General features: G+C 36.1%; 58 protein-coding genes (1 of these 58 running past the window's edge). 51 read left to right on the top strand and 7 right to left on the bottom strand.

Going from position 1 to position 57,671, the window contains the following annotated elements; genetic code table 11:
- The 3 genes from OTK01_RS08415 to OTK01_RS08405 all read left to right on the top strand — a co-directional run.
- On the top strand, positions 1 to 294 hold the end of the coding sequence (locus tag OTK01_RS08415) for a bifunctional riboflavin kinase/FAD synthetase (protein WP_013432361.1). 624 nt of this gene lie to the left of the window's left edge; only the last 294 of its 918 coding nucleotides appear in the window; its start codon lies beyond the left edge, outside the window; it ends in the stop codon at positions 292 to 294.
- Between the two features lie 118 nt (positions 295 to 412).
- The gene (rpsO, locus tag OTK01_RS08410) at positions 413 to 679 is read left to right on the top strand and encodes a 30S ribosomal protein S15 (RefSeq protein ID WP_013403556.1); all 267 of its coding nucleotides are present in this window, start codon (positions 413 to 415) and stop codon (positions 677 to 679) included.
- Between the two features lie 61 nt (positions 680 to 740).
- Positions 741 to 2,846, top strand: a complete 2,106-nt coding sequence (locus OTK01_RS08405; RefSeq protein WP_013432362.1) for a polyribonucleotide nucleotidyltransferase — start codon at positions 741 to 743, stop codon at positions 2,844 to 2,846.
- 58 nt (positions 2,847 to 2,904) lie between these two features.
- Here OTK01_RS08405 and OTK01_RS08400 read toward each other — a convergent pair whose 3' ends face one another.
- Both OTK01_RS08400 and OTK01_RS08395 read right to left on the bottom strand, forming a co-directional pair.
- Positions 2,905 to 3,351, bottom strand: coding sequence for a threonine/serine exporter family protein (locus OTK01_RS08400; protein ID WP_013432363.1), 447 nt, complete (start codon positions 3,349 to 3,351; stop codon positions 2,905 to 2,907).
- An 18-nt stretch (positions 3,352 to 3,369) separates the two neighbouring features.
- A complete protein-coding gene (locus OTK01_RS08395; protein WP_029228211.1) occupies positions 3,370 to 4,122 on the bottom strand; it encodes a threonine/serine exporter family protein in 753 nt (250 codons plus the stop codon).
- A gap of 220 nt (positions 4,123 to 4,342) precedes the next feature.
- Here OTK01_RS08395 and OTK01_RS08390 point away from each other — a divergent pair, with 220 nt between their 5' ends.
- From OTK01_RS08390 to rlmH, 18 genes are all read left to right on the top strand, one after another.
- Positions 4,343 to 5,590 (top strand): serine hydroxymethyltransferase, encoded by a 1,248-nt coding sequence (locus tag OTK01_RS08390; protein WP_013432365.1) that lies wholly within the window; start codon positions 4,343 to 4,345, stop codon positions 5,588 to 5,590.
- A 16-nt stretch (positions 5,591 to 5,606) separates the two neighbouring features.
- Positions 5,607 to 6,932, top strand: a complete 1,326-nt coding sequence (locus tag OTK01_RS08385; protein WP_029228212.1) for a replication-associated recombination protein A — start codon at positions 5,607 to 5,609, stop codon at positions 6,930 to 6,932.
- Between the two features lie 52 nt (positions 6,933 to 6,984).
- Positions 6,985 to 8,208, top strand: coding sequence for an NAD(P)-dependent malic enzyme (locus OTK01_RS08380; RefSeq protein WP_029228213.1), 1,224 nt, complete (start codon positions 6,985 to 6,987; stop codon positions 8,206 to 8,208).
- Between the two features lie 245 nt (positions 8,209 to 8,453).
- Positions 8,454 to 10,136, top strand: coding sequence for a transcription termination factor Rho (gene rho / locus OTK01_RS08375; RefSeq protein WP_029228214.1), 1,683 nt, complete (start codon positions 8,454 to 8,456; stop codon positions 10,134 to 10,136).
- Positions 10,137 to 10,311: 175 nt separating this feature from the next.
- Complete coding sequence (locus tag OTK01_RS08370) at positions 10,312 to 10,884, top strand: N-acetylmuramoyl-L-alanine amidase family protein (protein ID WP_029228215.1); 573 nt, start codon at positions 10,312 to 10,314, stop codon at positions 10,882 to 10,884.
- Positions 10,885 to 10,978: 94 nt separating this feature from the next.
- Positions 10,979 to 11,833 (top strand): DNA-3-methyladenine glycosylase family protein, encoded by an 855-nt coding sequence (locus OTK01_RS08365; RefSeq protein ID WP_013432370.1) that lies wholly within the window; start codon positions 10,979 to 10,981, stop codon positions 11,831 to 11,833.
- Positions 11,834 to 11,863: 30 nt separating this feature from the next.
- On the top strand, positions 11,864 to 12,568 hold the full coding sequence (locus OTK01_RS08360) for a PrsW family intramembrane metalloprotease (RefSeq protein ID WP_013432371.1): 705 nt from the start codon (positions 11,864 to 11,866) through the stop codon (positions 12,566 to 12,568).
- Between the two features lie 37 nt (positions 12,569 to 12,605).
- Positions 12,606 to 13,877, top strand: a complete 1,272-nt coding sequence (locus tag OTK01_RS08355; protein WP_013432372.1) for an MFS transporter — start codon at positions 12,606 to 12,608, stop codon at positions 13,875 to 13,877.
- Positions 13,878 to 14,019: 142 nt separating this feature from the next.
- Positions 14,020 to 14,229 (top strand): 50S ribosomal protein L31, encoded by a 210-nt coding sequence (gene rpmE / locus OTK01_RS08350; RefSeq protein ID WP_013432373.1) that lies wholly within the window; start codon positions 14,020 to 14,022, stop codon positions 14,227 to 14,229.
- Between the two features lie 81 nt (positions 14,230 to 14,310).
- On the top strand, positions 14,311 to 15,252 hold the full coding sequence (locus OTK01_RS08345) for a DUF1385 domain-containing protein (protein ID WP_014042051.1): 942 nt from the start codon (positions 14,311 to 14,313) through the stop codon (positions 15,250 to 15,252).
- A complete protein-coding gene (gene prmC, locus OTK01_RS08340) occupies positions 15,242 to 16,108 on the top strand; it encodes a peptide chain release factor N(5)-glutamine methyltransferase (RefSeq protein ID WP_029228216.1) in 867 nt (288 codons plus the stop codon). The genes OTK01_RS08345 and prmC overlap by 11 nt, the downstream gene beginning before the upstream one ends.
- 24 nt (positions 16,109 to 16,132) lie before the next feature.
- Positions 16,133 to 17,200, top strand: a complete 1,068-nt coding sequence (prfA, locus tag OTK01_RS08335; protein ID WP_014042053.1) for a peptide chain release factor 1 — start codon at positions 16,133 to 16,135, stop codon at positions 17,198 to 17,200.
- Positions 17,201 to 17,264: 64 nt separating this feature from the next.
- Entirely contained in the window at positions 17,265 to 18,062 is a 798-nt protein-coding gene (locus tag OTK01_RS08330) for a flagellar motor protein (protein ID WP_029228217.1), read from the top strand.
- A gap of 7 nt (positions 18,063 to 18,069) precedes the next feature.
- The gene (locus tag OTK01_RS08325; protein ID WP_013430567.1) at positions 18,070 to 18,843 is read left to right on the top strand and encodes an OmpA family protein; all 774 of its coding nucleotides are present in this window, start codon (positions 18,070 to 18,072) and stop codon (positions 18,841 to 18,843) included.
- Positions 18,844 to 18,907: 64 nt separating this feature from the next.
- A complete protein-coding gene (locus OTK01_RS08320; RefSeq protein WP_029228218.1) occupies positions 18,908 to 19,675 on the top strand; it encodes a ZIP family metal transporter in 768 nt (255 codons plus the stop codon).
- Positions 19,672 to 20,718, top strand: coding sequence for an L-threonylcarbamoyladenylate synthase (locus OTK01_RS08315; RefSeq protein ID WP_029228219.1), 1,047 nt, complete (start codon positions 19,672 to 19,674; stop codon positions 20,716 to 20,718). The genes OTK01_RS08320 and OTK01_RS08315 overlap by 4 nt, the downstream gene beginning before the upstream one ends.
- 2 nt (positions 20,719 to 20,720) lie before the next feature.
- Positions 20,721 to 21,185 carry a low molecular weight protein arginine phosphatase gene (locus OTK01_RS08310; RefSeq protein ID WP_029228220.1) on the top strand — a complete coding sequence of 155 codons (465 nt, stop codon included), beginning with the start codon at positions 20,721 to 20,723 and terminating at the stop codon, positions 21,183 to 21,185.
- Entirely contained in the window at positions 21,182 to 21,646 is a 465-nt protein-coding gene (gene rlmH / locus OTK01_RS08305) for a 23S rRNA (pseudouridine(1915)-N(3))-methyltransferase RlmH (protein WP_029228221.1), read from the top strand. The genes OTK01_RS08310 and rlmH overlap by 4 nt, the downstream gene beginning before the upstream one ends.
- Positions 21,647 to 21,706: 60 nt before the next feature.
- On the opposite strand, the gene argB is transcribed toward rlmH, so the two are convergent.
- Both argB and argC read right to left on the bottom strand, forming a co-directional pair.
- Entirely contained in the window at positions 21,707 to 22,588 is an 882-nt protein-coding gene (argB, locus tag OTK01_RS08300) for an acetylglutamate kinase (RefSeq protein WP_013403534.1), read from the bottom strand.
- A gap of 29 nt (positions 22,589 to 22,617) precedes the next feature.
- Positions 22,618 to 23,649 carry an N-acetyl-gamma-glutamyl-phosphate reductase gene (argC, locus tag OTK01_RS08295; RefSeq protein WP_029228222.1) on the bottom strand — a complete coding sequence of 344 codons (1,032 nt, stop codon included), beginning with the start codon at positions 23,647 to 23,649 and terminating at the stop codon, positions 22,618 to 22,620.
- Between the two features lie 169 nt (positions 23,650 to 23,818).
- On the opposite strand from argC, the gene OTK01_RS08290 reads away from it, so the two are divergent.
- Positions 23,819 to 25,930, top strand: a complete 2,112-nt coding sequence (locus OTK01_RS08290) for an N-acetylmuramoyl-L-alanine amidase (protein ID WP_029228223.1) — start codon at positions 23,819 to 23,821, stop codon at positions 25,928 to 25,930.
- Between the two features lie 39 nt (positions 25,931 to 25,969).
- On the opposite strand, the gene OTK01_RS08285 is transcribed toward OTK01_RS08290, so the two are convergent.
- Complete coding sequence (locus OTK01_RS08285; protein ID WP_029228224.1) at positions 25,970 to 26,824, bottom strand: Cof-type HAD-IIB family hydrolase; 855 nt, start codon at positions 26,822 to 26,824, stop codon at positions 25,970 to 25,972.
- Positions 26,825 to 26,999: 175 nt separating this feature from the next.
- Here OTK01_RS08285 and OTK01_RS08280 point away from each other — a divergent pair, with 175 nt between their 5' ends.
- From OTK01_RS08280 to OTK01_RS08185, 20 genes are all read left to right on the top strand, one after another.
- Positions 27,000 to 28,910: an NADH-quinone oxidoreductase subunit 5 family protein gene (locus OTK01_RS08280; protein WP_029228225.1), complete on the top strand. Its 1,911-nt coding sequence runs from the start codon at positions 27,000 to 27,002 to the stop codon at positions 28,908 to 28,910.
- Positions 28,907 to 29,767: a respiratory chain complex I subunit 1 family protein gene (locus OTK01_RS08275; protein ID WP_013432387.1), complete on the top strand. Its 861-nt coding sequence runs from the start codon at positions 28,907 to 28,909 to the stop codon at positions 29,765 to 29,767. The genes OTK01_RS08280 and OTK01_RS08275 overlap by 4 nt, the downstream gene beginning before the upstream one ends.
- Positions 29,768 to 29,789: 22 nt before the next feature.
- On the top strand, positions 29,790 to 30,254 hold the full coding sequence (locus tag OTK01_RS08270) for an NADH-quinone oxidoreductase subunit B family protein (protein ID WP_013411860.1): 465 nt from the start codon (positions 29,790 to 29,792) through the stop codon (positions 30,252 to 30,254).
- Positions 30,238 to 30,609 (top strand): NADH-quinone oxidoreductase subunit C, encoded by a 372-nt coding sequence (locus tag OTK01_RS08265; RefSeq protein WP_029228226.1) that lies wholly within the window; start codon positions 30,238 to 30,240, stop codon positions 30,607 to 30,609. Before OTK01_RS08270 ends, OTK01_RS08265 begins: the two co-directional genes overlap by 17 nt.
- A 7-nt stretch (positions 30,610 to 30,616) precedes the next feature.
- Positions 30,617 to 31,696 carry a hydrogenase large subunit gene (locus tag OTK01_RS08260; protein WP_029228227.1) on the top strand — a complete coding sequence of 360 codons (1,080 nt, stop codon included), beginning with the start codon at positions 30,617 to 30,619 and terminating at the stop codon, positions 31,694 to 31,696.
- Positions 31,697 to 31,725: 29 nt separating this feature from the next.
- Positions 31,726 to 32,106, top strand: a complete 381-nt coding sequence (locus OTK01_RS08255; RefSeq protein WP_029228228.1) for a 4Fe-4S binding protein — start codon at positions 31,726 to 31,728, stop codon at positions 32,104 to 32,106.
- Between the two features lie 51 nt (positions 32,107 to 32,157).
- Entirely contained in the window at positions 32,158 to 32,499 is a 342-nt protein-coding gene (hypA, locus tag OTK01_RS08250) for a hydrogenase maturation nickel metallochaperone HypA (RefSeq protein WP_029228229.1), read from the top strand.
- Position 32,500: 1 nt separating this feature from the next.
- On the top strand, positions 32,501 to 33,163 hold the full coding sequence (hypB, locus tag OTK01_RS08245) for a hydrogenase nickel incorporation protein HypB (RefSeq protein WP_029228230.1): 663 nt from the start codon (positions 32,501 to 32,503) through the stop codon (positions 33,161 to 33,163).
- Positions 33,164 to 33,175: 12 nt separating this feature from the next.
- Positions 33,176 to 35,443 (top strand): carbamoyltransferase HypF, encoded by a 2,268-nt coding sequence (gene hypF / locus OTK01_RS08240; protein ID WP_029228231.1) that lies wholly within the window; start codon positions 33,176 to 33,178, stop codon positions 35,441 to 35,443.
- A 15-nt stretch (positions 35,444 to 35,458) separates the two neighbouring features.
- On the top strand, positions 35,459 to 35,686 hold the full coding sequence (locus tag OTK01_RS08235) for a HypC/HybG/HupF family hydrogenase formation chaperone (RefSeq protein WP_029228232.1): 228 nt from the start codon (positions 35,459 to 35,461) through the stop codon (positions 35,684 to 35,686).
- The gene (hypD, locus tag OTK01_RS08230; RefSeq protein ID WP_029228233.1) at positions 35,673 to 36,728 is read left to right on the top strand and encodes a hydrogenase formation protein HypD; all 1,056 of its coding nucleotides are present in this window, start codon (positions 35,673 to 35,675) and stop codon (positions 36,726 to 36,728) included. Before OTK01_RS08235 ends, hypD begins: the two co-directional genes overlap by 14 nt.
- Complete coding sequence (gene hypE, locus OTK01_RS08225; protein WP_029228234.1) at positions 36,725 to 37,726, top strand: hydrogenase expression/formation protein HypE; 1,002 nt, start codon at positions 36,725 to 36,727, stop codon at positions 37,724 to 37,726. Before hypD ends, hypE begins: the two co-directional genes overlap by 4 nt.
- Before the next feature lie 33 nt (positions 37,727 to 37,759).
- Positions 37,760 to 38,296 carry a hypothetical protein gene (locus OTK01_RS08220; RefSeq protein WP_232841673.1) on the top strand — a complete coding sequence of 179 codons (537 nt, stop codon included), beginning with the start codon at positions 37,760 to 37,762 and terminating at the stop codon, positions 38,294 to 38,296.
- Between the two features lie 176 nt (positions 38,297 to 38,472).
- A complete protein-coding gene (locus OTK01_RS08215) occupies positions 38,473 to 38,676 on the top strand; it encodes a 4Fe-4S dicluster domain-containing protein (protein WP_013403518.1) in 204 nt (67 codons plus the stop codon).
- Positions 38,677 to 38,679: 3 nt separating this feature from the next.
- Complete coding sequence (locus tag OTK01_RS08210) at positions 38,680 to 39,732, top strand: 3-methyl-2-oxobutanoate dehydrogenase subunit VorB (RefSeq protein WP_029228235.1); 1,053 nt, start codon at positions 38,680 to 38,682, stop codon at positions 39,730 to 39,732.
- Between the two features lie 38 nt (positions 39,733 to 39,770).
- Entirely contained in the window at positions 39,771 to 40,511 is a 741-nt protein-coding gene (locus OTK01_RS08205) for a thiamine pyrophosphate-dependent enzyme (protein ID WP_029228236.1), read from the top strand.
- A 2-nt stretch (positions 40,512 to 40,513) separates the two neighbouring features.
- A complete protein-coding gene (locus OTK01_RS08200) occupies positions 40,514 to 41,053 on the top strand; it encodes a 2-oxoacid:acceptor oxidoreductase family protein (RefSeq protein ID WP_029228237.1) in 540 nt (179 codons plus the stop codon).
- A gap of 8 nt (positions 41,054 to 41,061) precedes the next feature.
- Positions 41,062 to 42,438: a VanW family protein gene (locus OTK01_RS08195; RefSeq protein ID WP_029228238.1), complete on the top strand. Its 1,377-nt coding sequence runs from the start codon at positions 41,062 to 41,064 to the stop codon at positions 42,436 to 42,438.
- Positions 42,439 to 42,456: 18 nt separating this feature from the next.
- Positions 42,457 to 43,122: a DUF2225 domain-containing protein gene (locus OTK01_RS08190; RefSeq protein ID WP_029228239.1), complete on the top strand. Its 666-nt coding sequence runs from the start codon at positions 42,457 to 42,459 to the stop codon at positions 43,120 to 43,122.
- Between the two features lie 75 nt (positions 43,123 to 43,197).
- Positions 43,198 to 43,692, top strand: a complete 495-nt coding sequence (locus tag OTK01_RS08185) for a coiled-coil domain-containing protein (RefSeq protein ID WP_029228240.1) — start codon at positions 43,198 to 43,200, stop codon at positions 43,690 to 43,692.
- Between the two features lie 63 nt (positions 43,693 to 43,755).
- Here OTK01_RS08185 and OTK01_RS08180 read toward each other — a convergent pair whose 3' ends face one another.
- Positions 43,756 to 44,670: an ArsR/SmtB family transcription factor gene (locus OTK01_RS08180; protein WP_029228241.1), complete on the bottom strand. Its 915-nt coding sequence runs from the start codon at positions 44,668 to 44,670 to the stop codon at positions 43,756 to 43,758.
- Between the two features lie 352 nt (positions 44,671 to 45,022).
- Here OTK01_RS08180 and OTK01_RS08175 point away from each other — a divergent pair, with 352 nt between their 5' ends.
- From OTK01_RS08175 to melA, 7 genes are all read left to right on the top strand, one after another.
- Positions 45,023 to 45,922, top strand: a complete 900-nt coding sequence (locus OTK01_RS08175; protein WP_029228242.1) for a carbohydrate ABC transporter permease — start codon at positions 45,023 to 45,025, stop codon at positions 45,920 to 45,922.
- A gap of 21 nt (positions 45,923 to 45,943) precedes the next feature.
- Positions 45,944 to 47,578, top strand: a complete 1,635-nt coding sequence (locus OTK01_RS08170; protein ID WP_029228243.1) for an ABC transporter substrate-binding protein — start codon at positions 45,944 to 45,946, stop codon at positions 47,576 to 47,578.
- A gap of 129 nt (positions 47,579 to 47,707) precedes the next feature.
- Positions 47,708 to 48,667: an ABC transporter permease gene (locus tag OTK01_RS08165; RefSeq protein ID WP_029228244.1), complete on the top strand. Its 960-nt coding sequence runs from the start codon at positions 47,708 to 47,710 to the stop codon at positions 48,665 to 48,667.
- 29 nt (positions 48,668 to 48,696) lie between these two features.
- Positions 48,697 to 51,219 (top strand): alpha-L-arabinofuranosidase C-terminal domain-containing protein, encoded by a 2,523-nt coding sequence (locus tag OTK01_RS08160; RefSeq protein ID WP_029228245.1) that lies wholly within the window; start codon positions 48,697 to 48,699, stop codon positions 51,217 to 51,219.
- A 14-nt stretch (positions 51,220 to 51,233) separates the two neighbouring features.
- Complete coding sequence (locus OTK01_RS08155) at positions 51,234 to 52,730, top strand: arabinan endo-1,5-alpha-L-arabinosidase (RefSeq protein ID WP_029228246.1); 1,497 nt, start codon at positions 51,234 to 51,236, stop codon at positions 52,728 to 52,730.
- A 115-nt stretch (positions 52,731 to 52,845) separates the two neighbouring features.
- Positions 52,846 to 54,363 (top strand): arabinosylfuranosidase ArfA, encoded by a 1,518-nt coding sequence (arfA, locus tag OTK01_RS08150; protein WP_029228247.1) that lies wholly within the window; start codon positions 52,846 to 52,848, stop codon positions 54,361 to 54,363.
- A 151-nt stretch (positions 54,364 to 54,514) separates the two neighbouring features.
- Positions 54,515 to 55,831 carry an alpha-glucosidase/alpha-galactosidase gene (melA, locus tag OTK01_RS08145; RefSeq protein ID WP_029228248.1) on the top strand — a complete coding sequence of 439 codons (1,317 nt, stop codon included), beginning with the start codon at positions 54,515 to 54,517 and terminating at the stop codon, positions 55,829 to 55,831.
- Positions 55,832 to 55,922: 91 nt separating this feature from the next.
- On the opposite strand, the gene OTK01_RS08140 is transcribed toward melA, so the two are convergent.
- Positions 55,923 to 56,405 (bottom strand): GNAT family N-acetyltransferase, encoded by a 483-nt coding sequence (locus tag OTK01_RS08140; RefSeq protein ID WP_011917090.1) that lies wholly within the window; start codon positions 56,403 to 56,405, stop codon positions 55,923 to 55,925.
- A 158-nt stretch (positions 56,406 to 56,563) separates the two neighbouring features.
- On the opposite strand from OTK01_RS08140, the gene ruvC reads away from it, so the two are divergent.
- Together ruvC and ruvA are read left to right on the top strand one after the other, a co-directional pair.
- Positions 56,564 to 57,064: a crossover junction endodeoxyribonuclease RuvC gene (ruvC, locus tag OTK01_RS08135; protein ID WP_029228249.1), complete on the top strand. Its 501-nt coding sequence runs from the start codon at positions 56,564 to 56,566 to the stop codon at positions 57,062 to 57,064.
- Entirely contained in the window at positions 57,061 to 57,654 is a 594-nt protein-coding gene (gene ruvA / locus OTK01_RS08130) for a Holliday junction branch migration protein RuvA (protein WP_029228250.1), read from the top strand. The genes ruvC and ruvA overlap by 4 nt, the downstream gene beginning before the upstream one ends.
- The last annotated feature ends 17 nt before the right edge of the window (positions 57,655 to 57,671 follow it).

Genomic DNA, 57,671 nt, shown 5'->3' with positions numbered 1-57,671 from the left:
GAAAAGATAGTGCCAAAAAAAGGTGTATATGTCACAAATACAATTATTGATGATAAGAGGTATCTTTCCATAACCAATGTGGGCACAAACCCAACTGTTTCGGCCTCAGAAAATATAAAGATAGAGACACACGTATTGGGTGTTGATAAGGACTTGTATGGCAAGCAAGTTAAAATAGAATTTATCGATTTTGTACGTGAAGAGAAAAAATTTTCGAATATAAATGAGCTCAAAAACCAAATAGCGCAAGATGTTGAGTACGTAAAAGCTTTATTTTGCAAAGCAAGTATATAGACATAAGCGAAGATTTTTGCTACAATATGCTATGTGCTAACCTGAGTCATTGTCAAAGGATGCTCCCAGCCTTTGACAAAGATTCAGGCATTTTTGGAGGAAAGGGAGGTGTAAAAAGATGCTCACAAAACAGCAGAAAGAAGAAATAATCAAAAAGTATCAGCTTCATGAATCTGATACGGGTTCTCCAGAGGTACAGATTGCGCTTTTGACAGAAAGAATTAACAGGCTCAATGAACACCTTCAGGTTCATAAAAAGGACTTCCATTCAAGAAGAGGTCTTTTGAAGATGGTAGGTCAGAGAAGGAAACTTCTCAATTACCTCAAAGAGTATGACATCAACAGGTATCGTGAGCTTATAGAAAAGTTAGGACTGAGAAAATAATTGGCAGAATAAGTGGAGCGGTATTATTCCGCTCCATTATTTTAGAAAGAGGTGGTAAGGATTGGAGAGTAAAATTTACAAAATGGAACTTGCGGGAAGAGAGCTCAGCTTTGAGATTGGAAAATACGCTCTTTTGGCAAACGGGGCTGTGCTTGCAAGATATGGTGACACAGCTGTGCTTGTCACTGCATGTGCTTCTGAAAAACCCAGAGAAGGTATAAACTTTTTCCCGCTCACAGTTGACTATGAAGAAAGGTTGTACTCTGTTGGTAAAATTCCAGGTGGATTTATAAAAAGAGAAGGCAAACCCTCTGAAAAAGCAATTCTTTCTGCAAGGCTAATAGACAGACCTATAAGACCGCTTTTCCCGAAGGATTTTTATCATGATGTCTCTGTTATAGCCACAGTATTGTCAGTTGATCCTGACAATCCACCGGATGTTCTCGCAATGCTTGGTTCATCTGTTGCACTGTCAATCTCTGATATACCATTTGAAGGACCGACTGGTTCTGTGCTTGTTGGGTATGTGGATGGGAAGATTGTCATAAATCCGACGGCAAAAGAAAGAGAAGTGAGCAAGCTTCACCTTGTTGTATCGGGGACAAAAGACAGAGTGATGATGATAGAAGCTGGTGCGAAAGAAGTTCCCGAAGATATAATGCTTGAGGCTATCATGACAGCACAGGAAGAGATAAAGAAGATTGTTGAGTTTATTGAGGGAATAGTAAGAGAAGTTGGAAAACCTAAGATGGAATATCAAAAGAGGATTGTGCCTGATGAGATAAAACAAAAGGTACGTGAGATTGCATACGACAAGGTTTACCAGTATGTGCAGATACCCGACAAGATTGAGAGGGATAAGAAGCTTGATGAGCTCAAAGAAGAAGTGTTCAAGGCTTTTGAAGGTGAGACAGAAGAAACTCTTTTACTTGTAGATGATGCTCTTTATAACCTTGAAAAAGAGATTGTCAGAAAAATGATTGCAGAGGAAGGAAAACGCCCTGATGGCAGAAAGTTTGACGAGATAAGACCTCTTTATGCTGAGGTTGGTATTTTGCCAAGAACACATGGTTCTGCGCTGTTCAAAAGAGGTTACACTCAGGTTTTGACAGTTGCTACTCTTGGTACAAAAGGTGAGATGCAATTTTTAGACGGTCTTGAAGAAGAAGAGGCAAAAAGGTATATGCATCATTATAACTTTCCACCATTTTCTACAGGTGAATCAAAACCTGTAAGAGGTCCAGGAAGAAGAGAGATAGGACATGGGGCACTAGCTGAAAGAGCACTTGAACCTGTTATTCCTTCGGAGGATGAATTCCCTTACACCATTCGACTTGTATCTGAGGTTTTGACATCTAACGGTTCAACGTCACAGGCAAGTGTATGCGGCAGTACTCTTGCGCTTATGGATGCTGGTGTGCCAATTAAAGCGCCTGTTGCAGGAATTTCTATCGGCCTTATTACAAAAGACGACGGCAGTTTTATTTTACTTACTGACATTCAAGGTATAGAAGACTTCTTTGGAGATATGGACTTTAAAGTGGCAGGAACCAGAGAAGGTATTACTGCCATCCAGCTTGACATAAAAATCCATGGACTTACAAAAGAAATTATCGAAAAGGCACTCTACCAGGCAAGAGAAGCAAGGCTTAAAATTTTGGATTTTATGCAAACTGTAATTGACAAGCCAAGAAACGAGCTTTCACCTTATGCTCCAAAGATATTCAAAACTACAGTTGACCCTGAAAAGATTAGAGATATAATTGGACCTGGTGGAAAGATGATAAATAAAATCATCGCTGAAACAAACGTAAAGATTGATATAGAACCCGATGGAAGAATATTTGTTGCAGCACCTGATGATATCTCTGGTAACAGGGCAATAAGCATGATTGAGGGAATTGGTCGAGAGATTGAGGTTGGTCAGTTTTTCCTTGGCAAGGTAACAAGAACTGCATCGTATGGTGCATTTGTTGAAATATATCCTGGAAAAGAAGGACTTGTGCATATATCTCAGTTAGATGAGAGAAGATTAAAGTCTGTAGACGAGGTTGTAAAAGTTGGTGATTTGGTGCTTGTAAAGGTAATAGGGATTGACAAGCTTGGCAGACTTTCACTTTCACGAAAAGAAGCACTGAACGTCACATACTCAAGAAAAGCAAAATAAAAGAAAGCATAAACCATTTGCAAGTGGCTTATGCTTTCTTTTATTTTTATTTATAAGTTTATGATTTTCTTTGAAAGGCCTTGAACACCCAGTTAAAAGATGTTACAATCATTATCGCAACTGCAATTGAACCTGCAATCAAAAGGGTTTGCATGCCCGTCTTGATAGCAAGTTCAAACTGGCTTTTGAGAAGTGCTATCATTGTATTGTACATGCCAGCACCTGGTACAAGCGGTATCAGTCCCGGGATAAGAAAAATTGGTACAGGATTTTTGAGAAATCTTGCAAATATTTCTGACAGCACATTTATGGCAAGTGCTGCGAAGAAAACGGATAAAATTTGAGAAAATCCAAATCGCAGCAGAAGTAAATTGACAAGCCAGCCACACATTCCATTTATTCCACAGTATAGCAAACTTTTGCGTGGGGAATTTGTAAGGATGGCAAAAGAAAAACTTATAATGAATGCTGAAGTTAGCTGTAACAACAAACTTCTTTCCAACATTTTTCCTCCTTTTGGTGTTTATCTAAAAAGACTGAGTGCAATACCAGCTCCTGTTGCAATAAACACGGCTATCAAAAAAGCTTCAACTCCTCTTGCAACACCGGATAGAAGGTCACCTGCAATTGTGTCTCTTATTGCGTTAGTAATTGCGACACCTGGTGTCATTATCATCACAGAACCAATGATTATTTTATCTAAATGAACACCTATATTGAAATTTACTGTTATGATAGCTATCGAGGCAGTTATAGCTCCTCCAATGATGTAAGAGATAAAATAAGAAAAATTTCTGGAATTCATAAAATTCAAAATGGTTTGAGTGACAAAACCTACAAAAAAAGCTGAAATTGCATCTCTAAGTTTCCCTCCAAACAAAATTGTTGAAAAACAACACACAAGCGCTGCTGCAAATGGTAGCAAATGAGAAGAATATCCTTTTTTATTTTTAATCTTGTTCAAGATTTCAATTGCTTGTTCATAAGTGTATTCATGGGTTTGAAAATCGCGGGAAAACTGATTTACAAGTGAAATTTTATTAAGGTCAATTGTTCTGCTTTTAATTCTTTTTGATACGGTAATTAGATTATTATTTTCATCTGCAACTGTTGCAACAATTACTGTTGGTATTACAAAACTTTCGGCAAGTTTTAATTTTCCTTTTAAGCATATCCGAACCATTGTATCTTCCACTCTGTGCGTTTCAGCACCGTTTGTGAGCATTATCTCACCTGCTAAGAGCGCAATTTCTATAAGCTGCTTTGAGTTCATCATTTCTGAAAGATAGCCCCCATCCTCTTGATTTTTCACAGTAAGATTATATAGTATTTGTGTCAATATGTGAACATTTAACTTTGTGCACAAATATGTTCAAATGGTTGACTTTTAAAATTAGGCTAAAATATAATATACACAAAGAAGAAATTGATGTATAATCATAAGGTATGAACGTTCGACTACCTTTACAATAAAATATTCGGAAAGGGAGATGAAAATGTATTTTTACAATTTAGTAAAAAACACAGACCCAGAAATAGCTGAGGCAATAAAGAGTGAGCTTAAAAGACAGCAGAATAAAATTGAACTTATTGCATCTGAGAACTTTGTTTCAATTGCAGTAATGGCAGCAATGGGTTCACCTTTGACAAATAAATATGCAGAAGGATATCCAGGAAAAAGATATTATGGTGGCTGCGAATATATCGATATTGTTGAGTCTATCGCAATTGAAAGAGCTAAAAAGCTGTTTGGAGCTGAACATGCCAATGTCCAGCCACACTCAGGTGCACAGGCGAACATGGCTGTGTATTTTGCAGTATTAAATCCGGGCGATACCATTCTTGGAATGAATCTTTCGCATGGTGGACATCTGACTCATGGTAGTCCTGTGAATTTTTCCGGAAAGCTTTACAATATTGTATCATATGGGGTTGACCCTGAAACAGAGACAATTAATTATGATGAAGTTTTAAGACTTGCAAAGGAGCACAGACCAAAACTTATCTTGGCAGGAGCATCGGCGTATCCAAGAGTAATCGATTTTAAGAAGTTTAGAGAGATAGCTGACGAGGTTGGAGCTTATTTGATGGTAGATATGGCTCATATTGCTGGACTTGTTGCTGCAGGGCTTCATCCATCACCTGTTGAATATGCTGATTTTGTTACAACCACAACACACAAAACCCTCAGAGGTCCACGTGGTGGTCTTATTCTTTGCAAAGAGAAGTATGCAAAACTGATTGACAAGACTATTTTCCCTGGCATTCAAGGTGGACCGCTTGAACATGTAATAGCTGCAAAAGCTGTTGCGCTCAAAGAAGCTATGACAGAAGAGTTCAAAAACTACCAGGTTCAAATATTAAAAAATGCAAAGGCTCTGAGCACAAGACTTATCGAAAGAGGATTCAGGCTTGTAAGCGGTGGAACAGACAATCATTTGATGCTGGTAGACTTGAGAAATAAAGGCATCACAGGGAAAGATGCCGAAAAGATATTGGATGAGCACAATATAACATGTAACAAAAACGCAATTCCTTTTGATACTCAAAGTCCAATGATAACAAGCGGGATAAGACTTGGAACACCGGCTGTCACAACCCGAGGGTTTAAAGAGGAAGATATGATTGAAGTTGCAGATATCATCCATGATGCCCTGACAAATTCTGATACCAAAGAGAATATTTTGAGTAGGGTGAAAGCTCTTTGCGAAAAACATCCTTTGTATAAAGAATTTGATGAATAAGCTTAGGTGAATTAAAATGGACTTTTTCCAATATCTTGGTGAAAAGAGGTTGAAGAAAGAATCACCTCTTGCTTACAAGCTCAGACCTAAACGTCTTGAGGAAATTGTAGGACAGGGACATATTTTAAGCCCGGGTAAACCTCTTTATAACTTAATTAAAAACGATAGACTTACTTCAATAATTCTCTATGGGCCGCCTGGGACTGGGAAAACTACAATTGCACATGTGATTGCTAACGCTACAGGCAAGACTTTCAAAACCATAAATGCTACAATTGCAGGTGTAAACGATATAAAGAAGATTATAGAAGAAGCCAAGATTGAGTTTTCTCAAACAGGTAGAAAGACTATTCTTTTTATTGACGAGATACACAGGTTTAACAAACTTCAGCAGGATGCACTTTTGCCTTCTGTAGAAGAAGGAATAATAATCTTGATTGGGGCAACAACCGAAAATCCTTTTTATGAAGTCAATAAAGCGCTTGTGTCAAGGTCTTTGGTATTTGAGCTTTTTCCACTTAAAGAGGAAGATATATTAAAGATTATTGAAAGAGCAATTTCGGATAAAGAAAATGGACTTGGTGAGCTGAATATCCAAATAGAAGAGGATGCTAAAAAGCTCATAGCAAAGCTCTCAGGTGGAGATGCAAGAGTTGCTTTGAACATCTTAGAAGCTGTGGTGTATTCTTCGCAAGCTCGCGATGACGGCAAGATTTATATTTCCCAGGAATCTGTCATAAATCTTTCAAATAGGAAAACGGCTATTTATGATGCCACAGGAGATATGCACTATGACACCATTTCTGCCTTTATAAAAAGTGTGAGAGGTTCTGACCCGGATGCAGCGCTGTTTTATTTGGCAAAGATGCTTGACAGTGGAGAGGATATAAAGTTTATCGCAAGAAGACTTATAATATTGGCAGCAGAAGACATTGGCTTGGCAGACCCGATGGCACTCACAATCGCAGTTTCTGCAGCAACGGCATGCGAATTTGTGGGAATGCCCGAGGCAAGAATTATCTTGGCTGAGGCAACAATATATCTTGCATGCAGCCCGAAAAGCAACTCCGCATATCTGGCAATTGAAAAAGCATTGGAAGATGCTAAGAATGTGAGTATAAAAAGCATTCCCATGCATCTTAGAATGGCAGCACATGGAGAAGAAAAGCTCGGACATGGCATTGGGTACTTGTATCCTCATGACTATAAAAATCACTGGGTTTTGCAGCAATATCTACCTGATGAGCTTGTTGGCAGAAAATACTATTTTCCAACCGAGATGGGAAAGGAAAAGATTATAGCTGAATATATTAAAAAGTTGAGAGAACAGCTTGATAGCTAAAAAATTTAGAGTTTGTATCCACAAAAAGAATGTGAGAGGAGAAAATAAAAGAATGGACATAAAAACGCTTGCACTGCAGCTTCACAGAAAGCATAGGGGAAAGATTGCCCTCAAAAGCAAAGTTAGTGTAGATAATCAGCACGACCTCAGTATATACTATACACCTGGTGTTGCAGAACCTTGCAGAGAGATTGCAAAGGATAAATCTCTTGTGTATGAGTATACATCTAAGTCCAACTGGGTTGCAGTGGTAACAAATGGCACGGCTGTTTTGGGTTTGGGAGACATCGGTGTACATGCTTCTTTGCCTGTTATGGAAGGCAAGGCAATTTTGTTTAAACAGTTTGGCGGAGTTGATGCATTCCCCATATGTATAGCTTCAAAGGATGTTGATGAGATTGTAAAGACTGTAAAGCTTATTGAAACATCATTTGGAGGAATAAACTTAGAGGATATAGGTGCACCGGCGTGCTTTGAGATTGAAGAAAGACTTATAGAAAGTCTTGATATTCCTGTGTTTCATGACGACCAGCATGGAACTGCTGTAGTAGCCTTAGCTGCTTTGATAAATTCTCTTAAAATTGTAGGAAAAAGAATATCAGAGGTCAAAATAGTCATAAACGGTGCTGGTGCTGCTGGAATTGCCACTGCAAAGCTTTTGTTAAAGTATGGAGCAAAAAATATTGTTGTTTGCGATAAGCACGGTGCCATATATGAAGGAAGAGAAGAAGATATGAACAAGTATAAAGAAGAAATAGCAAAGATTACTAATAGAGAAGGAATAAATGGTTCTCTTAAAAAAGCAATTGAAGGTGCTGATGTGTTTATTGGTCTTTCTGTTGCAAATGTCCTGAGTGAAGATGATGTTAAGAAAATGTCAAGCAATGCAATTGTGATGGCAATGGCAAATCCGATACCAGAGATTATGCCAGATATTGCAAAAAAGGCAGGAGCGAGAATTGTTTGCACAGGAAGGTCTGATTTTAACAACCAGGTCAACAATGTATTGGCATTTCCAGGTATTTTTAGAGGAGCGCTTGATGTCATGGCAACAAGGATAACAGATGAGATGAAGATAGCAGCTGCAGAGGCTATAGCTAAGATTGCAGAGGAAGAACTTTCAGAAGATTATGTAATTCCAAAGCCTTTTAACAAAAGAGTGGCTTTTGAAGTGGCTTTAGCAGTTGCAAAAAAGGCAATGGAACAAAAGGTTGCGCGGCTGTATCTGAATGATGATGAGCTTACATCAAGGATTTTGTCTATGTTAAGTATGTAAAGGGTCAAGAGCAGAGTTAGGTAAAATTTTACTGCCTAACTCTGATTTTTTATTTTCTCATTCTCACTGTTGAAATCTGAAGCTTTATTTTCTGTTAACAATGTCACTATTGACAAAGTAGTGTTGGACTTTTAAAATAAAAGGTGTCAGGTTAAACGTCATCTCTTGCAATTAACTTCCCCAGACAGAAGTTAATAGAATATAAGTGCAAGAAATGAGAAATTAGTGTACAAGGAGGGAAAAGAGTGCCTGGGTCACTTGATGAGTTTTTAAAGGGAAAGTCTATTATTGAACTTAGAGAAATAGCAAAAAGTCTGGGTATTCAAAAATATTCTCTGCTCAAAAAAGGTGAATTGATGGAAGCTATTAAAAATTTTCTGGGAAGTTCAGAAGAAGATGCGACAGTTCTTGAGGACATAGGTAAAAAAGAAAAAGGAAGAAGAGGAAGAAAAAAGAAATCAGAAACTGCAGAAGTTCAGCAGACTTTTGAATTAAAGAGCGAGGAGCAAGAATCAAAGCTTGAAGAGACTGAGGAAAAGGAAGAGCTAAAACCAAGTGAAATGGAAAATAAAGAAGAAGATAACATAAAAGTGCAAACTTTGTCGCAGGACACACAAAAAGACACACAAAAAGAAGAAGAAAAAACTGAAAAGCCTGCAGATGTTAGTTTGAATGAGGAGAAAAAAGAAGAGAGTAAGGTAATAGAATTAAAACCTAAAAAAGAAGAAAAAAGAGAGGATAAGATGCAGATAGAAATTCCACCAGAATTAAAAGAACTTGAAGGTAAAGTGGAGATAGGCGGCATAGGAGAAGGAGTTTTGGAAATAATTTATGAGCCTGGTGGCGGTGGCGGTTACGGATTTTTGCGCGACGATTCGTTTGTACCTGGCCCAAACGACATATATGTTTCACCATCTCAAATCAGAAAATTCAATCTCAAAACGGGTGATAAGATTAGAGGTCCCATTAGACTTCCAAAAGAAAATGAAAAGTTTGCGGGACTTTTGTATGTTCAGAGCGTCAACGATATGAAACCAGAAGAAGTTGCAAAACGCACTCCTTTTGAAGACCTTACCCCTATTTTCCCAAACAAAAGAATAATTTTGGAAAATAAAAATGAGCCTAAGGATTTAGCGGTAAGACTCATAGACCTTATTGCGCCAATTGGAAGAGGCCAGAGAGGATTAATTGTAGCACCGCCAAAAGCAGGTAAAACTACACTATTAAAGAAGATAGCAAATAGTATTCTGACAAACTATGATGATTTGCATTTGATTGTACTGCTCATCGATGAAAGACCTGAAGAGGTCACTGATATGCAGGATTCAATAAAAGCAGAGATACATTACTCAACATTTGACGAAACTCCAGAACACCACATAAAGGTTGCTGAAATGGTTTTAGAAAGGGCTATGAGACTTGTTGAGTGTAAAAAAGATGTTGTCATATTGCTGGATAGTTTGACAAGGCTTGCACGTGCTTATAACTTGGTTGAACCACCTTCTGGCAGAACACTTTCTGGCGGTCTTGACCCGAACGCTCTTCACAAACCTAAAAAGTTTTTTGGTGCTGCAAGAAACCTTAAAGAAGGTGGTAGTCTTACTATCCTTGCAACAGCATTGATTGAAACAGGGTCACGAATGGATGATGTTATATTTGAAGAGTTCAAGGGTACTGGCAACATGGAGTTGCACCTTGACAGAAAACTTTCTGAAAAACGAATATTCCCAGCTATTGATATAAACAAGTCAGGGACGCGAAGAGAAGAACTTTTGCTGTCTGAAGAAGAAAAAGCAGCTGTTGATGCTATCAGAAGAGCACTTTCTAACTTTGGAACAGCAGAAACCACAGAGAGAATTATAAGTATGCTTTCCCAAACAAAGTCAAATGAAGAATTTATAAGAAAAATATTACAAAATTTAAGATAAAAAATAGAAAGCAATTTTAAAAGAAATTGAGATTTGGACAAATCGAATTGATATTTTGAAGAAAGTAGCTGCTATTTTGAGCAAAATAGCAGCTACTTTTTTATTTCTGAGCGTTTTTTTGAATTTCACAAATATGCGGAATTTGGAATACACTGATTTTGAGGAGGTGAAAAGGATGAAAGTATGTGTAGACCCAGGTCATGGCGGGAAAGACCCCGGAGCAATAGGGAAAAACAACACCAGAGAAAAAGATATAACACTTGCAATTGCTAAGAAGTTAAAATTCATCTTGGAAGATGGAACAAGTGCCAAAGTGATTTTGACAAGAGACTCTGATATTTTGCCGTGGGGAGAAAAAGGTGTTAAAGAGGACTTAAAAGCAAGGTGTGATATAGCAAACAAGAATTTAGTGGACATTTTTGTCAGCATTCATTGCAACAGCAGTAAAAATGAATCTGCAAGAGGTTTAGAGACTTTTTATTACAAAACCAGCCAGAGAGGATTTTTGCTGGCCACTGAGATACAAAAAAGCATAGTTGAGTCAATTAAAACCATAAATCGCGGAATTAAGTTTGCGGACTTTTATGTGTTAAGAGCTACCAAAATGCCTGCAATCTTAATAGAGTGCGGTTTTTTGAGCAATCCTGAAGAAGAAAAGATGCTAAATAATCAAAATTACCAGACTCAAATTGCTTTAGCAATTGCAAAGGGAATTGTGAATTATCAAAAAAATATTGATAAAGCATAAAAAATGCTGTATTCTTATAATTAAAAATAGAGCCAAGAATAAGTTGGCTCTTTTTGTTTTACAACATAAATAGTTGGAAAGGAATGAATTTTTTTTGAACATAAAAGAGTATACTGATTTTCTTCGCATAAGTGGAGTAGAGATTAATTTTGACGCAACATTTTTTAGCGGACAGTGTTTTAGATGGAAAAAGGTAGATGGTGGATACATAGGAGTTGTAAATAGAAAAATAGTTTTAGTATATCCGCAGGATAACAATACTTTTGATATATACAACTGTTCACCTGACGAGTTTAAAAAATTTTTTTACTGGTATTTTGACTTGGACAAAGACTATGATTTGATTTTGAAAGAGCTTTCTGAGCATGATGAGATTTTGAAAAAAGCAGTTGAGAAGTACAGAGGGATGAGACTTTTAAATCAAGAACCTTTTGAATGTATGATTTCTTTTATTATATCTCAGAATAACAACATAAAAAGAATTCAAATTCTGGTGGAAAGACTTTGCCAGGCTTATGGAGAAAAAATAGAATACAAAGGTTTTTCCTCTTGGACATTTCCAGAAATTGAGGATTTAAAAAAGGTCTCAATAGAAGAATTAAAATGCTTAGGGTTAGGTTATAGGGCAGAGTATATCAAAGATGCAATTGCTAAATTAGAAGAAGGTAAAATAGACTTTGAAAGTCTTGCATCTTTGAAAAGCGATGAAGCAAGGAAAATTTTAAAAACGGTAAAAGGGATAGGAGACAAGGTTGCTGATTGCATATTGCTTTACTCACTGCAAAAGTATGATGTGTTCCCTGTGGATGTGTGGGTAAAGCGTGCCTTGAGAGAATATTATGGAATTGAAAATATAAAACAGCTGAGGCAATTTATAAAGTCGTTTGGAGAACTTGCCGGGTATGCTCAGCTTTTTTTATTTCACTATATTAGAAATAGCAATAAATAAACTCAAGGGAACAAATGGAGGTAAATTGCTGTGACGCTTTACAAACTGATTATTTTGAGCATAGCTCCATCTTTGTTCATAGCTCTTTATATCTATTTTAGAGACAAATTTGAGAAAGAGCCTCTTCATCTTCTTTTAAAAACCTTTGTATGGGGGATACTGATTAGCTCTATTGTTGTGCCAATTGAATATTTTTTGATGGCATATGGGAGTATTTCTGCCTCAAGCAGACTCTCATTTATTGCATTTGAAGCATTTATTGTTGCAGGCCTTACAGAAGAGTATTTCAAAAGGCTTGTTGTGCTAAGAACAGCTTTTGATAGTCCTCATTTTAACCAACCATTTGACGGAATAGTTTACTGTGTATTCTCTGCAGTTGGGTTTGCTGCAATAGAGAATGTAGGGTATGTGTATCAAGCTTTTCAAGCCTCTTATGATGCTGCTATTTCTGTCCTTGTTCTAAGAGGTGTGATGGCAGTACCTGCACATGCCATGTTTGGAATTGTAATGGGATATTATTTGGGCTTTGCAAAATTTGCGCCCGAGAGTAGAAGTTATTGGTATTTCAAGGCTTCTTTAATTATCCCTATGCTTTTGCATGGATTTTATGATTTTGTGCTCATGTTAAATGTCTATGGAGCGCTTGCCATTGTTGGCATTTATGAGATTATATTGTTTGCTTATTGCCTAAAGTTAATTAAAAGAAGTCAAGAAATTTCAAGATTATACTTTTAAAACTTGTAGGATTTTATTTAAGGAGATGAGCCTAAAAGTGACATCTGAAGACCAAGAACGGGAACTTAAAAGACTTGAGGTTTTTGCCTATAAAAATTTAAAGAGAAATTCTATCATTTCGATTGCAGATGGAGCAGTATTTGCAATAGGAAGCGGTATGCTTCCAGTTTCTACTGTGATAGTTTATTTTATTTCAAACTATGTCCATTCAAATACACTGATTGGACTTTTGACCACTTTAAATGTACTTTTGTCAAACTCTCCGCAGATTCTTGTTGCTAAAAAATTGGAGATGCTTGAGAGCTACAAAGAGTATTTTATTAAAGTTGCCTTGCTTATGAGACTTATGTGGTTTTTGCTGGCAATTGATGTGTTTGTGTTTGCCACCACAAATGAGCTTTTATTTGTAATTCTCTTTTACCTCATTTTTAGCCTTCAAGGGTTTTTTGCTTCATTTGCCAATATAACATGGTTCAATCTAATATTAAAGCTTGTACCTGAACGGCAGAGAAGCAAGTTTTTTGGTATAAGGTCCTCGATAGGGGGACTGTGTGAGACATTTGGAGCCTTTTTGATGGGAAGAATATTGAGGCTTTTACACTTTCCTTATAACTATGGTCTTTTATTTTTAATTTCGTTTTTGATAATGATGATCTCATTGTACATAGCTTCTATGATGATAGAGATGCCTATCAAAAAACCCAAAAAGGAAGTTGACAACAAGCATTATTTTAGGAACATGTTTTTGATATTAAAGGAGGATAGGAATTTTACATATTATCTTCTCTCAGTTCTATTTATTGGTGCACTGGGCAAAATGCCTTTTGGGTTTCAAACCATATTTGCAAAAAATAGCCTGAGTATTTCAACACAACATGTTGCAATTGCAACCACAATATTGCTTTTTTCTCAAACAGTAGGATATATGCTATGGGGATTAATCGGTTCAAAGTATGGCTTTAAAAGTACCCTTTTGATTTCTGCATTGATATTTTTGCCTGCAATATATTTTACATACCTTATGAGTTCTGTAAGCATTTATTATCTTTCTGTTGCCTTATTCGGAGTTGCTCAAAGTGCAAGGAACGTAAACGAAAGCAATATGGCTGCAAAACTTTGCAAAGACCCTCTAAAGCAGCCATCTTATATTGGTCTTAGAAACTTTTTAATGGGACCATTTTTTGCTTTTAATTCTATAATAGCTGGAGGTATAATTGATACTCTTGGTAAAAACATTCTCTTTTTAATTTCGTTTAGCTGTATGGTACTTGGATTTTTTATTCTGTGTTTTTTAGTTAGAGAGGATTAGTCTTTTAACTCCGATTTTGAAAAAACTCTTGTAAAAGGGGAATAACTGTTGTAAAATATTTTTGCACCTTTATGGGTATGAACAAGTTATTGATTTTGGGAAACAACAAAAATTTGTATAAATTTTGCAGGAGGTGAAAGCAATGAAGGAAGGAATTCATCCAACATATTACCATGATGCAGTTGTCAGATGCGCATGCGGTGAGACATTTATCACTGGTTCAACCAAAAAAGAAATCCATGTGGAAATTTGCTCAAAGTGCCATCCATTCTTTACAGGTAAACAAAAATTTGTTGATACAACAGGTAGGGTAGAAAGGTTTATGAAAAAATATGGACTTGAACAGAAATAGAAAAAGAGTGCTACTTCTGAAGAGGATTAGCCTGTGCTAATCCTTTTTATTTTATAAATTAACAAAGATAGGAAGATGAGTATGAAAAAAACTACTATCGGTGGAATGGCTCTGATAGAAGGTATAATGATGAAAGGACCCAAGAAAATTTCAATTGTTATAAGAAAACCGAATGGAGAGCTTTACAAAGAGGTAAAAGATTTAACCATTGATGATACAAACAAACTTAAAAAGATTCCTTTTGTAAGAGGAGTATTTATCTTATTTGAGCAGATGGTTCTTGGAACAAAAGCTTTGATGAAATCTGCTGACATTGCATTAGAAGAGTTGCCAGATGAAGAAAAAGAAAAACAGAAAGATTTTGTGGACAGACTATTTGAAAAAAAGTTTTTCCAAAAGCTTGGTATCACCGATATAGCTATTTATTTTTCTGTAGTAGTATCCTTGCTTCTCGGAATCCTTCTATTTTTTTATATACCTACTTGGTCTGTGGAAATATTCAAAAGCTTTGAACTAAATAGTTTTTGGAAAAACATGATAGAGGGGATAGTAAGAGTAATAATTTTTATTCTTTATCTTTTATTTGCATCCCAGATGAAAGAGATAAAAAGGGTTTTTGAGTATCACGGGGCAGAACACAAAACAATCTTTGCATATGAAAATGGTGAAGAGCTGACTATTGAGAGTATAAAAAAATATTCTACACATCATCCAAGATGCGGAACAAGCTTTTTGTTCATTGTGATAATTATCAGTATAATTATTTTTACTATTTCCGGCTGGCAATCTGTTGTTATGAGAACTCTAATACGACTTTTACTTCTTCCTGTAATTGTTGGTATATCATATGAGATAATAAGATGGGCTGGGAAAAGTGAAAGTATTTTAGCGAAGATAATCTCATATCCTGGGCTTTGGCTTCAGAACATTACAACAAAAGAACCTGACGAAAAGCAGATAGAAGTTGCAATTGAGGCATTAAAAGAGGTAGTTCCGGAGGATAAAAAGCTTGATGAGTGGTAGGTTAAAGACCATTGGCGAGGTTTTGAATGAAGCTGCTTTAATGTTAAGAGATTATTGTGAAAAGAAAGAAGAAGACTATAAGAAGATTGCTCTTATGATGGTTTCGCAGATACTTGGTATTGATAAAGCAGAAGTTATTCTAAATAAAGGTTTACCGGTAAGACAAGACAAATATGAAAAGATTGTAAATGCTATTTCCAGATATTTGCAAGGCTATCCTCTTCAGTATTGTACAAATAAAGCTTTCTTTATGGGTTTTGAATTTTATGTTGATGAGAATGTTTTGATTCCGCGATTTGACACAGAGGTTTTGGTAGAGGTTGCTATAGAAATCTTTAAAGGTAGGAAGAATCTATACTTTTTAGATATTGGCACGGGTAGTGGCTGCATTGCAGTGGCTCTTTGCAAATTTTTAGATTGCAATGTTTTAGCTGTTGATATTTCAGAAAGAGCGCTTGAGGTTGCAAGGAAGAATGCTAAATTAAATGGTGTAGAAAATAAGATTTCGTTCATAAGAAGCAACTTATTTGAGAATATTCCTCAAAATCTTAAATTTGATGCCATCCTTAGCAATCCGCCTTATATCTCTAAGGATGAAATTTTTGAACTTGACCAACGGGTTTTAAAAGAACCGCATATAGCTCTGTTTTCCGAAGAGGATGGATTTTGGTTTTTCAAAGAGATTGCAAACAAAGCAAAGCTATATCTCAAAGATAGCGGTTATATTATTTTTGAAGTTGGATTTTCACAGGCTAAAGAAGTTAAAAGAATTTTAGAGCAAAACGGTTATAAGAATATAAAGTCAAGAAATGATTTGAATAATATTGAAAGATGTATCTTTGCACTAAATGGGTAAAAATATATTGGATGGGGTGATTGAATGATAGAGAAGCTTCAAGTAATCGAGGAAAAATATTTAGAGCTTGAGAAAAAGATTGCAGACCCTGAGATAATAAGCCAACCACAAGAGTGGCAAAAACTCATGAAAGAACACAGCAATCTTCAGCCAATTGTGGAAAAGTTCAGAGAATACAAGAGAATTTTAAATACCATTAAAGAGGCTGAAGAGCTTTTAGATACAGACCTTGACGAGGATTTTGAAAAACTTGTGAAAGAAGAGCTAAATCATGCAAAAGAACAGAAAGAGATTGTTGAAACACAGCTCAAGATTCTCCTTTTGCCCAAGGACCCAAACGACGAAAAAAATGTTATAATGGAGATAAGAGCAGGTGCAGGTGGCGAGGAAGCAGCACTTTTTGCAGCCGAGCTTTTCAGGATGTATTCAAGATATGCAGAGAGGAAAAACTGGAAGGTAGAAGTGATGTCAACAAGTGAGAGTGATTTGGACGGGTTTAAAGAAGTGATTTTCATGATAAGCGGAAAAGGTGCATATAGCAGGCTAAAATATGAAAGTGGTGTTCACAGGGTTCAGAGAGTACCTGTGACAGAATCAGGCGGAAGAATTCATACATCAACAGCAACTGTTGCGGTTTTGCCAGAAGTTGAGGATGTTGAAGTGGAGATAAGAGAAGAGGACCTTGAGATAGACACCTTCAGGGCAGGCGGTGCAGGAGGTCAGCATGTAAACAAGACAGAGTCGGCTGTCAGGATTGTTCACAAGCCAACAGGAATTGTTGTAACCTGCCAGGACGAAAGGTCGCAGCATGCAAACAGGGACAGGGCAATGAAGATACTAAGAGCAAGGCTTTATGACTATTATCAGAGCATTCAGCAAAAAGAAATAGAAAGTCAAAGAAGAAGCCAGGTTGGAACGGGTGACAGAAGTGAAAGAATAAGAACATATAACTTTCCTCAGGGACGTGTTACAGACCACAGGATTGGACTTACTTTGTACAAGCTTGAGCAGGTTTTAGACGGTGAGCTTGATGAGATTATCGATGCGCTGATTACTCATTTTCAGACAGAGAGATTAAAAGAAGTAGGCTAAAATGCCGATAAATTATATAATTAAGCGCGCAAAATTATAACCAGAAAAGGGATGATGATAAAAGATGGATATTCTTTCAATTGGCGGGTTGATATTGGGATTTGGTTCTCTTTTGACTGCATTTATTATTGAGAAAGGTAATCCTGCAAAACTTTTACAGATTTCAGCTGCGTTGATTGTTTTTGGTGGGACAATTGCAGCAGTGCTTGTATCATTTCCAATGTCACAGATAAAAACTGCTGTGAAGCATCTTAAAATGGTTTTTATGGACAAGAAGATTGACTTTGCAAGTGTTGTTGAACAGCTTGTCCAGCTTTCTGACAGAGCACGAAAAGAAGGACTTTTGGCTTTGGAGCAGGAGATTCCCAACATTCAAAATCCGCTTTTGAAAAAGGGTTTGGGGCTTGTTGTTGATGGTATTGAAGGTGAAGTGATTAGAGATATTTTGGACAGGGAAGTTTACCTTGCTGAAGATGAGCTTAAAGAGGCTGCTGAGGTATTTGAGGCAGCAGGTGGATATGCTCCTACAATGGGTATCATCGGTACTGTTATGGGTCTTATTTCTGTGCTTTCAAACTTAACAAATCCAGATGAGCTTGGCCCAGCTATAGCTGTTGCATTTGTTGCAACTTTGTATGGTGTTTCATCTGCTAACCTTATCTGGCTCAACTTTGGTAAAAAGATAAAGACAAAAGCTAAGCAGGAGAGAATGTTAAATGAGATAATTGTGGAAGGACTTTTGTCAATCCAGGCTGGTGAAAACCCAAGAATACTCAGAGAAAAGATTGGTGGAATGCTAAAAGAAGCTGGTCAGAAACAAAGCCAAGCTCAAGAGCCAGCAGGCGCAACTGTTGGGGGGTAAAAAGTAAATGGCAAGAAAGCGTATGGAAGAACCAGCCCATGAGAACCATGAACGATGGCTTATTACCTATGCAGATTTGATTACACTTCTGCTCATATATTTTATTGTCATGTATTCCATGAGCAAGCTTGACATGGACAAATTTAAGAACTTCACAGAATCCCTAACATCTGTTTTGAAAGGTACAGCCTATATTTTTGAAAACTCTGGTCCCTCTATATTGGAAGGATTATCTGGAAAGAATGTCAAAGGAACAAACACTGATGTTGGCGGGGCAACAAAAAATAAGCAGATGACTGAGGAAGAACTCATAAATGACATACAGAAACAGGTTTTAGGGCTTATAAAAGAACATGGTATTGAGGGCAAAGTTCTTGTGATACAGGAAGAGAGAGGATTATCAATCTTACTTAAAGATGTGTTATTCGACACAGGTTCTGCAAAGCTTACACCCCAGGCAAAGGAAGTTGTGCATGAGATTGCAAAGATTTTAGAGAAAGTTCCAAATAACAATATCAGAATTGAGGGACACACAGACAACGTCCCTATTCATAACAAATACTTTTATTCTAACTGGGAACTTTCAACAGCAAGAGCTACATCTGTTTTGCAGGAAATTTTAAGAGTTTCAAAGGTAAGGCCCGAGAGATTTTCTGTTGTTGGCTATGGTGAGTACAGACCAATTGCTTCTAATAAGACACCAGAAGGAAGAGCGCTCAACAGAAGAGTTACAATTGTGATACTGAGAACGGTATACAGCAAAGCAGAACCTGTAAGATAAGAGGATTTGCTAAGACATGTGCTTGAAGTGTTTATAAAAGGGATAAAATTCTCATAATATTTAAATGAAATTGGTTAATTTTAAAGTTGCTTTGTTGAAAATAGATTTTTTGTTTTTCAACCTTTTTGCTTTTTTTTGTGGAATAGCTGGAGCATTTGTTGGTGCTCTGGCGGGTTTGGTCTTGCCTTTAAATGATGAGAATATTAAAGACTCTTTAATTGGCTTTACATCAGGACTTATGCTTGGTTTAATTTGCTTTGGGCTTATCCCTGAAGCTGTGAGTATTTCAAATTTGCTCTTATGTATTTTAGTATTGATTGCTTCATATTTTTTGATTGGGATATTGGAAAGAGCATTGACAATGAAATATTCACTTTCACAGAACAGATATCTCAAAAGTGGAATACTTATTTTAGTTGCTCTCTCTCTTCACAACTTTCCTGAAGGATTAGCGATAGGAAGTAGCTTTGCTGTAGAAAAGAGTTTTGGGATTTTAGTAGGAATTATGATAATAATTCACGATATTCCAGAAGGATTTGCTCTTTCGCTACCTTTGAAGATGGCTAAGCAGAGTAAAATAAAAATATTAAGATATGCAATATTGTCAGGAGTTCCAACAGGTATTGGGTGTTTGGTTGGAAGTGTGATAAGCTATATTAACAAGTATGTGGTAGCAGGCTGTCTTGCTTGTGCAGCAGGTGCAATGTTGTATGTTGTGATGAATGAGCTTATTCCAGAATATAGTCGAAAAGAAAATATTAAAATGGCAACAATCTCAAACATGATAGGCATTATTATAGCATTATTACTTTTGGAGTGGTTGGAATTATGACAATTATCATTGATGCAAAAGAAGGTATAGATTATAAAAAGCTTGAAAAAGCAGCTTTGATATTGAGAGAAGGTGGGCTTGTTGCCTTTCCAACAGAAACTGTTTATGGTCTTGGAGCAAATGCTCTCTTAAAAGACGCGGTGGATAAGATTTTTTGGGCTAAAGGAAGACCTCAGGACAATCCACTGATTGTTCATGTATCTTCAAAAGATATGTTTGAGATGTGTGCTGAAATTACAGATGAAAGGGTTTATATGCTCATAGAAAGATTTTGGCCAGGACCGCTTACAATTGTTCTGCCCAAAAAAGATGTTATACCAGAGAATGTCACTGCAGGTCTTTCAACGGTTGGTGTTAGAATGCCTGCAAATAAAATCGCGCTTGAACTTATACGACTTTCCGGCATACCAGTGGCAGCACCGTCAGCAAACGTCTCTGGAAAACCAAGTCCGACAGAAGCCAAGCATGTGATAGAGGACCTGATGGGTAAGGTGGATGTCATAATAGATGGAGGCAAATGTTCTTTTGGACTTGAATCAACTGTAGTAGATTTGAGCGGGGAAAAAGCTGTGATTTTAAGACCTGGCGCTATTTCGTATTTTGCTTTGAAAGAGGTGCTTGGCGATATAGAGTATAGCAAAGCGGTGGTGGAAGGACTAACTGGAACTGTGCCAAGGTCGCCTGGCATGAAGTACAAGCACTATGCACCTGATGCCAAGCTCATAATAGTAAAAGGAAGAATTGATAAGAGGATTGACAAGATAAATGAGATGAAAAAGAAGTTAGAGTTTAAAGGCTACAATGTTGGGATTTTGTGCTTTTATGAGACAGCTCACAATTTTGATTCGCAGTACAAACTCATTTTAGGGAGCATGTTTGATGCAGAAGAGTGTGGGAGAAATCTTTTTTCGATACTCAGAAAATTCAATCAACTTGGTGTTGATTATATACTTTGTGAGTGGGGAGATTTTGACTTAGAATTTCTTGCTTTGGAAAATAGACTTTACAAAGCAGCCGCAAACAATATTGTTGAGGTGTTGTGATATTGAAAAAGAAAATACTTTTTGTGTGCACAGGTAATACCTGCAGAAGTCCAATGGCAGAGCATCTTTTAAAGGAAAAACTAAAAAAGATGAACATTGATAACATTGAAGTTGAATCAGCAGGGCTTTCTGCATTTTTCCCACAGAAGGCTTCAAAAAATGCTATATTAGTGATGAGTGAACTTGGTATTGACATTTCATCGCATGTGTCAAGACTTATAAATGAGGAGATGATAAAAGAAAGCACTCTTATCTTGACAATGGAAAGGTATCATAAAGAAGTAATTACAAAGATGTACCCCGGTGTTATGGACAAGGTGTTTACTCTAAAAGAATATGTCTTGGATGACAAAAAAGAATTGGATGTTGTCGACCCGTATGGTGGGAATATAGAAGAGTACAGAAGGTGCAGAGATGAACTGAGTTATCTTATTGACAAACTTTTGTCGAAAGTGGATGATATATGATAAGAATAATCAGTGTTGGAACAATAAAAGAGAAGTATTTTCTACAGGCATGTGAAGAGTACAAAAAAAGACTTTCGCGGTGGGTAAAAGTCGAAGAAATAGAGATAAAAGAAGAAGATGAAAATAAATATTCCAATATAGAAACGCTTTTAGAAAAAGAAGCTGATAAGATTTTAAAGCATATAAAGAAAGACGAATTTATAATTGCGTGTGATGTTAATGGAATTGAGTTTTCATCAGAAGAATTTTCTGAGATTCTAAGGAAAAACATGAATAGAAGTAAGGATATTACTTTTATCATTGGCAGTTCCAACGGTCTTTCAAATGAAGTGAAAAGAAGAGCTGATTTGCTTCTCTCATTTTCAAAACTCACTTTTCCTCATCAGCTTTTTAGAGTCTTACTTTATGAACAGATTTACAGAGGATTGTCAATTATTTATGGGACAAAGTACCATAAATAAACGGGGCTGTAGTCAAAGAAGGATAAAGCCCCGTTTGTTTATAACTGACAAACAAAATTTTCACAGATGAATCATTGTTCCAATGCCTTTATCTGTGAATATCTCAAGCAAAATACAGTGGGGAATTCTTCCATCAAGAATGTGTGTGCGATTGACACCGTGCTTTAGTGCATCAATGCATCCTAAAACCTTTGGAATCATCCCGCCATCAATCTTGCCTTCATCAATCATCTTTAAAACTTCGTCTGCACTTATTGCTGAAATTATTTCCTTGCTGTTTTTATCATACTTTAATCCTTCCACATCTGTCATAAACATTAACTTTTCAGCCTTTATTGCCTTTGCAATCTCAGCAGCAACAGTATCTGCATTAATGTTGTAGCTTGTGCCATCTTCCCCAACACCAATTGGTGCAACAACAGGTATGTATTCATCCTTGGCAAGCATTTCTAAAACCTTTGCGTTTATTGACACAACCTCTCCAACGTAACCTAAGTCAACTTTTTCACCATTTACATACTCATAGTGTTTTCGTGCTTGAATTAAATTTCCATCAATTCCGCAAATACCTATTGCCTTTCCCCCTTTTTGGTTTAGCATTGATACAAGTTCTTTGTTTGTCTTTCCTACCAGAACCATTTGAGCAACTTCCATGGTTTGCATATCTGTTACTCTGAGCCCATTGACAAACTGACTTTCAACATTGAGCTTCTTGAGGACTGAATTTATGTCTGGTCCACCGCCATGAACAACTATTGGATTTACACCAATGTATTTGAGCAAAGTTATATCTTCCATAACCCAGTTTTTAAGCTTTTCATTTATCATAGCATTCCCGCCATATTTTATCACAACAGTCTTACCATAGAGCTTTTGTATGTAGGGAAGAGCTTCTATTAATATGCTTGCTTTTTCAATCAGAGTGTCCATTTCTTCGTACATGTCCCTTCATCCCTTCATTCTAATTATTTTTAAAAATATTCTCCCACCATTACAAGTCCCGTTTTTTCATCAAGAGAGAATCTTATATTCATATTCTGAATTGCCTGGCCGGCAGCACCTTTTATGAGATTGTCAATGCATGAGATTATAATAACTCTATTTGTCTTCTTATCAATCTCAAATCCAATGTCTACAAAGTTTGTTCCTCTTACGTACTTTAGTTCAGGTAGCTCATCTTCAAAAATACGAACAAAGTATTGATCTTTGTAGAATTCATTATAAATTTCGACAAGATCTCTTTTATCAATATTCTTAACAACAGTAGCATATATAGTTGATAGTATTCCTCTTTTTACAGGCAGAAGATGTGGTGTAAATGATAAATTCAAATCTTCACCAAATAGCAAACTGCATTTCTCTTCAATTTCGCTTGTATGTCTGTGTTTTGCAACCGAATATGCTTTGAAATTTTCATCAAGTTCGCAAAAACTATATGCAAAGTCAGATTTTTTACCTGCACCAGAAACGCCTGACTTTGAGTCTATTATTATACTATTTTTGTCTATGAGCTTGCTTTTCAAAAGAGGAGCAAGGCCAAGTATTGCACTTGTTGGATAACATCCTGGATTTCCAATGATCTGAGCGTTTTTAATCTCCCCCCTGTTTATTTCACAAAGTCCATATGCGCTTTTTTGCAAAAGTTCGGGGTATTTGTGCTCAGTATAATCTTTTGCATATCTTTGCAAATCTTTGTATCTAAAATCAGCACTTAAATCAATCACAACCTTGCCAAGGTCATATCCTATTTTGACATATTCCTGTGAAATACCGTGCGGCAAGGCACAAAATATTACATCTGCCTCTTCTATAGCTTCTATTTTAAATTCCTCAAATACAAGGTTTGAAACCTTTTTAAACTGAGGGTTTGTTTTATCAATAGAAAGCTGGTTGCTACTTGATGATATGATGGATGCAATTTCAACTTCAGGGTGTCTTAACAAAAGTCGAATGAGCTCTAATCCCACATATCCTGATGCACCTATGATACTTGCTTTTATCAACTTGGTCATCTCCTCTTTGTTATTTAAGATGTTATCTGTAACTATGCAAATAATTATACAACACCGTGCATAAAAATACAATACGTTGGCAAATATTTAAATTGATTTGTTCGACAAAATGGGGTATTATATACCTATAAATTACATTTTCTGCGGGGTAGGTTCTGGGATGAAAAAAATAAAAGTTCTGGTAGCTGCAATAACAGTTTTCATATTGATTTTTGTATCTGCTTTTGCTGCCACCTCGTACAAGCTCTATGTCGAAGGAAAGCTCATCTCTTCTATTAAAACCTTAGAGAGCAAAGGCAATGTTTACGTGACGCTGGCTGATTTTTTCAAGTTAAAAGGGTTTAGCCTTTCTTACGATTCAAAATCTAAATCTATCTTGGTTAAAAAGGCGAAAGATACATATCAGTTCTATGTTGATAAGGCATATTACTACTATAACAAAAACAAAAAAAATCTTTCAGCTAAGATTTTCGTAAGTGGTGGTAAGTCATACATCTTAGTAAAAGATATAGCTTCTATTTTTGGCTATTCTTGTTATATTGATAAAACAAAAAAGCTTGTAAATTTGAATGTTAACAAGCCAAAAACTGCGACGTTGCCTTCCAAACAAAGTCAGCAAAAAAATACTCTTGCTTCGAGAAATGGTTTGCCAAAAGGAGCGCAAGACCCAATCTACATCACTGATATAAAGTACAGTGTAGAGAGTGGTAAGTTTGTGCTGAATATTTCAGCTACCAAAAATGTATCTTTCAAGGACTACAAGCTTTCCAATCCTGATAGGATAGTTTTAGATATTTCAAATAGTATTGATAATGTACAAAATAACAAAATAGAAATAAACAAAGGTGGCATCTTCAGAATAAGACATGCCCAAAACAAGGATACAAATGGTAGTCTATTTACACGCATTGTAATTGATTATGATTCAACTCTTATAAAGGATTACAAAGTAACCAATCTGGGCAGTCAAATAAAGATTGAAATAGAGCTGCCAATAAATTTACCGGTATACACAAATGTTGACAGCAGTGAAGATTTTCAAAATCAAGATGCACAGAATTCAACTATAACCCCTTCTCCAGTATATGTAATTCAGAAAATAGATATTATACCTTCGGATGGTTTTACAGTTGCACAACTTGATGTTTTTCCAACAGTTGTAAGCGATATTTACCGTGCAGACCAGTCGTTTATAGTTTTGAATTTGAAGGGGGCTCAAGCATCCAGTCAGCTAAGTAATTTTTATCAGGTAAACGATAGTAAAGTGGATTATTATGTAGTATCAAATGTTGACCAGAACAATGTTCAAATTGTCTTTTCTTCCAGGGCAAAGGTCTTTGTTTTAAACAAACTGGATGGAAAGTTAGAAGTAGTGTTTGCTGACCAGTATTCAAGCTTAAAAGTAAATCCGCCATCCAGCCTTGTTTTGAGTTCGCCTTTTGTCTCTCAGATAAACTATTTTTACGACCAAAGTAGCAACACCATAAGACTTGAAAGCCAATATCCTATCACCATTGCAGACGATGTGTATTCTTTACAAGGCTCAGTTGTGACAACTGTATATTCTGTTTATCAGCAGGACAAGTGCATTGTTTACATTCAAATTAATCCTAACTACATAGCAAACATAAGCAAAGGTGGAAGTAATATCACAATAAGTTTTTCACAAAAATTACAAAAACCTCAGAAGAGATTGAAGATATTCATTGACCCAGGTCATGGGGGTTCGGACCCAGGTGCTATATACACCAAAGTAGTAGATGGCAAAAAGGTAACTTATTATGAGAAAGATTTTAATTTAGATATTTCATTAAGACTTAAGGAAAAGCTCAAAAACCGTGGCTATGAAGTTTATATGTCGCGTGAAAAAGATGAGTTTGTGGATCTTTATGACAGAACAAAGATGGCAAATAGTTTAAATGCAGATTTGTTTATTTCCATTCACAACAACGCAATTGATAATTCATCTGTGCGTGGGACAATGGTTTTGTATAAAGAGAAACAGCAAAATGGAATCATTCCAGACAAGCAGTTTGCCCAGATAGTACTTGACAGCATAGTCAAACAGGTTGGCACACAGAACAAGGGTATTATGGAAAGACCCAACTTGGCTGTGCTGAGAACTTCCTCTATGCCAGCTGTGTTGGTTGAGGTTGCATTTGGGACAAACCCTCAAGATTTGGACCTTCTTCTGAGCGATAGTTTTAAAGATGCCGTTGCAAAGGCTATAGCTGATGCTGTGGAGTATATAAATGAAAATTACAATAAATAGAGGCTCAGAAAATATAAAAAGGGATGGGCGGTTCATAGTTTACCCATCCCTTTTAATTATGAACCTTTCAATAGCTTCAGCAACTGCACCTTCATTATTTGTTCTGGAGGTTACAAACTTTGCAGCTTTTTTTACTTCCTCCGGTGCATTTGCAACTGCCACGCTTATACCAGAGATTTTGAACATTCCGACGTCGTTGAAGTTATCACCAATTGACATTAAGTTTTCAGGTGAAATATTTATATAGCTCATAAATTGCAAAAGGGCTTTTTCTTTTGATGCATCTTTGCTCAAGACTTCTAAAAAAGCATATTCTTTGTTGTCTGATGCATAGTAAAGAATAATATTGCAATTGAGCTCAAGGGTTTTAAGGATTTCTTTAATCTCTTTAAGTTTTTCATATTTGCCCACAATTCCAATATGGCTAATAGGGTACTCTAAAAACTTTGAAAGCTTCTCCGCCGGATATGTAGGTTTAAATTGTTTGCGGCCATTTACAAAGCTTAGAAAATAGCTATCATAATTGGTTCTCTTTTTATAAATCATCTGAAAATCTTGCTCATATCCCAGTACGATATAGTAGTCTATTTCAAAATGATTATTATCAAGAAATCCAATTAATGCTTTCTTCTGAGCTTCTGTGAGATAATTTTTTATAATAGGTGGAAAATTAGGATTTTCGAAGACATAAACACCATTTGCCGAGATTAATGAACATGGCAGCTCTAAATCTTTTGCAATTTTAAAGGCTGAAGCGCCTCTTCCCGTGCAAAGTACTATTCTGACTTTATGCTTTTGAGCAGCAATTTTTAAAAACTCTTTGTTTATTTGAGGAATACAACCTCTATCGTCTAAAAGTGTTCCATCAATATCCAGTGCAATTAATTTTATCAAGACTTCTCACCTTCTTTTAAAATGTTGAACAAAAAATAGTAAGAATTTCACCTGTATTCTGGAGTTTGTTAACAAATTAACTTTTGCATACTGTATACAAGACAAAGATTATATGCTATAATCTTTAATAGCAATAGTTTATCATCACAAATAGAAAGGGGCAAGAAAGAAACAGATGGCGAGCATCTATTTACTCCTAATTTTTCTACCCATGATAGCAGCACTTTTTATTCTTCTTATTAACAATAGCAGTTTTAGAAAAGCTATTGTTTTTTTGATGTCTGCAATATTAATTGTTGTAGCTTTATACTCTATTTCACAGGGTGATAAATCAATCAAACTTTCTCATTCTTTAAATTCTGTACTTGAGTATCTTATAACATTTGCTGACTATTTTCTGTTAGCAATAATCTTTTTAATTGCTACAAACCTTAAGAACAAGCTTATAAGCCTTCTTGCCATTTTGCAATTTGTTTTAATGTTCGTGTTTGAATTTAAAGTAGGAAAATTAGAGGTTGAAAATGTATTTTTTGTTGACCACTTGAGCCTTATTATGCTTCTTTTGATAAACATAATAGGGCCGCTGATTGCAATATTTGCACTTTCTTATATGGATGAGCATGAGAAACACCTTCATCTTGAAAAGAGCAGACAAAACATATTTTTTGCAATAATCATGCTCTTTTTAGGTGCAATGAACGGTCTTGTGATTTCAAACAACATATTGTGGGTATACTTTTTCTGGGAAATTACCACACTCTGTTCGTTCCTGCTAATTTCTCATGACCAGAATGAAGAGAGCATCAAAAATGCAACAAGAGCTCTTCTTTTAAATTCGATAGGTGGGCTTAGCTTTGTTATAGGTATAATATTTATGTACTATAAATCTGGCACAGTTGCTTTGAATGAGATTATATCTTCACAAGACAGCAGTATTTTGATGATACCAATTGCATTTTTATCTTTGGCAGCATTTACAAAGTCTGCGCAGATGCCATTCCAGAGCTGGCTACTTGGTGCTATGGTGGCACCAACACCTGTGTCTGCTCTGCTTCACTCAAGCACAATGGTAAAAGCAGGTGTTTACTTAGTTTTGAGATTATCACCGGTATTTATTGATACATGGCTGGGAGGAATAGTTGCAGTGGCAGGCGCTTTTACTTTTGTGTCAGCAGCGCTTTTGGCTATCTTCCAGTCAAATGCAAAAAGAGTGTTGGCGTACTCCACAATTTCTAACCTGGGTCTTATAATTGCGTTGTCATCAATAGCACACAGATATGCGATATATGCAGCTGCACTTTTGATAGTTTTGCATGGTGTGTCTAAAGCGCTTTTGTTCTTGTGCGTTGGCTCAATAGAACAGGGTATAGGTTCCCGAAACATAGAGGATATGGACGGAATCAAGTACAAAATGCCAATTGTAGCTTTCTTGACTCTTTTAGGAAGTGTGTCAATGCTGCTTCCGCCATTTGGCGTTTTAATTACAAAATGGATTGCTATTGAGGTGTCAACTCAAAATATAGTTGCAATGCTTGAGATAATCTTGGGAAGTGCTTTTACAGTGGTTTTCTGGACTAAATTCATAGGCAAGGTTCTTTCTGATGGCAAAGAGAAAAACAAGGTTGAAAAATTTGAATTTTTAAGACATATTCCTTTAATGGTTATATCAGCACTTGTAGTTTTGGTAAGCATCTTTTTGACCCAGTTTACCAACAAATTTGTTGTACCGTTTTTCAAGTCTTCTTTTGCAAGGTATTCAGGGGTAAGCAGCAGCAATATAAAAGATTTGTATGTGAAAGATTTCTTTGGATTTAATCCTCTTGTATTTTTTGGTGTGCTGGTAGCAGCAGTTGTTCTGGGAGCTCTAATATATAGGTTGTTTAAGCCAAAAAGATATGTACCTGTGTATATGTCATGTGAAAACTCGGACAATTTTGCTTTCAGAGGTGAAAAAGATAAAGTTGTGCCGTTTGAATTCAAAAATTATTATTTTGAAACACTGACAAATGAGAAAACAGTAACGCTTGTTGTAAATGTTCTTTCAATTGCATTAATCGCAATAATGTTTGGGGTGATTTTAAAGTGAATCAGGTTTTGATTACACTTGCAGCTGTGGTACTTTCGCCTATAGTTGGCGGACTTTTAACTGGGATTGACCGCAAAATAACAGCAAGAATGCAAAACAGGTTTGGACCGCCTATCTTGCAGCCTTTTTACGACCTTTTTAAACTATTTTCAAAAGAGACCATTGTTGTTTCGAACACTCAGATTTTATATGCATTTTTGTTTCTAATGTTTAACATTGTTGCAGTTGTGATGTTTGTGCTCAAGATGGACCTTCTTTTGATTTTATTTATTCTTGCATTTGCTACAACAGCGCTCATTCTTGGAGCAATGGCAACAAATTCGCCATATTCAAGGATAGGCGCTCACAGGGAATTGATATCTGTACTTGCATATGAGCCTGTTTTAATTGCTATGATAGTAGCAATTTACTTTGTGACTGGGAGTTTCAATATAGAAGATATTTTGAAACACAGAAGCCTTTTGATATTAGATTTGCCATTTATCTTCATAGCATTCAGCTATGTTTTGACTATTAAGCTGCGAAAATCTCCGTTTGATTTATCAACTTCACACCATGGTCATCAGGAACTTGTAAAGGGCATTACAACAGAGTTTGCAGGCCCTGTTCTTGGCTTGATTGAGCTTGGTCACTGGTACGAGCTTGTGCTTTTACTTCTTTTTGTGTGGCTATTTTTTGCAAAAAACATCTTTGTCGCGATAGTAGCAATTTTAATTTGCTACTTTTTAGAGATTGTAATTGACAATATCTCAGCAAGGCTTACATGGAAGATAATGCTACGGCTTACTTGGTCAGTAGCATTTGGTTTTGCGCTTGTCAATCTTATTTGGGTATATATAAAGTATAGGTTATTATAAAAAACAGGGGTGAAAATAAAAAGTGTTATTCAGAAAGGCATTGAAAAAGTCTCCATGGATTGTTCACTATGATTGTAACAGCTGCAATGGCTGTGATATAGAAATACTGGCAACGTTAACACCTGTATATGACGTTGAGAGATTTGGAATTATAAATGTAGGTAATCCCAAACATGCTGATATATTAGTTGTATCAGGATCTGTCAACCACAGAAACGCAAGAGTTTTAAAGACAATCTATGAACAGATGCCGCATCCAAAAGCTGTTGTAGCAATTGGAGCATGTGCGTGCTCTGGCGGGATATTCAAAGAATGTTACAATACCCTTGGCGGTGCTGATACAGTTGTTCCTGTTGATGTGTATGTTCCTGGGTGTGCGCCACGGCCGGAGGCTATCATGGAAGGAATATTAAAGGCTGCACAGCTTTTAGAAGAGAAGAAAAAGAATATGAAAAAGGGTGAGATTTTGAATGTTGCAAAATCTTAAAGAACTTCAGAAAGAGGATTTGAGGAAAGAAGTTTTAGCCTTAAAAGCAGATGGGTATAGATTTGTTACTGCAACATGTGTTGATTTGGGCGATGGAAGGTTTGATATAATCTATCATTTTGATAAGGATTACCAAGTAACAAATATAAGAGTTACTATAGCATCTGAAGAAAAAGTTCCTTCTATTTCGGACATATATTTTGCAGCTGTGTTTGTTGAAAATGAGATAAAAGATTTGTTTGGCATAGAATTTGAAAATCTTTTGATTGATTACGAAGGAAAGTTCATGATAACAGAAGATTTAGAATCTCCTATGCGCAAAAAGCCAGTGGTAAAAGTGAAGAAAGGAGAGTAAGAAGGCTTTGGGGAAAAGAACAATAGTTCCGTTTGGTCCACAGCATCCTGTTTTGCCGGAACCTCTGCAGCTTAGGCTTGTTTTAGAGGACGAAAAAGTTGTTGAAGCGATACCTGCAATAGGTTATGTTCATAGAGGACTTGAAAAACTTGCTGAGGAAAAGGATATAAATCAGAACATATATGTAGTTGAAAGAGTTTGTGGTATATGCAGTTTTCAGCAGGCTTTGGCTTATTGCCAGGGAATTGAAGAGCTAATGGGCATTGAAGTGCCCGACAGAGCAAGGTATTTGCGAGTTATTTGGGCAGAGCTTCACAGGCTTCACAGCCACCATTTGTGGCTTGGGCTATTGGCTGACGCTTTTGGTTTTGAAAGTCTTTTTATGCAGTGCTGGAGAAATAGAGAGCTTGTGATGGATCTTATGGAAGCAACAGCAGGTTCAAGAGTTATAATTTCCACAAATATAATTGGTGGGGTTAGAAGAGATATAGACCTTGATAAGCAAAAGTTCATTTTAAATAACCTTGCAAAATTGGAAGAGGAGCTAAAGAAGATAGAAGGTTCGTTTTTGAACGATTATACAGTCAAGAAAAGACTTGTAGGTGTTGGAGTTCTGAGCAAGCAAGAAGCTTACGAGCTTGGCTGTGTAGGACCAATGGCAAGGGCAAGCGGAATTAGTATGGACCTACGAACCCTTGGATATGCAGCATATGGAGAGCTTGACTTTGAACCTGTTGTGGAAAATGACGGAGACTGCTATGCAAGACTGAAAGTGAGACTTCGCGAGTGCTATCAGTCAATTGACCTTATTCGTCAGGCTATATCTAAGATGCCAGAAGGTGAGATTTCAACGCCGGTCAAAGGATTTCCAAACGGTGAGGTTATTTCAAGGGTTGAACAGCCACGAGGAGAAGATGTATATTATATAAAGGCAAACGGGACAAAGAACTTAGAAAGGCTCAGAATCAGAACACCAACATTTGCAAATATTCCTGCGCTTGTGAAGATGCTTCAGGGTGTGGATTTTGCAGATGTTCCAATGCTTGTTTTGACAATCGACCCATGTATTTCGTGTACCGAAAGGTAAAAAAGTTTTTGTAAAAGAGGGATGGTAAAATGTTTGGGATGCTTAGAAATGTTTTTGATAACCTGTTTTCAAAGCCTGCAACAAGGCTTTATCCGAAGGAAAAGAGGCCATTTTTTAAAGATACAAGAGGAAGCCTTGAGATAGAGATAGAGAAATGTATCTTTTGTGGTATTTGCCAGAGAAAATGTCCTTCAAATGCGATAGTGGTGGATAGAAACTCAAGGACATGGCAGCTAAATCAGTACAAGTGCGTGCTCTGCAATGTATGTGTTGAGTCCTGTCCTAAAAAGTGTTTAATTTCAAAAGAGCAATTTAACGTTCCAACCACTTATAAAGAGTTTTACATCAAAAAGCAGGAAGTAAAAGATGAAGTGCAGCCAAAGGCGCAGGCTGCTGCAACTAATAGTTAAATAGGAGACTTTGGCTAAAGCTTAAAGCAGAAGTGGAAGGAAAATGGTAAAATGCATGAGTATTTTGTTACACAGCAGCTTGTAAAGATTGCAGAAGAGGAGCTGAAAAATATCGACTTTAAAAAGGTTACAGAGATTAAAGTTGTAGTTGGGGAGCTTAGCGGAATTATTGACGAGTCGCTAAAATTTTATTTTGATATCCTAACAAAAGGAACAATCTTAGAAGGTGCAGAGCTCAAAATAATTACCAAAAAGGCTCTTTTGTACTGTCAAAAATGCAGTGAATATTTTGAAAGAACAAAAGATTTTACGTGTCCAAAATGTTTGTCATTAGGCAAGCTTACAGAACATGGTAAGGAATTTTACATTGAGTCTATAGAGGTAGATGATTGAGATGGAAATAAAGGTAATAAAAAATATTTTAGAGCGAAATCAAAATGCAGCCGACAATATAAGAAGGTTAGCAGATGAAAATAAATGGTATATTGTAAATGTGATGGGGTCACCTGGTGCAGGTAAGACATCTTTTATTAAGTGTATGATAGAAAATCTCAAAGATGTATTTAACATTGCAGTAATCGAAGGTGATGTTGCTTCAACAATTGATGCCGAGCAAATTGCAAACTACGGAGTTAAAGTTTTGCAGATAAACACAGGCGGTGCCTGCCATTTAGTTGCAGATAGTATTGCAGAAGCAATAGATACTCTTAACCTTTTACCTAAAATGGTAATCTTTGTTGAAAATATTGGCAATCTTATCTGTCCATCGTCGTTTGATTTAGGAGAAAACATGAGAGTTGTTGTATCTTCTGCTGCAGAGGGTGATGACAAGCCATATAAATATCCTATAATGTTTGAAAAAGCTGACGTTATTGTTCTGTCAAAGATTGATATAGTGGATGCCATTGGTTTTGATATGCAAAGATACAAAAAGGGTTTAGAAGCTATAAAAGACAAAGATTTAAAACTGTTTGAGGTATCGTTCAGGACAAAAGAAGGTGTGGAAAGCCTCGTTAATTACTTTTATACTCTTTTAGATTCATATTTCAAAAAGTAGGGGAAAATGCTTATGAAAAGGTACAGGTTTATATTTAAAGGGCTTGTGCAAGGGGTCGGTTTCCGACCCTTTATTTATAGTATTGCAAGAAAACTTGGACTTACTGGGTTTGTAAAAAATACTGGTGAAGGTGTTTTGGCTGAGTTTCAAGGGGATACAACTTCAGAGCAAATAACACAGCATATTATAACTAATCTTCCTAAAAATGCTATTTTAGAGAAAATTGAAGTTTATGAGATTGAACCGGTAGAGAGTGAAAAAGAGTTTTGTATTGTTGAGAGTGAAAAAAATAGGATTTCAACAGTCCTTCCTTATGACTTAGGGATATGTGAGGATTGCAAAAGAGAGTTTTATGACAAATCTCACAGACATTATCACAACGTATTTATTAGCTGTACAAACTGCGGACCAAGATACACAATTATTGAAACTTTACCATATGATAGAGAAAATACATCTATGAAGCAATTTAAGTTTTGCAGTGATTGCGAAAAAGAATACTTTACTGCGGACAACAGAAGATTCAATGCGCAGTCAACAACGTGCCCTGTGTGTGGACCAAGACTTTTTCTTTTTTCATTTGCTGAAAAAAAACATATCCATGGAGAGGCAATTGAACTTTTAGATTTTGTTTCTCAAAAAATTGAAGAGGGATATATAGTCGCAATAAAAGGGATAGGCGGCTTTCACTTGGTGTGTGACCCATACAATGAAATTGTGGTAAAAAGACTATTTGAAAGCAAGAGACGAGAAGGCAAGCCCTTAGCACTTGTTGCTCGGGACATTGAAGTAGTAAAAAAATATTGCCATGTCAATAAGATGGAAGAAGATATTTTTTCTTCTCCACGATGTCCTATAATTCTTTTTGAAAAAAAGACTGAGCATTTTTCACACGTGAATAGCAATCTTCACACCCTTGGCATAATGAGGGCGTACACCCCTATTTTGGACTATATCCTGAGCAAAACAGGCAGAGACTTTTTAATTGCAACCTCTGCCAACCTCTCAGGAATTCCAATGATTATTGACGAAAGCGATGCTATTCAAAAACTTGATGGTACCTGTGACTATGTGCTCTATCACAACAGAAAAATAGTTCGAAGATGCGATGATAGCGTTGCTTTTGTTGTAAAAGATAAGTTTGTACTGACAAGACCAGGAAGAGGTTTTGCTCCTCTGAGACTAAAACTTTCTTCAACACAATTTGTAGAGAAAAATATCTTAGCATTAGGAGGTCATGAGAAGGCTACAGTTGCTTTAAAAAAAGACGATGAGGTTATTGTGAGCCAATACCTGGGTGACCTTGACACAAAAGAGTATATAGACTTTTACAGGTCTGCACTAAGTGACCTTCTTTTTCTTTACAACTTAGAATATGATTATATTGCCTGTGATTTGCACAAAAACTATTTTTCAACCGCCCTTGCTGAGGAGATTGCTCAAAAAAATAACAAAAAAATTGTGTATGTTCAGCATCATGTAGCTCATGTGTTTTCGTGCATGCTTGAAAATAATTTAGATAGCTGTATAGGCTTTGCATTTGACGGTACAGGCTTGGGATTGGATGGGAACATATGGGGAAGTGAAGGATTTATAATTGATAAAAGCAATGTGAAAAGAGCATTTCATCTAAAGTACTATCCTTTAGTGGGCGGAGAAAAATCTATAAAAGAACCTGTGAGACTGGCATACTATTTTGCGTATGAAATTGATAAAAACTTTGCGGAGGAATATTTTGCAAATTCTAATTTTCTTTCGAAAATTGTAAAGGCAGCAAGGTTACTGAATTACCCTCTTTGCTCAAGTTTTGGAAGGATATTTGATGTTGTTGGTGTGCTTTTAAGGTGTGGTGAGAAAAACAATTTTGAAGCCCAGATTCCAATGGTTTTAGAAAGTATTGCTGATAAGACCGAAGAAGGGTTTTATGATTTTGTTATGAATTTTGAACATGAAACTGAAATAGATATTGTGCATATACTACAACAAATTATTAATGATATTAAAAGAAAGGCTGACAGAAGCTTGATTTCTGCGAAATTTCACAACACCGTTGCAAAAATAGTTGTTGAAGTGGCAAAGAGGTTGAGAGAAAATTATAATAAAGACATTGTAGTACTATCTGGTGGAGTGTTCCAAAACAGGCTTTTGCTTGAAAAGACAGTATCTTTGCTTGAGAAAGAAGGTTTTAAAGTGTATTTTAATTCTTTTTTCCCTATAAACGATGGGGGAATTTCAGCTGGACAAGTATATTATACAATCCAATTATTAAAAAATTGTTAAGGGAGTTTTAAAAATATGTGTTTAGGGTATCCTGCAAAGGTAGTCGAAATTTTAGAAGATGGCAAGAAAGCTATTGTTGACTATTTAGGTTTGAAGAAAACTGTAAATGTGTCTCTAATAAAAGAAGTGGCTGTGGGTGATTATTTACTTATTCACTCAGGAGTTGCAATTGAAAAAATAGATGAAAAAGAAGCCGAGGAAATAGAAAAACTTTTTGGTGAGGTAAGAGATGCAAACTCTTGAAAAGGCAAATGCTATTGTTAACACGATAAAAAACAACATTGAAAAGATTGGCAGGCAGCTAAGAATAATTGAGGTGTGTGGTACCCATACTGTTTCAATTTACCGAAACGGTTTTCATACTCTTTTTAAAGGATATATAGATTTTATTTCAGGTCCTGGCTGCCCAGTTTGCGTAACTCATGAAGGGTATATAGACAATCTCATTGAGCTTGCAAAAATGAACTATACTATCTACACTTTTGGAGACCTACTGAAAGTTCCAGGAAAGAGTATGTCTTTAGCTGAGGCAAAAGCAGAAGGTGCCAAGATTAAAATTATGTATTCACCGGTTGATGCTGCTGAGAATATAGCCGAAGATGAAGAAGCAATAATTGCTGCAGTGGGGTTTGAGACAACAGTTCCAGCATTTGCTCTAAGCCTAGAAAAGGTATTGGAAAAGGGTTTGAAGAATGTCAAATTTGCATGTGAGCTTAAAACCATTGACCAGCCGCTAAAAGTTCTTTTAAAAGACCACATAAAAGTGGACGGGCTTATCCTGCCAGGACATGTTGCGACAATCTTGGGTGTTGATGGATTTAGGTTTGTTGAGGAGTTTAAACTTCCTTCTGTAATATCTGGATTTGAAAAGTATGATATTTTGCTTTCTTTGCTGAGTTTGACACAAAGTATCTTAAATAATGATTTTACTGTAAAAAATGAGTACAAGAGAGTGGTAAAAAAAGAAGGTAACACAGTTGCTAAAAGGTATATAGAGAGGTTTTTTGAAAGAACTGATGCGTATTTTAGAGGACTTGGCTTGATTGAGGGGGGTGGGTTGAGACTTAAAAGTGAGTATTCTGCCTTTTCAGTCCAGCTTAAATATGAATATGAAAGTCTTTCTAATTCTGCGTGCAGATGTACAGATGTGCTCACAGGCAAATTAAAGCCTTTTGAATGTCCTCTTTTTGAAAAGGTGTGCACACCTCAGACACCAAAAGGTGCGTGTATGGTATCACAAGAAGGTTCTTGCAATGCATACTTTAGATTCGGGAAGTGGAAATGATGAGGACTATTCGCAAGGAACATGGCAATGGCGGGAAACAGACATATGAGCTGATTGACGGCCTTTTCAAGCCAATATTTGGTTCTGAAATATTGAAAAGTGCCGATGATTCAACAATATTTTCCTTAAACGATATGAAAGTTGGAATATCAACAGATTCATTTGTAGTAAAGCCATATTTTTTTAAAGGAGGAGATATTGGGAAGCTTGCTGTATGTGGTACGGTAAATGACTTAGCTGTTGCAGGACTTGAACCAAAGTATATTACCGTTTCTTTTATAATTGAAGAAGGATTTTCCATGGATGATTTAGAGAGGATTACAATGTCAATAAAGAAATATGCAGATTTGGCAAGAGTTGAGGTTGTTGCAGGGGATACAAAGGTTGTGGAAAAGGGTGCGGCAGATGGAATATTCATAAATACAACCGGTTTGGGTGTTGCAAGAGATACCAAAAAAATGCCTTCCATTTCAAAAATAGAAAGTAATCAAGTTGTGATTGTCAGTGGGGATATAGGAAGACACGGAGCATGCATATATTCTCACAATGAAGACCTTGGGTTTGAAGAAAGGATAGAATCCGACTGTGGGCTTTTGTTAGATGTCATTTCAGAGCTGATGCAAGAAGTAGATGTTGCGTATATGAAAGACCTTACAAGAGGTGGGCTTGCCACAGCTTTAAATGAGATTGTCCAAAAGTCTGGATTTGATATAAAGGTTGAGGAAGAAAAGATACCTGTGGCAGATGAGGTAAAAGCTCTGTGCGATATCCTGGGGCTTGATAGCTATTATCTTGCCTGTGAAGGTAGGTTTGTTGCAATTGTAAATAGGGATGAAAAAGAGAAAGCTATTGAGATTTTGAGAAAATACAATGGGTTTGCATGCGAGATTGGGACAGTGGAGGAAAGTAGGGAAAAGAGAGTATATCTGTCAACCACCTTTGGCGGCACGAGAATTTTGGACATGCTTTATTATGAGATGTTACCAAGGATTTGCTAAGAAGAATTTGTGACGGGGATGAGGGTGAAAAGAATGTGCATGACAGTACCTTTGAGTTTTGTCAACAGGAAAACAAACATCTTTGTTGGGACGGCGGGAAGTGGCAAGAGTGAGATAGCATTAAATGTTTCTTTGGAGCTTGGGGAGTTTTTCCATGTGAATTTAATTGATGCGGATGTAATAAATTTTTATTATAACCTGAGAAGTATTAAGCATATTATTGAGAATAAAAACATAAATTTTATTTCCACACACTTTGAGGACAAAAGTATAGATCTTCCGGTTCTTTCTGGCAGGGTTTTTGAAGCACTGAGCAACTCAAACGGAGTCAACATAATAGATGTAGGTGGAGATGAGCTTGGCAGTAGAATTGTTGGCCAGTTCAAAGAGCTGCTTGATAAAAAAGGATACAGTCTTTTTTATGTTGCCAACATATACAGACCGTTTAATTCAAACGAGGAAGAAATCTTGCAGAACATGCAGGAAATTGAGAGCATTCTGGGAATGAATATTACAGCTATTATAAATAATTCTCATCTTCTTTCAGAAACAAAGCCAGAAGTATTATAAGAAGCCTTAAAATTATCCAAAACGTAGCTGACAAAAAAGATATTCCCTATATTCTTACTGTAGTTGAAGAGAATCTATTTGAAGAGGAGCTTTTAGAAGAGATAAAAAAATATTCTCTTGTATATGCCATTAAAAGGTATATAATAAGATAAGAAGCCATTTTGGAGGTTGATAAGTTGAAGCTCAAAATCGAGTATGATAAGTGCAAAAGTTGTGGACTTTGCGTGGAAATCTGCCCAAAGAAAATCTTGTATATTGACAGGAGCAGAATAAACAAAAAAGGGTATAATCCTGTTGAAGTAAAAGACCAAAACTCATGTATTGGCTGTGGAAGCTGCTATAAGGTTTGTCCTGATATAGTGTTTGAGGTAGGTGAGTAGACTTTGAAAATTCTTATGAAAGGAAATGAAGCCATTGCTGAGGCAGCACTGAGGGCTGGCTGTGAATGTTTTTTTGGGTATCCAATCACCCCTCAGACAGAACTTCTGCAGTATATGGCTAAAAAGCTTTTAAAAAATGGCGGTGTATTTATTCAGGCAGAGAGCGAAGTTGGAGCAATTAACATGGCATATGGTGCATCGAGCTGTGGCAAGCGGGTTATGACATCATCATCTGGTCCAGGAATAAGCCTTAAACAAGAGGGTATATCATATTTAGCAGGTGCAGAACTTCCATGCGTGATTGTCAACATTATGAGAGGTGGACCAGGGCTTGGCAATATAAATGCTGCCCAGTCTGATTATCTTCAGGCTACAAAAGGTGGCGGACATGGAGATTATAAGGTGATTGTACTTGCTCCATCTTCTGTGCAAGAAGCAGTGGAACTTACAATAAAGGCGTTTGACCTTGCAGACAAGTACCGAAACCCTGTTATGATTTTGGGTGATGGAATGCTTGGACAGATGATGGAGGTTGTTGAGTTCGACGAAAACTATCAACCACAAAAGGTAGAAAAACTATGGGCGGTGACAGGCGAGAGAAATAGAGAAAAAAGAGTGACAAACTCTCTTTATATTGTTCCAGAAGAGCTTGAAAAACATAATTTAAAGCTAAAGGAAAAGTACAAAAAAATAAAGGAAAATGAGGTAATGGTCGAAGAATACTTAGCAGATGATGCAAAGGTTATTTTTGTCTCATTTGGAATGTGTGCAAGGATTGTAAAAAGTGCTGTAAACAGATTAAGACAAGCTGGTGAGAAGGTTGGGCTTGTAAGACCAATTACGCTTTGGCCATTTCCAGAAAATGAGCTAAAAAGTTATGCATTAAAAGAGGAAGTAGAATTTTTTATTGACGTTGAGATGAATTTAGGACAGATGCTTGAGGATGTTAAGCTTTCTTTGGAAGGGAAAAAAGAAGTACACTTTTATGGAAGAACAGGCGGCATGGTTCCCACAATTCAAGAAATAATGGACTTTTATTATTCCCTTAAAAAGTAGCAAATGGGGCTCATCAAATTTGAGAGGAAGATGATAGGATGAAATTCAAAAGACCAGAGTGTTTGACAAAAGAGAGTATGCATTATTGCCCAGGGTGCGGTCACGGAATCATTCACAGACTGATTGCTGAGGTTATTGACGAGGATTACAAAGAGAGTAAAATAATAGGTGTCGCACCTGTTGGCTGTGCAGTTTTTATATATGACTATTTTAATTTTGACTTTGTGGCAGCAGCTCATGGGAGAGCCACAGCCGCTGCAACAGGTGTAAAAAGAAGTATTCCAGATGCTCTTGTGTTTTCATATCAAGGTGACGGTGATATTGCGGCAATTGGAACATCTGAGGTCATACATGCAGCAACCCGCGGTGAAAACTTTACAGCTATATTTGTTAACAACGGAGTTTATGCTATGACAGGTGGTCAGATGGCACCGACAACAATTCCTGGACAGGTGACAGTTTCATCTCCATACGGACGTGACCCAAAGGTGCAAGGTTATCATATAAAGCTTTGTGAAATGCTTGTGCCACTTGATGGTGTTGCCTTTGTTGCAAGAACTTCAATACATAACTTAAAAAATATTGAGTTCACAAAAAAGGCAATAAGAAGAGCTTTTGAAGTTCAGATGAACAATGAAGGCTTTTCTATTATAGAAGTGCTTTCAAACTGCCCTACAAACTGGGGACTTTCGCCGAGTGAGAGCATGAAGAGAATAGAAAATGAGGTGCTAAAATACTACAGTTTGGGAATTTTCAAGGATAAAGGTAGGGGAATTTGAAGATGACAGAGGAGATTTTAATTGCAGGATTTGGTGGCCAGGGTGTTCTTTTTTTAGGCCAGGTATTTGCCCATCTTGGAATGAAAAAGGGGTTTAATGTGTCATGGCTTCCGTCGTACGGACCTGAAATGAGGGGTGGGACAGCAAACTGCAGTGTTATAATCTCAAGTGATATGATTGGTTCTCCTGTTGTGTTTAATCCCGATACATTATTTGTTTTAAACAAGCCTTCGCTTGAAAAATTTGAACATGCAATAAAAAAAAGTGGACTTTTACTTGTAAACAGTTCTCTTGTGGATACTTCTGCAAATAGAAATGATGTAAATGTTCATTATATTCCGGCAACTGAGATTGCTTCAAGAGTAGGGAATGTTCGAGTTGCAAACATCGTAATGTTTGGCGCATATTTGGCAATAAAGCAGAACTTTTCAGTTGACGAGGCAAAAGATGTTTTAAGAGAGTTTTCAAAAACAGAAGAAATTTATAATTTAAACTGTTTGGCTCTTGAAAAGGGCTTTGAAGCAATTGCTGGACGGGGGTAAATTTTGAGGTGAGAAGGTATATATTAATTGGGATTGTAGTAGTGCTTTTGATAGCAAGCACAGTTTTGGGATATACTCTTTATAACAATGTTACAAAAGTTCTTGACACAGATAGGATTTATAAGGGTGTTTATGTTGAGGGTGTCCATTTGGGTGGACTTACCACAGAGCAGGCTCTTGAGCTTTTAAAAAAGACATATTTTGAGCCGCTGCAGAACAAAAAAATTGAAGTTATAGTTGAAGGCAAAAGTTATTTTCTTGAGTATTCTTCTCTTGGAATAAAGATGGATATAGACAAGGCAGTAGAAAAGGCATATTCAATTGGCAGAAAGGGCAACCTTGCAACACGGTTTAAAGAGATAAAAAAGGTTTATGAAAATCCAGTTATAATAAGACTTAATTTTGAGTATGATCAAGATAAACTCAAAAAGTTTGTAGATGAGCTTTTCAACACACACTATCAATCGCCTGTTAATGCAAGTATCAAAAAAGTAGGAGACCAGTTTGTTATAACTTCAGAGAGAGTAGGGAAAAAACTTGATTATGCCTATCTTTTGAATAAATTAAAAGATATGATTAAAAACAAGCAAGAAGGCAAGGTTTATGCAAGATTTTTAAAAGTAATGCCGCGAATCACAGCAAGTGAGCTGTCAAAAATAAAAGAAATAATAGGTTCGTTTACCACAAAGTTTGATAGTTCAAATGTTGCAAGAAGCGAAAATATAAGGGTGGCTGCGCAAAAGATAAATGGTAGCTTAGTGATGCCGGGCGAAGTATTTTCACTGTCAAAGGCAATTGGACCTGTAACGGTTGAGAATGGTTTTAAAATTGCCAAAGTAATTGTCAATAACGAGTTTGTAGACGGTGTTGGTGGTGGACTTTGTCAAATAGCAACCACTATGTACAATGCAGTTTTGATGGCTCAGCTGAAGGTTGTGGAAAGAGCACCTCATTCAGCTCTAATTTCGTACGTGCCACCTGGCAGGGATGCAACAATTGCTTCAGGTTCAATAGATTTTAAATTCAAGAACACAACAAGTGCACCTATCTATGTTGAAAGTTATACTTCCCAAAATACTGTGACGGTTAACCTTTATGGTAAAAATAATCACAAGGGTGAAGTGGTTAAGTTCGAATCGGAAGTAATCGAAAGAGTACCATATAAAAAGGTTTACAAGAATGACCCAACACTTCCGCAAGGAGTAGAAAAGCTTTCCAATAAACCCCAAAACGGCTTGAAAGTAAAGACTTATATGCTTGTTTATAAAGATGGCAAGTTAATAGAAAGAAAGCTTCTGTCCTATGACTATTATAAACCTGTAAATGCTGTAATACTGGTTGGAACAAAAGCAAAAGAGACTGTCTCTTCATCTGTCTATGATTAAGGGGAGAGGATAAGAAAAATGGACATTTATGAAAAAACATTAGAGTGCCCTGTATGCGGCAGCCCAATCAAAGCACCGTTTGTGAAAAGTTCAGCAATTTTTATAGAGAGCAGGGATACTGACCTTTGTGTTTACTACAAGGGCGTCAATCCTCTTTTGTATGATGTTATTGTCTGCGGGGAATGTGGTTATGCAGCTCTCAGCAAAAATTTTGGGAAACTTACAAAATGGGATGTAGAATCATTAAAAGAAAAGGTTGCTTCAAAGTGGGTAAAAAGAGAGATTCCTTTTGAAAGAACAGTAGATGATGCTGTTACATTGTACAAGTTGGCTTTGATTACAGCAACATCTAAGAGAAAAGTCAACAAATATGAGGTTGCAGGGATTTTGCTGAGAATTTCATGGCTCTACAGGCTAAGTCAAGATAAAGAAAAAGAGCTTGAATTTCAAAAACTTGCCCTCCAAACATATAAGGATGCTTTTGAACATGAAGAAGGGTCAGGAGATGAAATAGATTTGGCAACGGTCATGTACTTGATAGGTGAGCTTTCGAGACGAGTAGGTGAAATTGACGAGGCAAGAAAATGGTTTTCAAGGCTTATATCAAGCAAAGAAGCTCGAAACAATCCTCACATTCTTGAACTTGCAAGAGACCAGATTCAGGTTATAAAAGATATGGAATAAAAATACAGAAAAATTGGTAAAAGAATTATGATATAATCTTTCTATCTATAAAATTTGAAATTTAGGAGGCAAAAAATGCCAGAAAGTGATGTTTTGCAAGCTATATTTTCATCTCTCGAAAAAATTAATGGGCGACTTGATGCTATTGAGAAAAGATTAGATAAGATTGAGCAGAGGCTTGATAGAGTTGAGCAGAGGCTTGATAGAGTTGAGCAGAGGCTTGACAAGGTTGAGCAGAGGCTTGACGTTGTTGAAATGAGATTAGACATGCTTGAACAGAGAGTTACTAAGTTAGAGGAAGATGTTCAGACTATTAAGCAGGACATTGTTATATTAAAAGAAAATGACAAAGAGCTGACAAGAAGAATGAACGCTGTATATGACCAGGTTGCGTTCTTGACAGAGTTCCGAACAGAGATGATTATGTTCAGAGATGAGGTGTACAAAAGATTTGACAATTTAGAGCAGCAAACAGGAAGATTAAAAGAAGGGTTTGAATATTTGCGTGACATGACAGTTGAGCATGAAATTGATATTCGATTTTTAAAAAGAGTTGTGAGAGCTTCATAGTTTACATAGAAAGTAATTAAAAGCTTGAGAGCTCGAAAGAGGGGAACATTCCCCTCTTTTGTTTTATACTTCCTCATAAAATATTCGGAACTTTATATCCTGGTCATAGTTTCCAAAGTGCCTTCCAAATAGTGTAACTCCTCCAATGTTTTTTGCATGATCAGGCACAGCAACTCTGAACCTTATTTCATTTTTGGACTCTATGTCAATATCTTTTATGGTGACATTGGAAATTTTAAATCCGTCTATATATGTCCCATCTTCAGAAACAGAAAGAAGTTTTAAAAGCCCATATTGGTTCCAGTTAGGAAACCACCAATCAGGTGTAAAAATTCCTTTGACATCTCCACCAAAATCCCCTGGGCTTGTCCAGTAACCAAGTTCAACTCCATTTAAGTAAAAGTATATATCTGAAGGCCAGTTTTCACTAACACCTGGGGCTTCTGAAGAAATTTCAAATGAAATTTGAATTTCAACAGCTCTTTGATTTTGGCGCAGAAAATTAGGGATTATATATTCTACATAGCCCTTTGTAAACCAGATAATATCACAGTTAACATGTTCTGGATGAGCAAAGTATTTGGGGTCATCCACCTCTCCAATTAATTTGTCTTTTGTAGCAAGTCCGCAGGTTGGATAAACCTCAAAGATAGAGTAATTTCCCACTTTGATTTCGCACTCATATAATTTTTGAGGATGCTTTGTTACAATGTTAATAATTATCTTGTCTTCAACAAGACGGCAAATCTTTTGATTGCCATGTTTTCCTGCAGCTGCACTGATTGTAACAATCCCAGCAGCAATTAGCTTTTTCATGTGCTGAGTAACTGCGCCATTCGTAAGCCCAAGTTTTTGTGCAATTTCATTCATGTTCATTTCGCGATGCTTACTCAGGAGATTGATAATCTCTAATCTTGCATCAGATGCTAAAGCTTCAAAGAGAATTTTTGCTTCTTTGAGATTGTCTATTTGTTTCATGATTTTTATTCCACCCTTTTTTTATAGATTTGAACATTTTTATTTTAGCTGGTTTTAAAATAATTTGCAAGATAGAATATGAAGTATTTTCAGTTTTATTCAAATAAATTTTTAAAAAACTAAATATATTTGCTATTTAGTTACTTGTACATGTACAAGTTCTATAATTTTTTTTGAAATATGCTTGACAAAATTTAAAAAAGTTTATATAATGTAATTACAAAGTTGAAATTAAAATCAAATATTTTAGAAAATACTAAAACAAAATAAGGAGGTATAAAATGATATAAGGCAAAAAACACATAATACAAGAAGAGAATCTTAATTAAAAAGTAAGGAAGGTGGGATTAAAGTGAATTCCCATTCAATAAGACAAATTAGAAGCGACAAGATCTTTGATGTTTTCAATTATTGTATAATGCTATTAGTCTTAATAATAGTTGGATATCCGATGTATTTTGTTATAATAGCTTCATTTAGTGATCCTGACTTAGTGAACAGAGGAGAAGTGCTGTTTTGGCCTAAAGGGTTTACTCTTCTGGGATATCAAAGATTATTCCACTATCCACAAATTGTGACAGGATATAAAAATACAATTATTTATACTATTGTGGGTACAGTTGTTGGTGTTTTTTTAACATTATCAGCTGGGTATGCAATTTCGCGTCGAGACTTGTTCGGTAGAAGGTTTATAATTTTGATGTTTACATTTACTCTTTTCTTTAATGGGGGTTTGATTCCTACATATCTTTTAGTCAAAAGTCTTGGTTTGTTAGATACATTCTGGGTGATGATAATTCCAACTGCCGTATCAGTTTTTAACGTAATTATTGCAAAGTCATTTTATGAAGGCAGTTGGATTGATGAACTTATTGAAGCAGCTCGGATTGACGGATGTGGTGACTTAAGGTTTTTCTTCATGATTGCTCTTCCGCTATCAGTTCCTCTTATAGCAGTTATGACTTTATTTTATGCTGTTGGCAAATGGAATTCTTTCTTTGACGCTCTAATTTATTTAAAATCTCCAGAAAAGTATCCACTGCAGCTTGTTCTGAGAGACATTTTAATTTCTAATCAGGTAACGATGGGAGGTGCTATGCAAGATGTAAGTGATATAACACAGCGTCTCAAAACTGCACAACTTGTTAAATATTCTATAATGATTATTTCAAGTTTACCAATTTTGGTGTTTTATCCTTTTGTTCAAAAGTATTTTGTAAAGGGTATTATGTTGGGAGCTATTAAAGGTTAAAAAGAGGAGGAGGTTTAGGAAATGAGAAGGAAAAAGTTTTTAAAGAGATTATCATGGTGTGTAATTGTTTGCTTTGTTGTTTCTATAATTGCTGTCTCCACAATGATGCTTGTTAATGCATCGTCCAATTTCAACAAAACTGGCTTCCCGATAGTTAAAAACAAAGTAACGCTTACAATTTTAGTAAACAATTACAGTGCAGATATGCCCAAGGATTATAATGAGTACAATCAATTCAAAAGATTAGAGAAACTAACAAATGTGCATATTAAATGGATTATGCCAGGTAGCCAATTTGCTGAGAAAAAGAGCTTAATGTTAGCAAGCGGAGACTTACCAGATATTATATTTGGTTGCACGGATTTTGAGTTAGCGAAGTATGGTGGAATGGGTGTTTTTAAACCATTGGAAAAATTGATTGATCAATATACTACTAACCTAAAAAATATATTCAAAAAACATCCGGCAACGAAAGCATTAGTAACTGCACCTGACGGACACATATATACAACTCCTCGCGTAAATGAGGGTCCATGGATGTATCGAGAAGGGATGGGTGTTGGTGTTATTAACGTAAAATGGCTCAAAGATTTAGGGTTAAAAATGCCTACAAATATAGACGAGTTTGAAAAAGTAATGATTGCTTTCAAAACAAAAGATCCAAACAAGAATGGTAAAGCTGATGAAATCCCAATTACAGCAATAGGTGACCCCATGACTATGCATGGTTTAGGTTACTTAATGGATTCGTTTGGAATAAGTGCACGATGGTATTTCGCTGATGTAAGAAATGGAAAAGTTGTATTTTTAGGAACATTGCCAGAATACAAAGAGGCTATTAAATGGTTGAGCAAACTTTGGAAAGAGGGACTTATTGATAAAGAATGGTTTACCCAAGATTATGCTAAGAAAGCTTCAAAATTAAACGCTCAGCCTTATATTGTTGGATATGCTGATTTATGGGATATAAATGATGATTTTTCTACAAAAACTGCTCATGAATACTATGACTATATGCCGCCACTAAAAGGGCCAAATGGAAGAAAACCAGTTATGTATCACGCTGCATATCCAGGATATGATAGATGGGGTGCCGTAATAACAAGAGCTTGTAAGATGCCTGAAGTTGCGATTAGATACATTGACACGATGTATGATGAGAAGATGTCAGTTGAACTTATTGAGGGTGAATTTGGAGTAAGACTTAAGAAAAGTCCAGAAGGGTGGTACTATATTCCTGATCCACCAGCTGGTATGAATCAACAACAATGGCGTTGTAAAGTATCCCCTGCACACAGCGTTCCTTGGGCAGTTTTTGAAGATCCGGGTTATACAAAGATCTTGAGACTCACCTATACTGATCAGAAAGTTAACTTTATGAAGAAATATGTAGCACCATATGCAGATCCTGATCCATGGCCACCAGTATTCTATTCAGCAGATGAAGCTGACAAAATGAATCAGATTCAAACCAACTTGATTAATTACGCAAATAGAAAAGCTGCTGAATGGATAATGAAAGGTACAATCGATAAAGAATGGAATGCATATATTAAAGAACTAAATAAGATGAAATTGCAAGAATGGCTGAAAATAAATCAAGCCGCATATGAAAGATTTATGAAGAATCTTAAAGCATTCTCTTCTGGTAAATAATAAAGTAACAATTTACAGTGGTTAGATAATAATAGAGAGAGGCTGTCTTATCCAGTTTTGAGACAGCCTCTCTTAAGCAAATATGTACATTTTTTGCTTAGTCAGTTGATGAAGAGAGGGGAATACTAAATGTCTGATACAACCATTCCAACAAAAGGCGCTTTTGAAATAAAGCAAAAGAAAAAAAGAATTGCATTGAAAGAATTTAAAAATAGTTTGGGATTATATATTTTGCTGTTGCCAACTTTAATTTATGTAGTTGTCTTTCTATATATTCCTATGTATGGTGTAATTATTGCTTTTAAAGATTATAACCCTTTGATAGGGATAATTAAAAGTAAATGGGTTGGTTTAAAATATTTCTATGATTTTATTACTGCATATAATTTTGGTCAGTTGTTATTCAATACATTGACTCTAAGTGTTTATGGTTTTATTGTAGGTTTTCCTCTTACCATAGCATTTGCACTACTTTTGCATTATTTACCTAATAAACCACTTCAGAAAGTGGTGCAAAATGTTACATTTGCTCCTCATTTTATTTCGACAGTTGTAATGGTAGGAATTTTGCAAGTTTTTTTAACAGATCAAACTGGTATAGTAAATTTGCTTTTAAAAAAGATAGGACTTGAATCTATTAATTTTTTGGGTAGTGCTGCGCTTTTTAAACATGTTTATGTATGGTCAGATATTTGGCAGCATATAGGCTGGAATGCGATCATCTATTTGGCTGCCTTGACAAATGTAGACCCTGAGCTTCATGAGGCTGCAATAATTGATGGAGCAACAAAACTACAAAGAATTAGATATATTGATTTACCAGCAATAATGCCAACGGTAATTACTTTGCTATTACTTGGAATAGGAAATATTATGTCTGTTGGTTTTGAAAAGGCATACTTGATGCAGAACAATTTAAATATTGAATCTTCTGAAATTATTGCTACATATGTTTACAAACTTGGTTTAATGGGAGCTCAATGGAGTTTTTCAACTGCAGTAGGCTTATTCAATTCTGTTATTAATTTTGTATTGTTGATAAGTGCAAATATAATATCTAAGAAAACGTTGGGTCATGGGATATGGTAAAAATTCTCATGTGAGGTGCAAGATGAGCAATGAAATTAAGAAGAAATTTAATTTTTTTTGTTTTGATAATTTTTTTGATTTCTATTTTAGTAGGAGGATATTGGATGCAGCAAGAGAGCGTAGCATCTGAAAGATCATCAAGTAGTAATATTTTCCAGGAATCGATATCAATAGATGTAAACAAAAAAGGTATTGCTATTAGTCCAATGCTCTATGGTGCCTTTTTCGAAGATATAAACTCAGGTGCTGATGGAGGGCTTTATGCAGAACTTGTTCAAAATAGGTCATTTGAGTTTCCAGACGGTCTTCAAAGTTGGGATATAAGCGCAATAGGAAATGATAAAGTTGAGTTTTCTGTAGAGGACAAAGGTAGTATTAGCAGTAAAAATCCACATTATCTTCGAGTGCAGGTAAATAAAATTGACAAAGGCGTAAAAATAGTTAACTATGGTTACAATGGTATAACTATTAAATCAGGAGAATCCTATAGGTTATCTTTATATGCAAGAACTCCAAATAACAAAATCAATACCATTATAGCAACCATTGAAGATGACAATGGAAAGATAGGGGCAAAGGTTGAAGTAAAGGGAATCACAAATGCTTGGAAACAATATGAGCTGACCTTTAAAGCGGCTAATACAATTTCAGATGGTCAACTTGTGATAAAAGTAGCTAAAGAAGGAATATTAGATTTGGACATGGTATCTCTATTTCCTCAGAAAACATGGAAGAATAGAAAAAATGGATTAAGATATGATATCGCAAAGCTTATTGCAGATTTGAAGCCAGCTTTTTTAAGATTCCCCGGTGGTTGCATAGTAGAAGGAAGGACAATGGCAACCGCATATAGGTGGAAGAATACTATAGGGGATATTTCAGAGCGTCCGACAATAGAAAACTTATGGGGATACTATCAGTCGTTTGGTTTAGGATTTTATGAATATTTTCAGTTTTGTGAGGATATAGGTGCAGAACCTGTGCCAGTTATAAACTGCGGTATGGCTTGTCAAGCAAGAAATGGTGATATGGTAGATATAAATAGACTGGATGAGTACATTCAGGATGCTTTAGATTTAATCGAGTTTGCAAATGGGGATGTAAAAACAAAATGGGGTTCTGTGAGAGCAAAGTTAGGGCATCCAAAACCATTTAACTTGAAATTCATAGCCATAGGAAATGAACAATGGGGGACAGATTATTATATCAGATATGAAAAGTTCTATGATGCAATTAAAAAGAAATATCCTAACATAAAGGTAATTTTTGCAGCTGGACCTGCTCCAAGTGGAAAGATATTTGATGATGCATGGGCATGGGCTAAAATGACGAAGAAGGCAGATATAATTGATGAGCATTATTACATGGCACCCGAATGGTTTTTGATGAATACGGACAGATACTCAACATATGACAGAAAAGGCCCAAAGGTATTTGTGGGGGAATATGCTGCGCATGGACTTGGGAGGAGAAATAATTTAGAAGCTGCACTTGCAGAAGCTGCTTATTTATTGGGTTTAGAGAAAAATTCAGATGTTGTATTGATGGCATCTTACGCCCCACTTTTAGCAAAACAATATGCAACACAATGGGAACCAACTCTTATTAAGTTTAATAATGAAATGGCTTATGCAACACCAAATTATTATGTTCAAAAAATTTTCAATGAAAATAAGGGAAAATATATATTACCAATTACTCTCAAAACCACATCATCTAATAAATCAGCAAATATTACTGGCATGGTCGGGCTTGGTACATGGATTACAGAAGCCGAGTTTAAAGACTTTAAGGTTATAGACAATAAAACTAAAAGAACGCTTTTTGTTGATAATTTTAAAGACTCATATGGCAAATGGCAAATCATAAGAGGAATGTGGAATATAGAAAATGGGATATTTTCACAGACAAGTAATGCTGAAAACTGCTACGCTGTTGCTGGAGATTCAAATTGGAGTAATTATACCATTCAAGTTAAGGCAAGAAAAGTAAGCGGTAATGAAGGATTCTTGATTATATTCGGATTAAAGGATTCAAACAATTATTATTGGTGGAACATTGGAGGATGGGGAAATACAACAACAGCCATTGAAAGATGTGTAAATGGTACAAAGTATATTGTTGGAAAATCAGCAAATGTTACAGTTATGCCCAACAAATGGTATGATATCAAAATTGAATTGAATGGTAATAGAATTAAATGCTATCTTGATGGGAAATTGATTCATGATGTAGTTGACAACATGATTATCAAAGACATTTATGCAAATGCCTCAATAGATTCAAACAATGACATTATAATAAAAGTGGTCAATATATCTTCCTCAAATAGAAAAGTTAGAATTAATCTAAATGGGATTGCTCAAGACAAGATTAATCCAGAAGGTACAGCAATAGTACTAACATCCTCTAATTTGGAAGATGAAAATAGCTTTGAGCAACCAAATTTAATAACTCCCAAGACAAAGAAAATAAAGGGAATAAGTAATAGTTTTGACTATACTTTTGATAAATATTCGGTTACAGTTTTAAGAATTAAGACGAAAAAGTGATGGAGAGGATTAAAATGAGTGTGGGAAATAAAAATTTGATTTTAAAAGGTGGACTTTTAATTCTTCTTTGTGTAATAGTTGTTTTAGTAAATGTATTAGTCTTTGCCTCAGCAGGTAAAAAAGATATTAGCGTTTCATCAACCAAGAATATTAAAGTAACTTACCCCAAAGCACCTCCAAAAATAACCTTATATGATCTGTCAATTATAAACGATGAAAAGAAGTGGACGGTCAACAATGTTCATGACCCTGCAATTATCAAAGCTGATAACGGATGGTACTATATATACTCTACTGATGTAAAAGTTGGTGGTGTGCCAAAACCAGGAATACAAATTCGAAAATCAAAAGATTTGATTAACTGGCAGTTTGTTGGATATGTATTCAATGGAAAAGATTATGTTTATGGTGGTATTCCAAAAGGCGCTTATGAATGGACCCAGGCAACAAATCTTTGGGCTCCAGATATAAAAAAGATGAATGGAAAATACTACCTTTATTATGCTGCGTCTCAATTTGGAAAGAATCAATCGTATATTGGTTTAGCCACAGCTACAAATCCAGAAGGGCCATGGAAAGACGAAGGTGAGGTTATAAAAACAAAACAGGGAGATGTTGTCAACGCAATTGACCCGTGCCTTACATTTGATGCAAATGGTCAGCCCTGGCTCGTGTATGGTTCTTTCTTTGGGGGAATATATATAATCAAAATTGATAAAAAAACAGGCAAGCCCGCTGAAAAAGGGTTTGGTAAGTTAATTGCAAGAAGAGATATGAGTGTTCAAGATGCAATCGAAGGACCGTATATCATTTACAATCCAAAATTTAAAAAATATTATCTTTTTGTCTCATATGATTCGCTGTTTAACGATTACAATGTTCGTGTAGGAAGGTCAGACAAAATTACTGGACCTTATGTGGATTACAATGGCAAACTTATGACTGATATTGAATCTCCCCCTTCTGAAGTTGGAACTAAGATTTTGGGCGGTTATCATTTCGAAAATGATGATGGTTGGATTGCACCAGGACACAACTCTGTACTGATAGATGGGAATGATTATTATATAATCCATCATGCAAGAGGAGCTTTGGATAAAAACTGGCCTTATCTACATGTGCGAAAAATCCTGTGGACAGATGATGGATGGCCTGTTGTATCACCTGAGAGGTATGCAGGTGAAAAAGAACAGGTTCTGTCTAAAGACCTGGTTGTTGGCAGTTGGGAAAGGATAGTGCTTGACCCGTATGATTATCTCCAGTCAGAGCCAGTAAAAATTACTCTTCTTAAGAGTGGAAAGATAAATTCTGAAAATAGTAGTGACTTTTGGACATTTGTTTCACCAAATACGATAAAACTAAACTGGTGCAAAGATAAAACCAAAAAGGTTTATGAAGTTGAAACTGTCAAGGTCATCCCTGCATGGGATTGGGAGAACTGGAAGCCCACCTTGGTCTTCACTGGTCTTAGCAACAAAGGAATTGCGGTTTGGGGGAAAAAAGTAAAATAAAGAGCTTGTAAAGAGTCATACAAGTTTAAAAATTTGCGGGGTATGACTCTTTGAAAATAAATATCGAACAATAATTTAAAATCATTACTAACTTTGAGGGAGGATGAAAAGAAACATGAAAAAAGCAAAAGTCATCTACGATAAGGAGTTTGTGATTGGGCAAGTAGACAAGAGAATCTATGGTTCATTTTTGGAACACATGGGAAGAGCAATATACACAGGAATCTATGAACCAGACCATCCACAGGCTGATGAAATGGGGTTTAGAAAGGATGTTTTAGAACTTGTTCGGCAGTTGAATGTTCCTATTGTAAGATATCCTGGCGGCAATTTTGTGTCGGGGTATAACTGGGAAGATGGTATTGGTCCAAAAGAAAAAAGACCGCGAAGACTTGAGCTTGCGTGGAGAGCCATCGAGACAAATGAGGTTGGTGTAAACGAATTTGTTGAATGGGCAAAAAGAGCAAACACCTCTGTTATGATGACAGTAAACCTTGGCACACGTGGAATTGACGCTGCAAGAAACTTAGTTGAGTATTGCAACTTCCCAGGCGGCACATACTACAGTGATTTGAGACGTCAGCATGGTTATGAACAGCCACACAACATAAAAGTATGGTGTCTTGGGAACGAGATGGATGGTGACTGGCAGATAGGTCACAAAACAGCCCATGAGTATGGCAGAATTGCAAGAGAGACAGCAAAGGTTATGAAGTGGATAGATCCCACTATAGAGCTTGTTGCAGCGGGAAGCTCAGGTCCCAAAATGCCAACATTTCCTGAGTGGGAAGCAATTGTTTTAGACCACACATATGACCTTGTAGATTATGTGTCGCTACATGTGTACTATGGAAATCCTGAAAAGGACACAAAGAACTTTGTTGCAAAATCGCTTGAAATGGAAGAGTTTATTAAAACAGTTATATCAACAATTGACTATGTAAAGGCTAAAAAGAGAAGCAAAAAGGTTGTCAATATCTCATTTGACGAATGGAATGTATGGTACCATGCTCATCTTGAGGGAAAAGACCAAAAAGCAGAGCCTTGGGCTCAAATTCGTGCTATTGCTGAAGAAGATTATGTGTTCGAGGATGCAATTTTGGTGGGATGTATGCTGATTGCGCTTTTGAAACACTGTGATAGAGTCAAGATGGCGTGCATGGCACAGCTTGTAAATGTAATTGCCCCAATTACCACTGTAAAGGGTGGAATTGCTTACAGACAGGTAATCTATTATCCTTTCATGCATGCTGCAAACTTTGGACATGGAGTTGCACTGCTTCCCAAGGTAAATTCTCCTAAATATGATTCAAAAGACTTTACTGATGTTCCATACATTGAAACAGTTGCAACTTACAATGAGGAAAAGGGTGAAATAACAGTCTTTGCAGTCAACAGAGATTTAGAAGAGGAGATGCAAGTCGAATTTAAGCTTGATGGTTTTGAAGGCTTTGAGGTTGTGGAGCACATTGTATATGAAAGTGATGATATTTACAAAGGAAACACTGCAGAAAATCCTGACAATGTTGTGCCCCACAAAGGTGGAAATTCAAAGATAGAAGGCAATATTTTAACATCCATATTGCCCAAATTCTCATGGAATGTAATCAGGTTAAAGAAGAAAGAAAATTAATTGTATTCACCTTATGAGCAAGACAGCTTCTTGAAAAGTGCTAAATTGAGAAGCTGTCTTGTTTGTTTTATAAAATCTAAATTATTAGATTTAAATACAGCGGCCGAAAGGTTAAAATAAAAGATATATTCATATGGAAGGAGATGAGGGTATGCTCAAAATAGCTATCATAGGGGCGGGAAGTGGAGTTTTCACAAGGAACTTGGTAAGAGACATTTTGTCGTATCCAGAGCTAAGAGACTCTACAATAGCGCTTATGGACATTGACAGTATAAGGCTTGAATTTATGAGAAAAGCTCTGCAAAAACTCATTGACCAGGAGAAGTATTCTACCCGGCTTGAAGCCACAACTGATAGAAAAGAGGCTTTAAAAGGTGCAAAATATGTGATTGTCACAATACAAGTCGGAGGTTTAAAACCTTACGAATATGACATTTACATTCCTCTAAAATACGGTGTAAAACAGGCAGTTGGTGATACAATAGGTCCAGGTGGAGTTTTTAGGGCTCTTAGAACAATACCGGTTTTGCTTGACATTGCAAAGGACATGGAAGAGCTTTGTCCAGATGCTCTTCTTCTTAACTATGTAAATCCAATGGCAATGAATTGCTGGGCGTTGAATAAAGCTACGAACATAAAAAATGTAGGGCTTTGTCATAGTGTTCAAGGAACTGCTGAATTTTTAGCAAAAATTATTGGGGCAAAAATGGAAGAAATTTCATACTTATGCGCAGGTATAAACCATATGGCATGGTTTTTAAAATTTGAGTGGAATGGGAAAGATGCATATCCTCTTATAAGGGAAAAAGCAAATGACCCTGAAATCTATACACAGGATGTTACAAAATTCGAGATACTAAAACATTTTGGATATTATGTAACAGAGTCAAGTTTTCACATGTCTGAATATGTTCCCTATTTTAGAAAGAGCGACGATTGGATAAATAAAATACATAGAACACATTCATGGCATAAAGAACATTACAATGGCATGTATCTGCACTGCTGTTTAGATGCTGCGAAAACTTTGCTTGAAGACCTGAAGAAAATGGCAGAGGCAGACTACATCGACCCCAAGAGAAGTAACGAATACTGTGCAACTATCATCCATTCCATAGAGACAAACAGTCCGAGTGTAATAAATGGTAATGTTGAAAACAAAGGTTTGATAACAAATTTACCTGAAGGATGCTGCGTTGAAGTGCCATGTCTGGTTGACAAAAATGGTATTCAGCCAACTTATGTTGGGAATCTACCACCACAGCTTGCAGCTTTGAACAGGACAAATATAAACGTTCAAGAGCTTGCCGTAATTGCTGCTTTGACAGGTGATAGGGAAGCAGTTTATCATGCAATTATGATGGACCCTCTCACAAGTGCTGTTTTGGATTTAGACCAAATACGCCAGATGGTAGATGAGATGTTTGAAACTGTAAAAGAATGGCTGCCAGAAAAGTTTTATAGGTAATTTTGATTAAGATAGAAATTAAAATCAAAAAGGGCTTTGCACGCACAAGAAGCTCAAAATTCCCATGTTACAATGAGCTTTGCAAAGCCCTTTAGTTTTCTTCATCATATTCTTTACACAAAAGTGCTCTAATATACCCATTTTCATTTGATGTTGATACAATGTAAAAGCCTCTTGCATAATAAAATCGAACAAGGTCGCGAACTTTTGACGCTGTGTGAAGATAAACCTTTTTGACCCCAAGTTCTTTTAATCTTTCATCCACAACCTTCATAAGAGCTTTTCCAACACCGTTATTTTGATAGTTGAGTCTTACTCCAAATCTACTTATATACGCCGTCTTGTCAGGAAATATCTCCACTCTAATAGTGCCCACAATTATTCCATCCATAAAAGCAACATAAACCTCTTTTGTGTCAATATCCCTTTTTATATCCTCTTCTGTTTCGTTTACAGCTGCATTTTTGGCAGGGTCAATACCTGCAAGCTCACAATACTTTGTAAACGCCTCTTTTGTTATCTCTTTTATAGCCTTTACATCATCATAAGTTGCTCTTCGAACAACAAATTCCATTATCCTTTCCTCCTTCAATGCATAATTATAAATTAAAAAGAATAAAAATGCAAGCATATATTATGTGGATAAAAAAATTAAATTGTGCTAAAATGAATAAAGAATCAATGTTTGTATGGTTTAAAAATTCGAAATACAAAGAAAGGACTTGAGAGAAGTTGCGAGTGCTTGGTATTGACCCTGGAATTGCGCTGACTGGTTATGGAATTGTAGAGTCTAAAAATGGTTCAGAGTTTAAGGTAATCGACTATGGCAGAATAGAAACTTCAAGCAGCCTTAAAAAGTCGATGAGATTTTTACATCTTTATACTGAGCTTTGTAGCATAATTTCGCTGTACCAGCCTGATGTTGTTGCAATTGAAGAGCTTTTTTTCAACAAAAACTCAAAAACTGCTATCACAATTGGTGAGGCAAGAGGTGTGATTATTCTCACATGTATTCAAAATAACCTGAGCATTTACGAATATACCCCCCTGCAAGTTAAACAATCCATAACTGGATATGGTAGAGCAGATAAAACTCAAATACAAAAAATGGTAAAAAGCTTGCTGAGTCTTCCTGAGATTCCCAAACCAGATGATGTTGCGGATGCTTTGGCTGTTGCAATGTGTCATATACTGTCAAGCTCTTCGGTACTTTATCAGGAGGATGAAGTATGATAGATTCTATTGTGGGAATAATTCAAGAGGTATTTAGTAACTATGTTATCTTCAATTATAACAATATATACATAAAAATATTTTGCAATGGCACAAAATTCTCTGAATTTTTAGGCAAAGAAAAGAAAGTGTATGTTAGCCTAAAGTTTAACGAAAACTTATCAGAGCTTGAATGTTATGGTTTTTTGACAAGAGAGGAAAGAGAGCTTTTTTTAAAGCTTCAAAAGGTAACCGGTGTTGGCAGCAAATTAGCTCTTCAGATTCTTTCTTCAATAGACTTTCAAGAACTTATTGTTGAGATTGCAAAGGGAAATGTGGCAAGACTTGAGAAGGTAAAAGGAATTGGGAAAAAAACTGCAAGTAGGATAATTCTTGAGCTCAAAGAGACACTCAAAAAAGAGTTCAAAGTGGCTGCCACTACAGGTAAAGAAGAAAAAGCTTACGAAAAACTTGAAGAAATATCTTTAGCACTTTTATCCTTGGGGTATGACATTGATGAAGTCAACCAGGTTCTTTCATCCGAAGATTTTTCTGAACTTTCTTTGGAAGATGGAATAAAACTTGCTTTGAAAAAGTTATCAAAGATTTGAGAAAAAATAAATCCAAA

Origin of the sequence: Caldicellulosiruptor acetigenus (genome assembly GCF_026914305.1) — a bacterium.
GTDB lineage: Bacteria > Bacillota > Thermoanaerobacteria > Caldicellulosiruptorales > Caldicellulosiruptoraceae > Caldicellulosiruptor > Caldicellulosiruptor acetigenus.
The sequence above is the reverse complement of the archived record's forward strand: the minus strand, read 5'-3'. Positions and strand labels throughout refer to the sequence as shown.

Excerpts from the sequence above, each read along its gene's own strand:
- prfA (WP_014042053.1), top strand. The coding sequence starts at position 16,133 with ATGATAGAGAAGCTTCAAGTAATCGAGGAAAAATATTTAGAGCTTGAG.
- OTK01_RS08140 (WP_011917090.1), bottom strand. The coding sequence starts at position 56,405 with ATGGAATTTGTTGTTCGAAGAGCAACTTATGATGATGTAAAGGCTATA.
- OTK01_RS08325 (WP_013430567.1), top strand. The coding sequence starts at position 18,070 with ATGGCAAGAAAGCGTATGGAAGAACCAGCCCATGAGAACCATGAACGA.
- OTK01_RS08160 (WP_029228245.1), top strand. The coding sequence starts at position 48,697 with ATGAAATTAAGAAGAAATTTAATTTTTTTTGTTTTGATAATTTTTTTG.
- OTK01_RS08205 (WP_029228236.1), top strand. The coding sequence starts at position 39,771 with ATGAAATTCAAAAGACCAGAGTGTTTGACAAAAGAGAGTATGCATTAT.
- hypE (WP_029228234.1), top strand. The coding sequence starts at position 36,725 with ATGATGAGGACTATTCGCAAGGAACATGGCAATGGCGGGAAACAGACA.
- OTK01_RS08330 (WP_029228217.1), top strand. The coding sequence starts at position 17,265 with ATGGATATTCTTTCAATTGGCGGGTTGATATTGGGATTTGGTTCTCTT.
- rlmH (WP_029228221.1), top strand. The coding sequence starts at position 21,182 with ATGATAAGAATAATCAGTGTTGGAACAATAAAAGAGAAGTATTTTCTA.
- ruvA (WP_029228250.1), top strand. The coding sequence starts at position 57,061 with ATGATAGATTCTATTGTGGGAATAATTCAAGAGGTATTTAGTAACTAT.
- hypB (WP_029228230.1), top strand. The coding sequence starts at position 32,501 with ATGGAAATAAAGGTAATAAAAAATATTTTAGAGCGAAATCAAAATGCA.
- OTK01_RS08370 (WP_029228215.1), top strand. The coding sequence starts at position 10,312 with ATGAAAGTATGTGTAGACCCAGGTCATGGCGGGAAAGACCCCGGAGCA.
- OTK01_RS08165 (WP_029228244.1), top strand. The coding sequence starts at position 47,708 with ATGTCTGATACAACCATTCCAACAAAAGGCGCTTTTGAAATAAAGCAA.
- melA (WP_029228248.1), top strand. The coding sequence starts at position 54,515 with ATGCTCAAAATAGCTATCATAGGGGCGGGAAGTGGAGTTTTCACAAGG.
- OTK01_RS08290 (WP_029228223.1), top strand. The coding sequence starts at position 23,819 with ATGAAAAAAATAAAAGTTCTGGTAGCTGCAATAACAGTTTTCATATTG.
- OTK01_RS08390 (WP_013432365.1), top strand. The coding sequence starts at position 4,343 with ATGTATTTTTACAATTTAGTAAAAAACACAGACCCAGAAATAGCTGAG.
- OTK01_RS08380 (WP_029228213.1), top strand. The coding sequence starts at position 6,985 with ATGGACATAAAAACGCTTGCACTGCAGCTTCACAGAAAGCATAGGGGA.
- OTK01_RS08180 (WP_029228241.1), bottom strand. The coding sequence starts at position 44,670 with ATGAAACAAATAGACAATCTCAAAGAAGCAAAAATTCTCTTTGAAGCT.
- OTK01_RS08235 (WP_029228232.1), top strand. The coding sequence starts at position 35,459 with ATGTGTTTAGGGTATCCTGCAAAGGTAGTCGAAATTTTAGAAGATGGC.
- OTK01_RS08385 (WP_029228212.1), top strand. The coding sequence starts at position 5,607 with ATGGACTTTTTCCAATATCTTGGTGAAAAGAGGTTGAAGAAAGAATCA.
- OTK01_RS08400 (WP_013432363.1), bottom strand. The coding sequence starts at position 3,351 with ATGTTGGAAAGAAGTTTGTTGTTACAGCTAACTTCAGCATTCATTATA.
- OTK01_RS08345 (WP_014042051.1), top strand. The coding sequence starts at position 14,311 with ATGAAAAAAACTACTATCGGTGGAATGGCTCTGATAGAAGGTATAATG.
- OTK01_RS08190 (WP_029228239.1), top strand. The coding sequence starts at position 42,457 with ATGGACATTTATGAAAAAACATTAGAGTGCCCTGTATGCGGCAGCCCA.
- OTK01_RS08200 (WP_029228237.1), top strand. The coding sequence starts at position 40,514 with ATGACAGAGGAGATTTTAATTGCAGGATTTGGTGGCCAGGGTGTTCTT.
- rpsO (WP_013403556.1), top strand. The coding sequence starts at position 413 with ATGCTCACAAAACAGCAGAAAGAAGAAATAATCAAAAAGTATCAGCTT.
- hypD (WP_029228233.1), top strand. The coding sequence starts at position 35,673 with ATGCAAACTCTTGAAAAGGCAAATGCTATTGTTAACACGATAAAAAAC.
- OTK01_RS08255 (WP_029228228.1), top strand. The coding sequence starts at position 31,726 with ATGTTTGGGATGCTTAGAAATGTTTTTGATAACCTGTTTTCAAAGCCT.
- arfA (WP_029228247.1), top strand. The coding sequence starts at position 52,846 with ATGAAAAAAGCAAAAGTCATCTACGATAAGGAGTTTGTGATTGGGCAA.
- prmC (WP_029228216.1), top strand. The coding sequence starts at position 15,242 with ATGAGTGGTAGGTTAAAGACCATTGGCGAGGTTTTGAATGAAGCTGCT.
- argB (WP_013403534.1), bottom strand. The coding sequence starts at position 22,588 with ATGTACGAAGAAATGGACACTCTGATTGAAAAAGCAAGCATATTAATA.
- rpmE (WP_013432373.1), top strand. The coding sequence starts at position 14,020 with ATGAAGGAAGGAATTCATCCAACATATTACCATGATGCAGTTGTCAGA.
- OTK01_RS08280 (WP_029228225.1), top strand. The coding sequence starts at position 27,000 with ATGGCGAGCATCTATTTACTCCTAATTTTTCTACCCATGATAGCAGCA.
- OTK01_RS08315 (WP_029228219.1), top strand. The coding sequence starts at position 19,672 with ATGACAATTATCATTGATGCAAAAGAAGGTATAGATTATAAAAAGCTT.
- OTK01_RS08265 (WP_029228226.1), top strand. The coding sequence starts at position 30,238 with ATGTTGCAAAATCTTAAAGAACTTCAGAAAGAGGATTTGAGGAAAGAA.
- OTK01_RS08170 (WP_029228243.1), top strand. The coding sequence starts at position 45,944 with ATGAGAAGGAAAAAGTTTTTAAAGAGATTATCATGGTGTGTAATTGTT.
- hypF (WP_029228231.1), top strand. The coding sequence starts at position 33,176 with ATGAAAAGGTACAGGTTTATATTTAAAGGGCTTGTGCAAGGGGTCGGT.
- hypA (WP_029228229.1), top strand. The coding sequence starts at position 32,158 with ATGCATGAGTATTTTGTTACACAGCAGCTTGTAAAGATTGCAGAAGAG.
- OTK01_RS08185 (WP_029228240.1), top strand. The coding sequence starts at position 43,198 with ATGCCAGAAAGTGATGTTTTGCAAGCTATATTTTCATCTCTCGAAAAA.
- OTK01_RS08395 (WP_029228211.1), bottom strand. The coding sequence starts at position 4,122 with ATGATGAACTCAAAGCAGCTTATAGAAATTGCGCTCTTAGCAGGTGAG.
- OTK01_RS08155 (WP_029228246.1), top strand. The coding sequence starts at position 51,234 with ATGAGTGTGGGAAATAAAAATTTGATTTTAAAAGGTGGACTTTTAATT.
- OTK01_RS08220 (WP_232841673.1), top strand. The coding sequence starts at position 37,760 with ATGTGCATGACAGTACCTTTGAGTTTTGTCAACAGGAAAACAAACATC.
- OTK01_RS08320 (WP_029228218.1), top strand. The coding sequence starts at position 18,908 with ATGAAATTGGTTAATTTTAAAGTTGCTTTGTTGAAAATAGATTTTTTG.